Raw genomic sequence first — 57,671 nt, 5'->3', positions numbered from 1 at the left:
CACCGCTGACGCGCTGCTGCGTCCCGGGGGTTCGGCCACGCTGCTGGACCGGCTCGGCACCGTCGAACAGTTGACCCGCCAACGGCAGGCGAGCATCTCCGGCTTCACCGCCAGTCAGCAGCGACTGCTCGACGAGAAGGCCAGCCTGGACGCCACGCTGGCCCGGCAGGCCGCGCAGGCTCGCCAGCTCGCCGCGGGTAAGAAGCAGATCGAGCAGGACCTGGCCAGGCTGTACGAGCTGCGCCGGCAGGCGTACGGGGCCGCCACCGAGCGACCCGAGCCCACGGCGGCGAAGAACGAGGCGAAGAACGTGCCCGCCGTGTCCGGTGCCGCCGGCACAGCGGTGCGCTACGCGTTCGGCGCGATCGGCAAGCCGTACGTGTGGGCAGGCGACGGGCCGAACGGGTACGACTGTTCCGGGCTGACCTCGGCGGCCTGGCGGGCGGCCGGGAAGTCCCTGCCGCACAACACCCGGATGCAGTGGAGCGCGGTCACCCACATCGGGCGAAGCGACCTGAGCCCCGGCGACCTGGTCTTCTACAGCGGGCTCGGGCACGTCGCCCTCTACGTGGGCGGCGGCCAGGTGATCGACGCGCCCAGCGCCGGTCGCAACGTGCTCAAGCGCGGCATGAACATGATGCCCATCCAGGGCTACGGTCGGGTTCGCTGACCACGCTCGGCAAACGGCGAACGGCCGGCGTCCCCCTATCGGACGCCGGCCGTTCGCCGTCATTACTACCAGGTCAGGCTGCCTGCAGCCCCTCTGCCCGGGCCAGCTCACGGAGCCGGCCGAGGGCCTGGATCTCCAACTGCCGGATCCGCTCGCGGGACAGCGAGAACCGGGACGCGACCTCGGTGAGCGAGTGCTCCCGGCCGTCCTCCAGCCCGTAGCGGGCCCGCATGATGCCGGCGGACCGGTCGTCGAGGTGGTTGAGCAGCCCCTCGATGCGCTGCCGCTCCAGGCCGCTGAGCACGATGTCCTCGGGCGACGGCGCGTCACTGTCGGCGACCAGGTCGCCGAGGTTCGTGTCGCCGTCGTCACCCACCGGGGTGTCCAACGAAACGGTGTCCTGCGACCAGCGGCGCAACTCGTTCACCCGCTCGACGGTGACGCCGAGGGAGGCGGCGATCTGCTCCGGCTCCGGGTCGCTGCCCAACTCGCGGGTCAGCTGCCGCGCCACGTTGCGCATCCGGTTGACGTCCTCCACCAGGTGCACCGGGAGTCGGACGGTGCGCTCCTGCTGGGCGATCGCCCGGCTGATCGCCTGCCGAATCCACCAGGTGGCGTAGGTGGAGAACTTGTATCCACGCTCGTAGTCGAACTTCTCGACCGCCCGGACGAGGCCGGTGTTGCCCTCCTGGATCAGGTCCAGCATGGGCATCCCGGAGCGTACGTAGCGCCGGGCGATCGACACGACCAGCCGGAGGTTGGCGCGGATGAAGAGGTCCTTCGCCCGCTCCCCCTCGACGACCAGCCACTCCAGGTCAGCCCGGTCGACACCGGCGGGAACGGCTTCCTCACCGAGCAGGTGCTCGGCGTAGAGGCCGGCCTCGATCGCCTTGGAGAGATCGACCTCCTTGGCGGCGTCCAGCAGTGGCGTCCGGGAGATCTCGTGCAGGTAGACGCCGACCAGGTCGCGCTCCTCGGCAACCTCGTCGGTTCGCATGCCGATGTTCTTGTCCACGTTGCCCACGGTCCCCTCGCTCGCGCCGGTTGCCCGGTTCCTTGCCATTTCCCACGCCTGTCAGCCCCTGGTAACTTCTGCTGTGCCCATCGGTGCTGACACCTACACAACAGATGAGACGTGTCGGGGATTCCTCGCCGTGAGTCGAAAGTGTCACGAATGCCTGAGTAGTAGCTGAGAGCACGGTCCATGTTTGCTGTCAGCACCCCATCGGGTGGGCTCACCATTGGGCACCACGTACGGGTTACCGCACCATGGCAACACCGCCCGCCGCGGGGGACAGCGACCCGGGTCACCACCACGATGCGATCCTGCTCACTGCCAGATACGCACCGGTGAACCGGTCGGTTCATCCACGGGGGTGTTATTACCCCCGGGCCAGATGAACAATCCGAAGCCCCGTTCGCTTCCCGGGGGTGGGCGGCGTTAGGAGGCGAGCAGGGCGAGGGCGCCGCGCACCTGGTCCGCCGAGCGGGCCAACGCGGCCCGGGCGGCGTCGATCTCGGCGCCGGAGACGAGGGAGACGAGCGCCGTCTTCAGGTCACCGTCGGCCTCGGTGAGGGCCCGCCGGGAGATCTCCTCCGAGCAGCCGGTGGCCTCGACCAGAATTGAGATCATTCGTCCGCGGAGTTTCGCGTTGGTGGCCACCATGTCGATCATGAGGTTCGAGTAGACCCGCCCCAGGCGCACCATGACGGCGGTCGAGAACGTGTTGAGCACCAACTTCTGCGCCGTGCCCGCCTTCATCCGGGTCGACCCGGTGACCACCTCGGGTCCGGTGTCCACCCCGATGAACACGTCGACCGACCGGGCGGCCTCCGCCTCCGGATTGGCGCAGAGCAGCACCGTGGAGGCGTCGATGGCGCCGGCTGCGGCGAGCGCCCCGAGGACGTACGGGGTGCGTCCGCTGGCCGCCAGACCAACCACCAGGTCCCCGGCGCGGACACAACTGGCCGCTTCGACCGCGCCGCCCCGGTCATCGTCCTCGGCGTCCTCCACGGCCCGCCACATGGCGTCCGGGCCGCCCGCGAGGTGTGCGCAGAACCAGTGCCGGGGCGAGTTGAAGGTGGGGGCCAGCTCGGCCGCGTCGATCACGCCCAGTCGGCCGGAGGTGCCGGCACCGAAGTAGTGCACCCGGTGACCGCCGCGAAGCGCCTCGACCGCCAGGTCGACGGTGGTGGCGATCTCGTCGAGCACCGCGGCGACAGCGGCGGGCACCCGCCGGTCCGCGTCGTTGATCACGGTGAGCACGTCCCGGGTCGACATCAGGTCCAGGTCGACGCTGAGCGGGTTACGCCGTTCGGTCGGAGCACCCACCCGGACCGTCGGGCGAGCGGGCGGTGCGGGCATCTCCGCACCGGCCGTCATGCCCGCCTCCGGTTGGCACCCACCCGGTGCGACTGGACCGCCTCGGCGGTCGCCTCCAGGGCCTTGCGGGCCCGGGCACGGTTGCGGGCGGCCACCCCGACGAAGAGGCAGTCGACCACGGTGAGCTGGGCCAGCCGGCTGGCCGTCGCGCCGGAGCGGTAGGTGGTCTCCCGGGCCGCCGTGGTCAACACGAAGTCCGCCACGTCGGCGATCGGCGAGCGCGGGAAGTTGGTCAGGGCCACTGTCGCGGCACCGCGCGTGCGGGCCTGCTCCAGCACCTCGATCACGTCGGAGGTGGTGCCGGTGTGCGAGATGCCGATCGCCACGTCGCCCCGGCCCAGGAGGGCGGCCGAGGTCAGCGCGGTGTGCACGTCCGGGAAGTAGAAGGCGATCCGCCCGATGCGGTGCAGCTTCTGCTGGAAGTCCGAGGCGACGAAGCCGCTGGCGCCGGCGCCGTAGATGTCGATCCGACCGGCGCCGCTGATCGCCTCGACCACCTGCTCGCAGACGGCAGGGTCGAGTTGCTCGGCGGTCTCCTCGACGGCGCGGGCGTCGTTGAACGCGATGGTGGCGATGATCTGGGCGAGGTCGGCGCCGGGCGGGATGTCACCGCCGACCACTCGGGCGTCCGGTGGCTCGATCCGCCGGGCGGCCTCGGCGGCGAGGCGGATGCGCAGCTGGGGGTAACCGTCCATGCCCACCGAACGGCAGAACCGGATGACGGTCGCCTCCGACGTCTCGGCTGCGGTGGCGAGGTCGGTGATTGTCCGCCGGGCGGCGGCCGCCGGGTCGGAGACGACCAGCCGGGCGACCCGCTGCTCGGCGGGCGACAGCGATGGCAGCAACCCACTGATGTGGACGATCAGTCCACCGGGCTCGTGACTCGCAGAAATCTTCGGACTCTTCGCCACGGGTGAAACTTACTTTCACCAGGCGTGAGCGTCAACTATGACTGTCCGGTAGGGAAAAGTGTCGGCAGCCGGGATCACCGGTCCCGCACAGCCTGCCACTCCCCCAGGACCACCGCCTCATCCGCCGGGTCGAGACCACCCTGCCGTACGGCGGCCGGATGCGCTGCCATCCAGGACGCGGTCGCCCGAACGGTGTCCGGCAGCGGACGGACCGCCAGCCCGGCGTGCAGAGAGGGTCGGGCGTCGCGGTCCATCAGGCCGCCGTACTCCGGCAGTCGCACCCACAGCGGCAGCGCCCGCTCCCCCGACCACTCGCGGACGTCGTGGGAGATCAGGAACTCCTGATCGACCCAGGTCAGGGCGGGTTCTGCCAGGTCCAGCCCGGCCGCGACCCCGGCCAGCAGGTCCGCCCGGGTCATCGCCGGTCCGATGCCGTCGTACGTGCCACCGAGGCGGGTGCCGGCGGCGTGCAGCAACCAACCCGCCAGGTCGGCGACGTCCACGAACTGCACCCGGTCGGTCGGCGCTCCGGGGGCCAGCACCTCACCACCGGCCGACAGCCGCCGCACCCAGTACGGGAAACGGTCGCTCGGGTCCTCGGCGCCGACGATCAACCCGGGCCGGCAGATGAACGAACGGTCCACCCCCATCCGCCGCCGGACCAGCTCCTCGATGCTCACCTTGCACTCGCCGTACCAGCGGTGATCCGGGCCGACCGGACCGTCCACGTCCGCCGGGGCGGCCGGCAGCACGGGCGCGTCCGCGACGCTCTGGCCCGGGGTGGTGTTGTCCGCGTACACCGAGATCGTGGACACGAACGACCAGTGGCCGACGTGGTCGGCGAGCGCGGCGAGCGCGTGCCGGGCGTGACTGATCTGGCGGGTCACGTCGATCACGGCGTCGAAGCCCGCGTCGGCCAGCGGGGCGAGCGCCTGCGGATCATCGCGGTCGACCGGGACGAACCGCGCCCCGGCCGGCACGACACCGGACACTCCCCTTGCCGCGCAGGTCACCTCGTGGCCCTGCTCGACGGCGAGCCGGGCCGTCGCCCGGCCGAGGAACTGGGTGCCACCCAGGATGAGGATCCGCATGCAGCGATCCTGCGCCCCCAACACCCGACCAGCCCAACCCCTCTGCCCACGGCAGACGGTGATCGTGAAGTTGTTGCCACTCAGGCCCGGCGTGTCACGGCAACACCTTGATGATCGACGCAGGGGTGGCGAGGGCGGGGGCGGGAGCGTGGGGTGGGGGTGGATGGGGGCTAGCGTGGGGGGTATGGCGGAGCGCAGCGTGGTGGTGACCGGAGGTACCGGCGGGCTCGGCGGGGGGGGCGTCACCGCGTTCGTCGAGGCGGGCTGGCGGGTGGTCGTACCGCAGCGGGAAGCCCGGCCCGGATCGGAGCCGGCGGCAGCGGGGGTGGTCCCGGTGGTCGCGGACCTGGCCGACCCGGCGGGTGCGGCGCGGGCGGTCGAGGCCGCGCTCGGCGAACCGGCGGCGCCGCTGCGCGCGGTGGTCAACCTGGTCGGGGGGTACGCCAGCGGCGGGCTGGTGCACGAGACCCCGGTCGAGGAGTTCGAACGGATGCTCACCGTCAACCTGCGGCCGACCTACCTGGTCACCCGGGCCGCGCTGCCGCACCTGGTGGCGTCCGGCGGCGGCGCGGTGGTCTGCGTCTCGGCCCGCGCGGCGATCGCCCCGTTCCGGGGCGCGGCCGGCTACTCGACGGCCAAGGCGGCGGTGCTGGCCTTCGCCAACGCGGTGGCGGTGGAGTACCGGTCGCAGCACGTGCGGTGCAACACCGTGCTGCCCAGCGTCATCGACACCCCGGCGAACCGGGCCGCGCAGCCCAACGCCGACCATTCCCGCTGGGTGACCCCGGCCGAGATCGCGCCGGTGATCCGGTTCCTCGCGTCGGACGAGTCCGCCCCGACCAGCGGCGCCACCGTTCCGGTCTACGGGCGGGCCTGAGCCGCCACCGACCCCAGGTCGTCCCCGGCCGGCGCGGACGACGGCAGCCAGGTCTCCAGGTGCGCCTGGATCTGCTCGGTCACCTCCTCGGCCGGGCGGCCCGCGTCCACCACCACGAAGGTGGGGTACTCGGGCAGCGCCCGGTAGGCGGTGTCGGCGGCGGTCAGCCACCCCATCGTCTCGTGATCGGTGCCGCGTTCCTCGATGCGCCGGTATGCCTCCGCCGGGTCGACGGAGAGCAGGAAGGTCACCTGCGGCGTCGGGAACAACCGGTAGCCGGCCCGGGCGAGCCGCTCCCAGCGCTGCCCGCCGTGCGCCCGGATGCTCGCGTACTGGCAGGCCGAGTAGCGGTCCATCACCGCCGTCCGGCCGGTGAGCAGACAGCTGATCAGGGCGATCGCGATGGCGAGCCAGCGCAGCACCGACTCCACGGCCAGCACGCCGTCGCGCCCGACGAGCCGTTGCGCGTCGGGCCGGCCGAGTCGGTGGGCGAGCCGGGCGAGCCAGCGCCGGCCACTGGCGTTGCGCCGGTACCTGGCGGGTCGCCCGGCGGCGGTCAGCGCGTCGGCCAGCCGGTGCGCCTGGGTGGTCTTGCCGGAACCGTCGATGCCGATCAGGGCGACAGTGCGCAACCGGGCCTTGCGTCGTCGCATCCCCGATGATCTGGCCACTCTCCACAGATTATCCGACCGACGCACCCGCCCCGCGAGGTTTGTCATGCTTCATCCCTGTTGACACCCGACCGCGACACCGGCAGGTGTGGCCGACCGGAATGCCGGGTACCGGACTTTGAAATCCAACCGCCGGTCCACCAACACGACGACGGAGGAACCAGATGGCTGAGCGCGGGGACGAGAGTCTTGTGCACACCCTCAAGAAGGTCGCCGCCGTGCTCAAGCAGTCCGAGATTCCGTTCGCCCTGGGCGGCAGCTTCGCCGTCTACGCCCACGGAGGCCACTCCAGCGATCACGACGTCGACTTCCTGATCCGGGAAGTGGACGTGGAACAGGCGCTGCAGGCCCTGGTGGCCGCCGGTTTCGTCGCCGAGCGCCCACCGGAGGACTGGCTGGTCAAGGTCTTCGACGACGGCCGGATGGTGGACCTGATCCACCGGCCGATCGAGACGCCGGTGACCGAGGAGACGTTCGCCGACACCGTCATCCGGCCGGTGGACGCGATTCACATGCCGGTGCTGTCCGCCACCCAGCTGATGGTGCACAAACTGCTCAGCTTCTCCCAGCACTACTGCGACTTCGCCCGCGGCCTGCCGCTGGCCCGCTCGCTGCGGGAGCAGATCGACTGGGAACGGGTACGCAAGGAGACGCAGCACTCGCCGTACGCCGAGGCGTTCCTGGTGCTGCTGGACCGGCTGGAGGTGGTGCCGGCCGCCGGCACCCAACCAGGAGAGGGGACATCGTGACCCACCATCGCGACATCGACACCGGGCCACCGGACGAGTACGTCGAAGCGGAGATCCAACGGTTGCTCGTCGAGGACCCCGCCGTCGCCGAACAGGGGATCACCGTGATCCGGCGGGAACGCGCCCTCGTGCTCTACGGCGAGGTGGAGAGCCCGCACCGGCGGGAGGAGATCCTGCGTCTGGTGTCGGAGCGCTTTCCGGACGTGCCGGTCACCAGCGACATCGGGGTGATCCGCGCGCAGGCGCCCACGGAGATCGAGCAACTGCCCTGAGGGAGGTTCCATGGTGATCCGGATCGCCGCCGTGGGCGACGTGCATCTGGACGAGGACGTCGTCGGTCGGTTCCGACCGGCGTTGGAGGAGCTGCCGGAGTGTGCCGACGTGCTGCTGCTGGCCGGGGACCTGACCCGGCACGGCACCGAGGCCGAGGCGCGCTGCGTGGCAACGGAGTTCGGTGGGTTGGCAGTGCCGGTGGTGACCGTGCTGGGTAACCACGACCACCAGTGTGACCAGGTGCCGCAGGTGGTCAAGGTACTGGAGGACGCGGGCATCACCGTGCTGGAGGGCAACGGCGTCGTGCTGGACTGCGCTGGTGGTCGTCTCGGCATCGCCGGCGTGAAGGGCTTCGGCGGCGGGTTCGCCGGCCGGTGCGCGAGTGACTTCGGCGAGCCGGAGATGAAGGCGTTCGTCCGCACCACCACCGACAGCGCGGACCGGCTCGGTGCGGCGCTGCGCTCGTTGGACTGCGACATGCTGGTGGCGCTCACCCACTACTCGCCGGTGCCGGACACACTGGCCGGTGAACCGTTGGAGATCTACCCGTTCCTCGGGTCGTACCAACTGGGGCAGGCGATCGACTCGGCGCCCACGGCACTGGCCGTGCACGGGCACGCGCACGCCGGGACCGAGCGCGGCACGACCCCCGGTGGGGTACGCGTCCGCAACGTCGCACACCCGGTGATCAAGCAGGCGTACAGCGTCTTCCACGTTGGCGATCAACTCGACACCGACCAGGTTTCCCCGATCGGCCAGTCGGGTAGTCAGAGGTCATGGAGCTGATTCTCTGGATTCTCGCAGTCGTACTCGTGGTCGCCGGCATCCTCGCGCTGTTCCGCCGGCAGATCCTGTGGGGCATCGTCCTCATCGTCGTCGGGCTGTTGGTCGGCCCGGGTGGTGTCAGCATCTTCAATTAGCGCTCATCATCGGTAACACCGGGACCCGCCGGGGTCGCCGCGACCGGAGCTTCGTCCTCCCGACAGAGGCACCGGCCGCAGCGATCCCGGCGCTTTCGTGTCCGGCGGTTTGCCACCGCCGATCCGCGGAAACATCTTGACTATGGAGACATCTCAGAACGCCCCGAGGACCTCCGGCCGCCGCCGGTGGTGGGCCCTCGTCGGCTTCGGGGTGGCGGTCTTCATCGCCGCCGCCATCGGCGGGCTGGGCGTGCAGGGCACCACCGACGAGTACGCGAGCCTGCGGCAGCCCGACTGGGCGCCGCCCTCGTGGCTGTTCGGCCCGGTCTGGTCGCTGCTGTACGCACTGATCGCGGTGGCCGGCTGGCTGGTGTGGCGACGGGTCGGCTTCTCCCCCGCACTCTGGGCCTGGACCGCCCAACTGGTCCTCAACGCCATCTGGACCCCGCTGTTCTTCGGCGCGGGGCAGTACGGACTGGCGTTCGCCGAGATCGTGCTGATGTGGTTGGCGATCGGCCTCACCGTGCTGCTGTTCACCCGGGTCTCCCGGGTCGCCACCGCGCTGATGCTGCCCTACTGGGCGTGGGTCACCTTCGCCGCCGCGTTGAACCTGTCGATCTGGCGGCTGAACGCCTGACCGGCGGATCTCCGGCGGGCGCTCGCCCGCCGGAGACCGGCCGTCCGCTGCCTCAGCAGCGAGGGACGTTCGGGATGTAACCGTCGTAACCGGTGTAGACGTACGCGTCGGCGATGAACCGCCCGGCGCCGATGCGGTCCCAGATCGTGCTGGTGCCGTAGGTGCCGGTGACGCTCGTGCCACTGGTCTGGCAGGCGATGGTCACCCGGGTGCCATCGGCGACGGTGCCCACCGAGGCGTACCCGGTGCCGGGACCGGAGCGAACGGTCAGCGGCGTGCCGCTGGTGTCGACGGTGCCGTTGCCGCTGCCCGACGAGCACCCGTTGCCACTGGTGTAGCTCTTGGTGCCCCAGTAGAGCGCGAGGCTGCCGTTGAAGCGGACCTGGATGTCGGCACCGTTGAGGCGCTGCTCGTAGTGCAGGTGCGGGCCGGTCGATCCCCCGGTGCTGCCGACCCAGCCGATGACCTTGCCGTACCCGACCGTCTGCCCGACCGAGACGTTGAAGCCGCTGAGGTGCGCGTAGTAGGTGCTGTAACCGCCCCCGTGGTTGATTCGGACGTATTTGCCGTAGCTGGTGCCGCCGAGGTCGGTGACCCGGTCGACGGTGCCGGGGGCGCTGGCGACCACCGGGTCGCCGGCGTCGTCGGTGCGGTTGAAGTCGATGGCGTACGCCGGGCTGTGATCCGACCGGGTCTGCCCGGACCAGGTCTGCCCGCACGGGAAGGGCACCCTGAAGGTCGGCGCGGCCAGCGCGGGCGTCGCCGGCGCCAGCGCTCCCCCGACCAAGAGACCCGTCACCAGCAGGCTGATCCACCGCTTTCGCATACAGCTCCTCCTATGTCGAAAACCTTCGATGCGTAGGCATCAGCCTGACAGATATCGTCACTCTTCGAAAGAGTCCGAAGCGTGCCCCGGGAGCGCGCCCACCAGGCAGCCGGCAGGTTTCCGGATTGTTACTCGGTCGTGTCTGGCAGGGGGTGGACCCAGCCGGATGCAAGCGCTTACATGTGTGCACGCCCAATCGGACCGGCGACGGGTCACCAGCGAGACCGCGCCGGCTAGGAAGGAGGACGGCATGGCGGTCTTCACCAGACCACGCCAGGCCTTCGTGATCGCCGGCGTACTCGGGCTGGCGCTCAGCGCCACCGCCTGCGGTACCGGCGACGACAAGAAGAGCAGCAACGCGGGCTCCGCGGAGTGCGCCGCATACGACAAGTACGACGGCCACGACGGCAAGAAGGTCTCCATCTACGCGTCCATCCGTGACGCCGAGGCCGATCTGCTCAGGAACTCCTGGAAGACGTTCGAGGACTGCACCGGCATCGAGATCGACTACGAGGGCAACGCCGAGTTCGAGGCGCAGCTCCCGGTCCGGGTCGACGGCGGCAACGCGCCCGACCTGGCCTTCGTGCCCCAGCCGGGCCTGGTCAAGCGGTTCGCCGACGCCAGCAAGCTGAAGTCCCTCGGTGCCGACACCAAGACGATGGCCGAGCAGAACATGCCGGCCGACTGGCTGAAGTACGGCACCGTCAACGGCACCCTCTACGGTGTGCCGCTCGGCGCCAACGTGAAGTCCTTCGTGTGGTACTCGCCGAAGCTCTTCAAGGAGAAGGGCTGGACCGTCCCCACCAGCTGGGACGACATGATCAAGCTCAGCGACACGATCGCGGCGAGCGGCATCAAGCCGTGGTGCGCCGGCATCGAGTCCGGTGACGCCACCGGCTGGCCGGCCACCGACTGGATCGAGGACGTCATCCTGCGTACGCAGGGCCCCGAGGTCTACGACCAGTGGACCACCCACGCCATCCCGTTCAACGACCCGCGGATCGTCGACGCCGTCAACCGGGCCGGCACGATCCTGAAGAACGAGAAGTACATGAACGGCGGCTTCGGCGGGGTGAAGAGCATCGGCACCACCGCCTTCGGTGAGGCCGGCCTGCCGGTCACCACCGGCAAGTGCGCCATGCACCGCCAGGCGTCGTTCTACGCCAACCAGTTCCCCGAGGGCACCAAGGTGGCCGAGGACGGCGACGCCTTCGCGTTCTACTTCCCGGCCATCGACACGGCCAAGGGCAAGCCGGTGCTCGGCGCGGGCGAGTTCGTCGTCGGCTTCGCCGACCGCCCCGAGGTGCAGGCGGTGCAGACCTACCTCGCCTCGGCCGAGTACGTCAACAGCCGCGCGAAGCTCGGCAACTGGGTCACGGCGAACAACAAGCTGGACATCGCCAACGTCGCCAGCCCGATCGACAAGCTCTCCGTCCAGATCCTGCAGGACAAGACCGGCGTCTTCCGCTTCGACGGATCCGACCTGATGCCGGCCGCGGTCGGCGCGGGGACGTTCTGGAAGGGCATGGTCGAGTGGATCAACGGCAAGGACACCGCGTCGGTGCTCCAGGGCATCGAGAGCAGCTGGAAGTGATCTGAGCGGTGGGCCGGTCCGCACCTGCGGGCCGGCCCACCGACGGATCTGGACCTGGGAGGGTCGATGGAGTTCGACTTCGCTGAGGAGCAGCCGAAGTTCCTCATGCTGATGTACGGGCTGATCGCTTTCGTCGCGGTGGTGGGCGGTCTGCTCCTGCTTCTCGACGTGGTGCCGGCCTGGTTCGCCCGCCGTCGGGAGGCGCAGCTCGTCGCCGCGTCCGCCAGCGGCGCCCCGCTCCCCCGCCGACGCAAGCAGGGGGAGGGACTCTTCGCGCTCTTCTTCCTGCTGCCGACGCTGCTACTGCTCACGGTCGGGTTGGTCGTGCCGGCCATTCGCACCACGCTGCTCTCCCTGATGGATGGAAGCAGCACCAACTGGGTCGGACTGCGCAACTACAGCTGGATGTTCTCCGACGACTCGATCGTCCGGGTTCTGATCAACACCCTGGTCTGGGTGGTCCTGGTCCCGTTGGTGGCGACCGGGTTCGGCCTGATCTACGCCGTACTTGTCGACAAGGCCCGGTTCGAGGCGGTCGCCAAGTCACTGATCTTCCTGCCGATGGCCATCTCCTTCGTCGGCGCCAGCATCATCTGGAAGTTCGTCTACGCCTATCGGGGCGAGGGCGACCAGATCGGTCTGCTCAACCAGATCGTCGTCAGCCTCGGCGGCGAGCCGAAGCAGTGGTTGCTGGAATCGCCGCTGAACACGCTGCTGCTGATCGTCATCATGGTCTGGATCCAGGCCGGCTTCGCCATGGTGGTGCTCTCCGCCGCGATCAAGGCGATCCCCGGTGACATCGTGGAGGCCGCCCGGCTCGACGGCGTCAGCCCGTGGCAGATGTTCTGGCGGATCACCATGCCGAGCATCCGGCCGGCGCTGATCGTCGTGGTCGTGACGCTCACGATCGCCACGCTCAAGGTCTTCGACATCGTCCGGACCTCGACCAACGGCAACTACGACACCAGCGTGATCGCCAGCGAGATGTACAACCAGGCGTTCCGGTACGGCCAGAACGGGCAGGGCTCCGCGCTCGCGGTCTTCCTCTTCATCCTGGTCATCCCGGTCGTGATCTACCAGATCCGCAACCTCCGTCAGCAGCGGGAGGGCTGAGATGACCACCGCAACGCCCACCGTCGCCGTCGGCACCCAGAAGACCGACGGCACCCCGACCACCACGGCCGCCCGGGTCCGCAAGCGGTTGAACAGCCGCACCGCGACGCTCGTCTCGATCGTCATCGCGGTGCTCTGGACCATCCCGACCTTCGGCCTGCTCGTCTCCTCCCTCCGCCCGGAGGACGAGATCAAGACCACCGGCTGGTGGACGGCCTTCACCAACCCGCAGTTCACCTTCGAGAACTACGAGCAGGTCCTGTTCGGGCGGTCAGCGTCCTCCGGGCAGCTCGCCGGTTCCTTCATCAACTCGCTGGCGATCACCATCCCGTCGGTGCTCTTCCCGCTCGCCTTCGCGTGCCTCGCCGCGTACGCGCTCGCGTGGATCAACTTCCGCGGCCGGGACTGGGTCTACATCGCGATCTTCGCGTTGCAGATCGTGCCGTTGCAGATGGCCCTGGTGCCGTTGCTGAAGTTCTTCTCCACCGGCGTCAGCCTCGGCGGCGTCACCCTGATGCCGGCGTGGGACCTGGTCGACGAACAGAAGTTCGCCCAGGTGTGGTTCGCGCACACCTGCTTCGCGCTGCCGTTCGCCGTCTTCCTGCTGCACAACTTCATCTCGCAGCTGCCCGGGGACCTGATGGAGGCGGCCCGGGTCGACGGGGCCACCCACCCGAAGATCTTCCGCACCATCGTGCTGCCGCTGATCACCCCCGCGCTGGCGGCTTTCGGCATCTTCCAGTTCCTCTGGGTCTGGAACGACCTGCTGGTCGCGCTGATCTTCGCCGGTGGCGGCAACGAGACCGCCCCGCTCACCGTCAAGCTCGCCGAGATGGCCGGCACCCGGGGCAACGAGTGGCAGCGGCTGACCGCCGGTGCGTTCGTGTCGATCGTCGTACCGCTCATCGTGTTCCTGTCCCTGCAGCGCTTCTTCGTGCGAGGTCTGCTCGCCGGCAGCGTCAAGGGCTGACCGCGCGCCCGCCGTCGCCTGGCCCCTCGGGCGGCGGCGGGCACCGGGCACCGAGCGGGGGTAACCGTGACGAGGATCGATGATGTGGCCCGACTGGCCGGGGTCTCCACGGCCACCGTCTCACGGGCCCTGCGGGGGCTGCCGACGGTATCGGCCGCCACCCGGCGCCGGGTACTGGCCGCCGCCGAACAGCTCGACTACGAGGTCTCACCGAGCGCGTCCCGGCTCGCCGGTGGTCGCACCGGCACTGTCGCGGTGGTCGTTCCCCGCATCACCCGGTGGTTCTTCAGCACCGTCGTCGAAGCGGTCGAGGAATACCTCCACCAGTCCGGCTACGACCTGCTGCTCTACAACCTGGGCGGCCGGGAACAGGTCCGCCAGCGGGTCCTGCGGACGGCCAACCTGCACAAGCGGGTGGACGCCATCATGCTGGTCGCCACGCCCCTGCGTCCGGCCGACCTGACCGCGCTCGCCACGCTGGACCTGCCCGGAGTCACCATCAGCTCGGGCAGCAGGGTGCCCAACTGGCCGTGCGTACGCATCGACGACGTGGCCGCCGCGCGGGTCGCCACCAAGCATCTGATCGACCTCGGCCACCACCGGATCGCCCACATCTCCGGCGACCCGGACGACGAGTTGGCCTTCACCACCCACCTCGACCGACGGCGGGGTTACCAGGCGGCGCTGCGCTCCGCCGGCCTGCGACCCGACCCGACCCTGGACATCGAGTCCACCTTCACCATCGACGGCGGCAACCGGGCCACCGCCGAACTGCTGGCCCGCGGCGAGCCGCCGACAGCGATCGTCGCCGCCTGCGACGAGATGGCGATGGGCGCGATGACCGCCCTGCGCGACGTCGGGCTGCGGGTGCCGCAGGACGTCAGCGTGGTCGGTATCGACGACCACTACCTGGCCGGTGTGCTCGGGCTCAGCACCGTCGCCCAGCCCGCCGCCGAGCAGGGCCGGCTCGCCGCACAGATGCTGCTCGACCCGCTCGGGGCCCGACCGCCGAACCCTGTCGTCAGTCAACGGGGCACCGGTTGCGACACTCCGGTGGTCCTGCCCACCCGGTTGGTGGTGCGGGATTCGACGGCGCCGCCCCGGGCACATTGAAATCAACACACCGCAACACGGGAGACGACCCTGAACACCGACCCGACGCAGCAGACCTCCTCCGACCAACCGGCCACCGGCTGGTGGACCGAGGCCGCCATCTACCAGATCTACCCCCGCTCGTTCGCCGACTCGGACGGGGACGGAATCGGTGACCTGCCCGGCATCACCGCCCGCCTCGACCACCTGGTCGAGCTGGGCGTGGATGCGGTGTGGCTCTCTCCCTTCTACCCGTCGCCACAGGCCGACGCCGGCTACGACGTGGCCGACTACCGCGACATCGACCCGCTGTTCGGCACCCTCGCCGACGCGGACAAGCTGATCGCCGAGGCCCGTTCCCGCAACCTGCGGGTGATCGTCGACCTGGTGCCGAACCACACCTCGTCGGCGCATCGCTGGTTCCAGGCCGCGCTGCCGGCCGCGCCCGGCAGCCCGGAACGGTCCCGGTACATCTTCCGGGACGGCCGAGGCCCGGACGGCGACCAGCCGCCGAACGACTGGCAGAGCGTCTTCGGTGGTCCGGCCTGGACCCGCACTGTCGACGCCGACGGGCAGCCCGGCCAGTGGTACCTGCACCTGTTCGACACCGGGCAGCCGGACCTCAACTGGGACAACCCGGAGGTGCACGCGGAGTTCCTCGACGTGCTGCGGTTCTGGCTGGACCGCGGGGTGGACGGCTTCCGCGTCGACGTGGCGCACGGCCTCATCAAGCAGGCCGACCTGGCCGACTGGCAGGAGCCCCAGGAGATCCTCTCCGGCAACGAGATCGACAAGCCCCGCCCGCCGATGTGGGACCAGGACGGTGTGCACGAGATCTACCGGCAGTGGCGGCAGGTTCTGGACAGCTACCCCGGCGAGCGGGTGCTGGTCGCCGAGGCCTGGGTGGAACCGGCCGAGCGGTTGGCCCGCTACGTCCGCCCGGACGAGATGCACCAGGCGTTCAACTTCGAATACCTGCTCGCGGCGTGGACCGCACCGGCCCAGTACGCGGTGATCACCCGCTCGCTCGAGGCGACCGACTCGGTCGGCGCGCCGACCACCTGGGTGCTGTCCAACCACGACGTGGTGCGGCACGCCTCCCGGCTCGGCCTGCCGGTCGGCACCGTACGCCCCAACGGCATCGGTATCGGTGACCCGCAACCCGACGCCGCACTCGGTCTGCGCCGGGCCCGGGCGGCCACCGTGCTGATGCTCGCGCTGCCCGGCTCGGCGTACCTCTACCAGGGCGAGGAGCTGGGGCTGCCCGAGCACACCACGATGCCCGACGAGGCCCGGCAGGACCCGACCTGGGCGCGCAGCGGGCACACCCAGCGCGGCCGGGACGGCTGCCGGGTGCCGATCCCGTGGGAGGCCGACGCCCCGTCGTACGGCTTCGGGCCGACCGACGCCAGCTGGTTGCCGCAGCCCGCGCTCTGGGCGGAGTACGCGCTGGACCGCCAGCGCGACGTGCCCGGCTCGACGTACGAGCTGTACCGCACGGCGCTGCGGTTGCGCCGTGCCCACGGGCTGGGCCGCGGCACCCTGGAGTGGTTGTCCTCCGGCGACGAGGTGCTGAGCTTCCGCAACGGTGAGCTGACCGTGCTGACCAACTTCGGTGCCGCCCCGGTACCGGTGCCGGCCGGCGCCGAGGTGCTCGTCGCCAGCGCGGCGCTGGACGACGACGGCGCGGTCCCGACCGACGTGACCGTCTGGCTGCGCGGCTGATCTCGCGCCGACCGGCCCGCCCCGGCCACGCGGTGCGGGCGGGCCGCTCGGTGCGCGACGGCCCGCTTTGGAGCTGATGTCGTAAACGATTCACGCCCGCCTGCACCTCGCCAACCTCAAGATCGCGCTACCTCCACGATCTAGTGGCCTCCGTCCGCCAGGAGGCGACTAAAACCAGGAAGTAGCACGATCTTCAGGTTGGCGCGCGAGGTTGGCGCGCGGAGTCAGGCGCGCGGGGCGGGGCGCGGAGTCAGGCGCGCGGGGCGGGGCGCTCGGGGTGTCAGAGGCGGTCGGCTCGGTTGTGGAGCAGGTCGTGCACGTTGTCGATGTCCGCCGGTGAGGTCCGCGAGGCGAGCCAGTACATGACACCGGTCGGGATGAAGAAAAGCTGGAACGCGGCCAACCCGACGGCGAAGTTCAACGGTGGCGGGAATGCCGTTCGCAGCGCCTGGAAGGCCACCCCGACCAGCCCGTTGCCGGCCGCGCGACCGACACCGTTGACGAGGTTGCCCAGGCTGTAGACAGTGCCCCGGTGCTCCGGCGGGTTGACGTCGGCGATCAACGCGAACCAGTTCGGCGAGTTGGCCGAGGTCAACGCGAGCGCCACGATCGCGGTGAGCAGGCTCAGCCCGACCGACGGCTCGGTGAACACACTGGCCAGCACCGCGCCGACCACCGCGCCGCCGCTCGCGCCGTCCGGCACGTCGATGGTCACCGGGACGAAGAACAACACCAGGTAGAACGGCAGCGCGGCGAGGATGCCGACCGAGGCGACGAGTGCGCGCCCCCGCGGTGTCCGCCGCTGCACCGCGTCGCCGATCAACCCACCCACGATGGACAGCACCCCGCCGAGCTGGAACAGGGTGGCGAACACGCTGCCCACCACCACCGCCGTGGACGTCGAGTAGCCCTGGGCCTCGGCCCGTTCGGCGAAGAGCACCGGCAGCCAGACCAGCGAGCCGAACGCGGCCTGCGCGGTCAGCCCCTGCAGGATCAGCCACCGGTTGGTCCGCCGGGCCAGGATGCGCGGCAGGTCGGCGCGGCTGATCCGGTAGTCGTACTCGGCACCGGCGTCGAGCCTGCCGGCCAGTTCCGGCTCGCTCTGGCCCCGTCGGATGTCGTACGTGAAGAAGTAGGCGAGGGTGGCGACCAGGCCGACGCCGGTCAACAGCAGGAACGGCCGCCGCCAGTCGGCCGCCCCGAGCAGCCCGCCGACGAGCGTGCCGGCGAGGGTGCCGATGCCCTGGGAGAGGCCCCAGAAGCTCATCACCAACCCGCGCCGGGTCGGCGAGATCAGGTCGGTGACCACGGAGAAGCCCACCGAGCCGACCGCGCCGAGGCCGACCGCCGCGACCAGCTGCGCGGACAGGAACGTCAGGTAACCGCCGGCGAGCGCGCTACCGCCGGTGCCCGCCGCCCAGAGCAACGTGCCCACCATGAGCAGCGGCTTGCGGTTGGTGCGGTCCCCGACGTACGCCCAGCCGACGGCCGCGACCGAGCTGACCAGGAAGCTGACCGCGGTGACCACGCCGAGCAGCCGCCCGGACACGTCGAACGCGTCGGAGATCGGACCGTACAGCGGGGGGACCAGCCCGATCGCCACGTTGTCCAGCGAGGCGAGCAGCACGAACACCACGACGCTGTACAAGCGGTGCGCCGGCCCACCGCCCCGACCGTGCGCGCGCAGGCCGGGCCCGCCACTGGTCACCGTCATGACCGGCAGCCAACCAGACTCCGTGCGGGCGCGCGTCACGCGGGTGGCCGCCGGTCACCGTCGACCGGCGGCCACCCGCACAGATCGCGACGCTCAGCGTCGGTCGAGCACCAACCCGCGGGCCGCGGCGTACTGGTCGCGGACGGCGGGAACCGCCGCTGCCGCGTACTCCTCGGTGCCCTCGACCGCCCAGGTCGGCGGCGCGGCACCGCCCAGGGCGACCCAGGCGGCCTGTCGGGCGGCCCCGTCGGCGACGTACTCGCCGGCCGGCGGGACGACGACCGGGCAGCCGAAGACCTGCGGGGCGATCTGACGGACCGCGGCCGACCGGGCTCCGCCGCCGATCAGGATGACCCGGCGGGCGACGGCACCCTGCGCGATCAACGCGTCCAGGCCGTCGGCGAGCGCGCAGAGCATGCCCTCCACGGCGGCCCGCGCCAGGTGCGCCGGGGTCGAGGTGCGCAGGGTCAGCCCGTGCACCGCGCCGGTGGCGAGCGGCCGGTTCGGCGTCCGCTCACCTTCCAGGTACGGCACCATGACCAGCCCGTCCGCCCCGGCGGGGGCGGAGAGCGCCAGCTGGGCCAGCTCGTCGAGGTTGACGCCGAGCATCGCGGCGGCGGCGTCCAGCACCCGGGCGGCGTTGAGCGTGGCGACCAGCGGCAGGAAACGACCTGACGCGTCGGCGAAGCCCGCCACCGCGCCGCTCTCGTCGCCCGCCGGCACGTCCGCGACGCTGAACACGGTGCCGGAGGTGCCGATCGAGACGATCACGTCACCCGGCCCGGCACCGACACCGAGCGCGGCAGCGGCGTTGTCCCCGGTGCCCGCACCGAGCAGCGCCCCACCCGACCCGCCCAGGTCGTCGGCGAGCTTTCCCGCCGACTCCGCCGGACCGAGCACCTCGGGCACCACCAACCGCCGACCGAAGCCCTGCTCCAGCAGGTCCAGTCGGTAGTCATCGGTGGCCGGCGACCAGTAGCTGGTGCCGCTGGCGTCGCCCCGGTCGGTACGCAGCGCGCCCAACCCCGGTGCGCCGGCCAGCCGCCAGGTCAACCAGTCGTGCGGCAGGCAGACGGCGGCCACCCGGGCCGCCAGCTCCGGCTCGTGACTGGCCAACCACCGCAGTTTGGTCAGGGTGAAGCTGGCCACCGGAACGCTGCCGGTCGCTTCGGCCCAGAACCGGCGCCCGGCCGCGCCGCCGCCGGCCTCCTCGATGAGATCGGCGGCGGCGTCGGCGGATCGGGTGTCGTTCCACAGCAGCGCCGGGCGGACCACCCGGCCGTCCTCGTCGAGACACACCATGCCGTGCTGCTGGCCGGCGACGGAGATCGCCGCCACGTCGGCGAACCCGCCGGCCTGGTCGGCGGCGCTGCGCAGCGCCTGCCACCAGGCTTCCGGGTCGACCTCCGTGCCGTCCGGGTGCGGTGCCCGGCCCTGCCGGAGCAGGGCACCGGTCTCCGCGTCCCGGATCACCACCTTGCAGGACTGGGTGGACGAGTCAACGCCTGCGACCAACGGCATGGCGGGGCCTCAGCGGGCGCCGAGCAGGTGCTCGACGGCGAGCTGGTTGAGCCGGACGAAGGCGAAGCCCCGGGCGGCGACAGCGTCCACGTCGACATCCTCGAACGCGGACCGGTCGGCCAGGAACTCCTCGTAGCCCTCGCCGTCGCCGAGCGTCGGCGTGCTCAGCTCGCCGACCTTGCTGGCGGCGAGCGCCTCGATCACCTCGGGGTCGGCACGGAACGCCGCCGCGCGCTCCTTGAGCAGCAGGTACGTGCTCATGTTGGCCGCCGCGGACGCCCACACCCCGTCCATGTCCTCGGTACGCGACGGCTTGTAGTCGAAGTGCCGGGGACCGTCGTAGGTCGGCCCGCCGTTCGGGCCACCGTTCTCCAGGAGGTCCACCAGGGCGAACGCGTTCATCAGGTCACCGTGGCCGAAGACCAGGTCCTGGTCGTACTTGATGCCGCGCTGGCCGTTCAGGTCCAGGTGGAACAGCTTGCCCTGCCAGAGCGCCTGGGCGATGCCGTGGGCGTAGTTGAGCCCGGCCATCTGCTCGTGCCCGACCTCCGGGTTGAGGCCGACCATCTCCGGGTGCTCCAACTGGGAGATGAAGCCGAGCGCGTGCCCGATGGTGGGCAGCAGGATGTCGCCGCGCGGCTCGTTGGGCTTGGGCTCCAGCGCGAACCGCAGGTTGTAGCCCTTGTCGATGACGTACTGGGTGAGCAGGTTGACGGCCTCGCGGTAGCGGTCCAGGGCGGCCTGGACGTCCTTGGCGAGGTCGTACTCGGAGCCCTCGCGGCCACCCCACATGACGAAGGTGCCCGCACCCAGCTCGGCGGCCAGGTCGACCTGGCGCAGCACCTTGCGCAGCGCGAAGCGGCGGACGTCGCGGTCGTTGCTGGTGAAGCCGCCGTCCTTGAAGATCGGGTGGGTGAAGAGGTTGGTGGTGACCATCGGCACCACCAGGCCGGTCTCGTCGAGGGCCTTGCGGAACCGGGCGATGTGCTGGTCACGGGAAGCCGCGTCGGCGCCGAACGGGATCAGGTCGTCGTCGTGGAAGGTGATGCCGTACGCGCCCAGCTCGGCGAGCCGGTGGACGGCCTCGACCGCGTCCAGCTCGGGGCGGGTGGCGTCACCGAACGGGTCGCGGGCCTGCCAGCCCACGGTCCAGAGCCCGAAGGAGAACTTGTCGGCGGGGGTGGGACGGGGTGCCATGAGCGACCTCCGGGGTGGTGGTGTCAGGTATTTGTTCAGCGATTGAATTATTTGCCCACCCTATGGCACTGTCAAGGGGTGAGCCTCACCCACGCCCCGGCCGGCGCAGTCCGTCAGGGCAGTCTGCGCGAGCTCAACCTCGCCCTGGTCCTCGGTCGGATCGCCGCGGCCGACCGACCCCCCTCCCGAGCCGACCTGGCGACCGCCACCGGCCTGACCAGAGCCACCGTCTCCGCTGTCGTCGAGGACCTGCTCGGCGGTCGGCTGGTCAGTGAGTCCGACCCCGCGCCCCGCTCGGGCGCCGGCCGCCCGGCGCGCGGGCTGGTCCTGGCCGAACAGGGGCCGGCCGGGCTCGGCCTGGAGGTCAACGTCGACTACCTGGCGGTCTGCGTGGTGGACCTCACCGGCCAGGTGCGGCACCGCACCGTGCACCGGGCCGACCTGCGTCCGGTGGCCCCCGCCGACGCCCTGGCCCACCTGGTCGAGATGGCCGGGGCAGCCCGCGACGACGCCGCCCACCAGGGCCTCACCCTGGTCGGGGCCGCGCTCGCGGTGCCCGGCCTGGTGGACGACGACGGGCTGGTCCGGCTCGCGCCGAACCTCGGATGGTCCGACGTGCCGGTGCCCGCGCTGCTCGCCGAGCACCCTCCGCTGGTCGAGCAGGTGCCCGGGGTCCCCGCGTTGACGGTGGACAACGAGGCCAACCTCGCCGCGCTCGGCGAGCTGCACTCGCAACCACCCGGCCCGTCCAGCTTCCTGCACATCTCCGGGGAGGTGGGCATCGGCGCCGGCATCGTGCTGGACGGCGCGCTGTTCCGCGGCGTACGCGGGTGGAGCGGTGAGATCGGGCACCTCCCGGTCCACCCCGAGGGCCGTCCGTGCCGCTGCGGCGGGCAGGGCTGCCTGGAGCAGTACGCCGGCCAGGAGGCGATCGTGTCCGCCGCCGGGCTGGCCCGGGCGGAGCTTCCCGCGGACACCGCGACCGCCCGGTTGGCCGAGTTGGCCGAGGCCGGCGACGCCGACGCGCTGCGGGCGCTGCACGAGGCCGGAACGGCGCTCGGCGTCGCGGTGGCCGGTGTCGTCAACCTGCTCGACCTGGACACCGTGGTGCTCGGTGGCGGTTACGCCGCGCTCGCACCCTGGTTGTGCCCCCCGGTCCTCGCCGAGATCGACGCCCGGGTGCTCACCGCCGCCTGGTCGCCGGTAACGGTCCGGCCGTCGACGCTCGGTGCGGAAGCCGCAGCGGTGGGAGCCGCCGGCTCGGTGGCCCGCCGGATCATCGCCCAGCCCGCCGGCTGGCTGGCACGCTCCGGCTGATCGCCGCCCCCGCGCCCCCGTCGGCACGGATCGGTACCCTTGCACTCAGGCAACGATCCCCGGTGAGGAGTCGAGAAGCAGCATGCGCACACGTCGCCAGACGCGAGCTGGCGTCCGGCGGTGACCACGACCCGGCAACCCGGCGACACCCCGCTGCCGGCCGACGACCGGTTGGCCCGCGAACTGCTCGACGGGCTCGCCGAGGCCGTGCTGACGACGGACCGGACCGGCCTGGTCACCCTGGTCAACGCCATGGCGGCCGAGCTGCTCCCGGAGATCGAGGCCGGCACCGGGCTGGCCGACTGCCCGGTGGCGGCCCTGGCCCGGGCGGTCGTCACCGGCGCCGACCGCTTCGACGCCGACCACCACGGCCGGCGACTGCGTGGCGTCCGGCGCCAACTCGCCGGCTCCCGGTGGGCGTGGTATGTCCGCGACGTCACCGAGGAGCACGCCCGCGCCGACGCCCTGCTCGCCGAACGCTCCCGCACCGCGTTCCTCGCCCAGGCCGGCAGCCGGCTGGCGCTGGCCCTGCACCGGGACCAGGTCCTCCTGTTCGCCACCACGCTCGCCGTCCCCTACCTGGCCGACGTCGCCGTGGCACTGCCCCGACCGACAGCGCCGGCCGAGCCACACGCCAGGTGGATCCGGTACGCCGACGGTGATCCGGCCCCGGTCACCGGGCTGGCCAGTCCCGCGCTGGCCAGCGCCGTGCCTGGTCTCGCCGAGGCGCTGGCCGGCGACCGCGCCGAGCCGGGCCGCTGGTCGGACGCCCCGCTCACCGACCTGGCCGACCTGCTGCCGCCCGGGTTCGGCCCCCCGGGGGCGGTGCTGGCCAGCCCCCTGCTGAACGCCAGCGAGTCGACCGGCGCCCTGCTGCTCATCCGTCGGCCCGGGCGGGCCGGTTTCGAACCACGCGACGTGGAGCTGGCCCGGGAGTTCGCCGCCCGCGCGGGTGCCGCGCTGGCCACCGCCGACCTGCACAGTGAGCAGGCCCACCTGGCCCAGGTGCTGCAGAGCAGTCTGCTCCCGCCCGAGCTGCCCGCCGTGCCCGGCGTGACGATGGCCGGCGGCTACCGGGCAGCTGGCGACACCCTGCGCATCGGCGGGGACTTCTACGAGGTGTTCCCGCACCCCGAGGGCGCCCTGTTCGCGCTCGGCGACGTGTGCGGCAAGGGCGTGGGCGCCGCCGTGCTGACCGGCCGGGTCCGCCAGTCGTTGCAGACGCTGCGGCTCGTCGAGCGACGCCCCCTGGAGCTGATCCGCCTGCTCAACCAGGCGCTGTTCGACGCGCCGGACGCCGCGCGGCGCAGCCAGTTCACTACAGTGCTGCTCGGTTCCCTGGACCGCAGGCCCACCGGACTGGACATCCGGATCGCCGGCGGAGGGCACCCGGCGCCACTGCTGGTCACCGCCGACGGCACTGTCACCACCGTCCCGGTCGGTGGCATGCCGGTGGGGGCGCTGACCGCCGCCCGGTTCGCCGAGGCGAGGGTGCACCTCGATCCGGGCGACGTGTTGCTCGCGTACACCGATGGGGTGACCGAGGCGCGCGGACCGCGCGACACGGCGATGTTCGGTGAGGCCCGGCTGCGGGCCGCGCTCGTGGCGGCGGCCGGGCAGCCACCGGCCGCGCTGATCGACCGGGTGCTGCGGGAGGTCGACGACTGGCTGGACGGGCAGGCCCACGACGACATCGCGATGCTGGCCGTGGGCGCGTCGACGCCGGCCTGACCGACGGCGACCGACCGGCCTGACCGACGGCGACCGACCGGCCTGACCGACGGCGACCGACCGGCCTGGTCAGGCGGTACGTGCCACCGGCGGGTCGCCGGCCGGCCACTCCCGGGTGCTGCCGGCCGTCGGATCCGGACCGCCAGCGGCGCCCGCCCACAACCCACGGGTCTGCCGCGCCGAATCGACCGACCAGTCCCCCGACCGCCCACCGGGCTGGTCCGGGCCGTCCGGCCAGTCCCCCGGGCCCGGCGGCTCCCCGGGCGTCGCCGGCCGCTGCTCCTGCTGGCGGCGCGCGGTCTCGTCGAACTCCCGCATTCCGCGCAGCAGCGCGTCGCGGCCCTCCCGGCTCATCCCGGTCAGCACGGCGTCGAGTTGGGCCCGGCGGTTGGCCCGTAGCTCGGCGAGGAGCCGGCGGGCCTCCGGGGTGAGGTGCAGCGAGATCTCCCGCCGGTCGAAGCGGCCCGGCTCGCGCTCCAGCATGCCGGCGGCGACCAGCCGGTCGCAGAGGCGGCTGGCGGAGCTGAGCAGCATGTCGAGTCGGGTGGCGAGCCGACGCAGGTTGATCCCGTCGGCCTGCTCCACCACCATCACTGCCCGTAGTTGGGCACCGGAGACCCGGTTGGCGGTCCCCTCCCGGGCAGATTCCCAGATCCCGAGCAGGGCAGCGGCCGCCGCGTCCAGCGCGGCAGCCATACTCGTCTCGGGGTCCGTCGGACGGTTCAGTTCGGCCATGGTGGCCCGAGAGTACTCCGAACCCACTGGTGGTCGAGCTTTCAGCGAGGGAGTGACGATGAGCAAACCGGTCGATCGGGCACGACGTGCCCTGAACGAGACACCAGCTGACCGGCTCGTGGGTGGAATCGGGGACGTGCTCGCCGGGTCGTACGGGATCACCGACGTTGAGCTGTACCAGGTCGACTACCGGCTCGCGGAGTTGCTGCCACTCACCGACGGTGACTCGATCACGAGCCCCGGGCACCCCGCCTGGCGCGCCTTCGACCACCAGTCGCCGCTACTGACCGACGGCGTCGCCTGGATGCCGGTCACCATGCGTGGCGAGCGCCGAGGGGTGCTGCGGCTGTCGCCCGTGCCGGACGACCAGGAGGTCGTCAACGCGCTGGCCGAGGTCGCCACCGCGCTCGCGCACGAGGTGGCGGCGGTCTCCGCCGGCACCGACGTCTACCGGGCGGCTCGGCGCACCCAACGCCTCACCCTGGCCGCCGAGATGCAGTGGGAGCTGCTTCCCGGCCGCAGCCGGATCCGTCCCTCGTTCAGCCTGGCCGGGCAGTTGGAGCCGGCGTACGCCGTGCGCGGCGACGGCTTCGACTGGTCTGACGACGGGGAGCGGCTCTGGTTGTCCACCATCAACGGCACCGGTGAGGGCGTGGCCGCCTCCCTGCTCACCTCCCTGGCCACCCACGCGCTGCGCAACGCGCGACGGGCCGGGCTGAGCCTGGCCGACCAGGCCGCCCTCGCCGATCAGGCCATCTACGACCTGTACCGGGGCGAGCAGCACCTGTCGGCGTTGCTGATGGAGCTGGACCTGCGCTCCGGGATGATGACAGTGGTGGACGCCGGGTCGCCCCGACTGGTCCTGCTCCGCGGCGGCGAGGTCAGCGAGCAGCCGCTGGAGGCGCAGTTTCCGCTGGGCATGTTCGAGGCGACCGACTACCACGAGCAGAAGTTCCCCCTGGAACTCGGCGACCGGGTCTTCGTGGTCAGCGACGGGGTGGTGGAGGCCACCGGTCAGCACATGCGCTACGGCGAGACGGCACTGGACCGGTTCCTACGGCGGACCGGGCCGATGGCACCGCTGGACGCGGTCCGGTCGCTGATCGGTGATCTGCGCGCGTTCGTGGCCGGTGACCTGGTCGACGACGCGGTGGTCGTCTGCCTGGACTGGACCGGCCCGCAGCCGTGACCTGTGGTCAGTACGCTCCGCGGCCGTTCAGCACCGCGCCGAAGGTCTTCCAGAGGATGGTGAGGTCGGCGGTGAGGGACCAGTTCTCCACGTAGTAGAGGTCGAGCCGGATGCCGTCCTCCCAGCTCAGGTCGGAGCGGCCACTGACCTGCCACAGGCCGGTCATGCCGGGCTTGACCAGCAGCCGCCGGGCCACGTCACCGTCGTAGCGGGCCACCTCCGAGGGCAGCGGCGGGCGCGGCCCGACCAGGCTCATCTGCCCCAGCAGCACGTTGACCAGTTGCGGCAGCTCGTCCAGTGACCATTTGCGCAGCAGCCGGCCGACGCGGGTCACCCGGGGGTCGTGGCGCATCTTGAACATCAGGCCGTCGGTCTCGTTGCGGGCGGCCAACTCGGCGAGCAGCGCGTCCGCGTTCACCACCATGGTGCGGAACTTGAACACGCCGAACTCCTGCCCGCCCCGGCCAACCCGGACCTGCCGGAACAGCACCGGACCCCGGCTGTCCAGTTTGATGGCCAGGGCGATGAACGCGATGAGCGGCAGCAGCACCGCCAGCGCCAGCGACGAGACGGACCTGTCGACGAAACCCTTCACCAGTTTGCGAACGCCGCGGAACTCGGGCGCCTCGACGTGGATCAGCGGCAGTCCGGCGACCGGGCGGGTGTGGATCCGCGGGCCGGCGACGTCGGTCAGCGCGGGTGCCACGACCAGGTCGACGCCGGTCCCCTCCAACTGCCAGCCGAGGCGGCGCAGCCGGGTCGCGGTCAGCTCACCCGAGGCGGTCACCGCGACAGTGTCCGCGCCGATCGCGGTGGCGGCCTCCGGGATGCCCCGGAACGACCCCACCACCGGCACGTCACCCAGCCGCTGCGCCACCGGCGCGAGCAGCGCGTCCGGGATGCAGGCGCCCACCACCTGGTAACCGGCGTACGGCTCGCGACGCAACGTGTGGACCAACTCCAACACGTGGGCGGTGTCGCCGACCACCAGCACCTTCCGGGACCAGCCGGCGCCGAGCGAGCGGGCCCGGTGCAGCCGCTTGCGGGCGGCGAATCGGGCCACCTCCAGCCCGACCGTGCCCACCGCGAAGGAGATGCCCAGGAAGCCCCGGGAGACTCCGACGTCGGCGATGTAGCCGATGATGGCGATCGCCCCGGCCAGGCGCAGGCTGGCGGAGCTGACCCGCCGGTACTCGTCCGCCCCGTAGCCGATCACCCGGTCGTCGTAGCAGCCGAGGGCCTTGAGCGAGATCAGCCAGGCCAGCACCAACCCGGGGGCGACCAGCACGTACGGGATCTCCGAGCCGGTCGGCTCGCCCTCACCGAAACGGGTGACGTACCCGATCAGCAACGCGATGATGAGGATGGTGGTGTCCAGCACCACCAGCACCCGGACGTAGGACCGTTCGTCGGCTCGTGCCAGCAGCCCGGTGCGTTGACCATCGGGCTCCGCCGACGTGGCGGGGGTCAACAGTGTCGCCACGCTCACCGGCCCTCCCACTCTGTACAGGATGGCCCCGGCCAACGGGTCGGACCGGAGGCGGACCGACCATGCCGGAACAGTCGACATCCTGCCCTGACAACTATGACTGCCGATTGCTTCCGACGTATTGCCGTCACTTTTCTTCAACAACTGGCGGGCCGAAAAGGGGCCTGCCACACCGGATCGACGGGTGTGGCAGGCTCCCCGACCGCTGAGCGTCGGATCAGCGCGGTGCTGGCGGGCGCCGCGCGATGGCGCTGAGGAAGATGCTGCCGATCTCGCTCGGATCCTTCGTGACGAAGACGTCGCCACCGGTCACCTTGGTGATCGACTCCAGCTCCGCCTTGCTGACGCCCTCACCGATACCGATCATGATGACCTGGACCGGCCGCTCCGGGTCGGCGGCCTGCTTGAGCTTGCCGAGCAGCTGCTGCTGGTTGAGACCGTTGTCGTCCTCGTTCTTGCCGTCGGTGAACAGCACGATCGAGTTGACCCGGCCGGGCTGCCAGTTTTCCTGGACCGCCTGGTACGCGGCAAACATCGTGTCGTAGAGGCCGGTGTCGCCGCTGGAGGGCTTGATGGTCGCGAGCGCGCCCTCCAACTGGCCGCGCTGGCCGGAGAGCGGGCCGATCGGGACCAGCTCCCGGTAGTCCCGGTTGCCGACGAGCTGGGTGGAGAAGGTCCACAGACCGATCGACCAGGAGTCGTCGAAGAGGCTGAGGCCACGACGGGCCGCGTCGACAGTGACCTCCTCCCGGCTGCGGTTGTTGGCGGAGGGCACCGGCTCCTTCATCGAGCCGGAGACGTCGATGACGGCGAGCATCCGACCGGACTGGGTGGCGATCGACCAGCTGGAGACGACCCGCTGGATGGCGGCCGGGTCCAGGCCACCCGCCGCGGTGCCGCCGTTCGCCGGTGCGGTGGGCGCGCCGCCGGACGGGCTCGGCGCACCCTGCGGCGCCTTGAAACCCTCGCCCCAGTTGCCGTCCGGCGCACGCAGCGACTGCGCGGCGAGCCGGTTACGGAAGGTCGGGCTGGTGAGCAGTTCGAACAGCACCTTGGCCGCCGACGCCTTGCTCGGCTCGATGCCGGGCAGCACCGCGTACGGGTAGTCCAGCGGCATCGGCGCCGGCTCCATGTAGAGCGCGGCGAGCGGCACCGGCGGCTTCTTGCTGTTGTACGCGATCACGTCTTCTTCGGACAGGGCCGCCGCACCGAGACCACTGGCGATGGACGTGGAGTCGTTGGCAGTGGGGAAACGGGCCAGCAGGTCGTTGCGGAGCGAGGAGCGGCCGGTGGCCAGTGCGCGCAGCGCGCCGACGGTGTTGCGCTGGGCGTCGCCGCCGGCCGCGCTGGCGGCGGCGGTCAGCGAGAGCAGTCCGGACAGGCCCGCCGCGTCGCGGGTCGGCTCGACGATCCCGGTCCGCAGCGGCGTGCTGCTGTTGACCTGCTTGAGCAGGTCGGTCCAGTTGAACTTCTTGTCCGGCCAGCCGAGCCGGGTGGCGATCGGCTCGGGCATCGCGACGACGATCGGGCTGCGCGCGATGGACGCGCCGTTGGTCGGAGCGAACGCCGTCGCGTCCTTCTTCAACCGCAGCAGCCAGGTCGAGGAGTCGGGCACCCAGACGTCGGGGCTGACGGCGGTGCCGCTGGCCTGCCCCACGCCGGCGAGCACCGCGCCGTGCTTGGCCGCCACCACGGCCGCGACGTCGACCGGGTCGGACGCGGAAACGTCGACCCGGATGCAGGTCGGGCCTACCGCCGCGCCGTCCTTCACCCACTGGGACGCCGCCGCGTCCACCGCTGGCGCGAGTTCGGAGGCGACCGCCACGGCGAGCCGGATCTCCCCCGAGCAGCTGGGCTGGATCAACTCCCGATAGCCGAACCACGCGCCCGTCGTGACGACGAGCACCCCGACCGTTGCGGCGGCGGCGGCTAGGTGGAGTTTCGAACGCATGCGATGGCGGCCTGCTGACACGGTGACCATCTTGCGTACTAGGTGCCGTCTCTGCCACATCCGTTCGGACTAAAGTTACGCAGGAGAAACAGTTGACCTCTCTTTTGCAACACAGAGTGACGTAGCAGCCTCGTGGCGTTGCCAAACGAGTGCGGCGCTCACGTCTCTAAACCATCGTTCAGGGCAAAACGCACGTCGGGCTCGGCACCGGAACCGGCTCGCCGACCGCCTCCGGGACGCCGGTTTCGGCGTCGCGCCGGAACACCCGCACCATGTCCGCCCGCTCGTCGGCGACGTAGAGGTGCTCCCCGATCAGGGCGAAGTGCCGGGGCCACTCGCCACCGGTGTCCACTTCGGCCACCAGCTCGGGCAACTCCCCGGCCAGGGTGAAGACCGCCACGGTCCCCGCCCCACGGTTGGCGACGTGGAGGAAACGGCCGTCCGGGGTGACAGCGACCTCCGACGGTTGGACGTGGCCGGCTCGCTCGCTCGCCTCGACCCGCCCGCGTTGGTGCAACGCGCCGTCGTCGGTCAGCTCGTACGCGGTGACCGAGGCGTCCAGCTCACCGACGAGGTAGCAGCGCCGTCCGTCCGGGTGCCGGGCCAGGTGCCGGGGACCGGTTCCGGGCGCGGTCCGCATCCGCGGCGCACGCGGCACCAGTCGTCCGGTCGCCGTGTCCAGGTCGTACCGGTAGACGGAGTCGGTGCCGAGATCCACGGCGAGGATCGGCCCCCGGCCCGGTCCCGGCGAGACCATGTGGGCGTGGGCGTGGTCCTGGCGCTCCGGGTCGGGGCCGTGCCCCTCGTGCACCACCAGGTCGGTGCGGTCGCCGGGCACGCCCCGCGGGTCGAGTGGGAAGACCGCGATGCTGCCGCTGCCGTAGTTGGCCGCCAGCAGGTGATCGCCGCCGGGCAGCACCGCCAGGTGGCAGGGCTCGGCCCCGCCGGTCGACCGGCTGCCGAGCGGGTCCAGCGCGCCGTCCGCACCGACCTGCCAGGCGCTGACCTCCCCGTCGGTCAGCTCGTTGACCGCGTAGAGCACCGGCTGGGTGGGGTGCCGCGCCAGGAAGGACGGGGACGGGGTGACCGCCACCGTGCCGAGCGGGGTCAGCGCCCCGGTCGTCGGGTCGCGACGTGCGGCGACGATGCCGCTGCCCCGTCCACCGCTCTGCGCGGTGTAACAGCCGATGTGGACGACCTCACCCTGACCGCTCACGTACCACTCCTCCGCCGGCATCCTCCGTTGATCCAACCAGAGCGTGCCCGCGTTGCCCGCCCGTTAACCCGCTTTCCGGCCCGGTTCTCAGGCGGCCGGCACCGGCTCACCGCGCTGCCGGGCCACGTGCTCCACCAGAGAGATCAAGACCATCTTCCCGGACTGCCGGTCCCGGGCGTCGCAGAGCACCATCGGCACCTCCGGGTCCAGGTCGAGCGCTCGGCGTACGGTCTCCAGGTTGAACCGGCGGGAGCCGTCGAAACAGTTCACGCCCACCACGAACGGGATGCCGCGCTGCTCGAAGTAGTCGATGGAGGGGAAGCAGTCGGCCAGTCGCCGGGTGTCGGCGAGCACCACCGCGCCGAGCGCGCCGAAGGCCAGCTCATCCCAGAGGAACCAGAACCGGTCCTGACCCGGCGTGCCGAACAGGTAGACCTGCAGGTCGTCGTTGATGGTGATCCGGCCGAAGTCCATCGCCACCGTGGTGGTGGACTTGCCCTCCACGCCGGAGATGTCGTCGGTGCCGATCCCGGCCCCGGTCAGCACCTCCTCGGTCTGCAACGGACGGACCTCGCTCAGGGCGCTCACCAAGGTCGTCTTGCCGGCCCCGAAGCCTCCCGCGATGAGGATCTTCAGTGCCAGCGGGATGGTGGTGCTGGTGCCCACCTGGTCACAGCGCACGGAGTCCACTGACCACCGCCTTGAGGATGTCGTCGTCGGGAAGGATGCCGGCTTTCGGCGGCTCGTGCACCGCGACCAGGCCCTCGGCGAGGAGATCACCGAGCAGTACCCGGATCACGCCGACAGCGAGGTCCAACTCGGCCGCCAGTTCGGCCACCGACACCGGCCGGCTGGCCAACGCGACGAGCCGTCGATGCTCGGGCAGCAGGTGCGCCTGACCCGCCGGGTCGACGTCCGCCGCCACCACGAACGCGACCAGGTTGAAATTGTCGACGGCGGAGCGTACCCGGCCCCGGGTGAGCGTGTACGGGCGCATCACCGGGCCGGCGTCACCGTCCAGCCACTCGTGCTGCGGCCCGGGCGGCTCAGTCCGCATCTCCGGCGTCCGCTGCCGATCGGGCCGGTGCGGCGAGGCTCTCCCCCACCCGGATCACCAGCATCGCCATCTCGTACGCGACCAGCCCGATGTCCGCGTCGGCGTCGCTCACCACGGCCAGGCAGGCGCCCTGCCCGGCGGTGGTGACGAAGAGGTACGCGGCCTCCATCTCCACCACCGTCTGTCGCACCGGGCCGCCGTCCACGTGCCGGCTGGCGCCGCGGGCCAGGCTGGAGAACCCGGCGGCGAGCGCACAGAGGTGCTCGGCGTCGGAGCGTTCCAACTCGGCCGAGCAGCCGAGCAGCAGGCCGTCGGCGGAGAGCACCACCGCCTCCCGGGCGGCCGGTACCCGTTGCACCAGTTCGTCGAGCAACCAGTCGAGGCCGGCGCTCTGCTTCGTCGAATGCCGCACTAGGCGTCCCTCTCAGTCGCGGTCGGTGGTTCGGGGCTCGTCGGCGGGTCGGTGGGTGCCGTCGGGACCGCGCTGCCGGTCGGCGTCGTCGGGCCCGTTGACGGCGGTGCCGTCGGGGTGACGGCGGTGGCACGGCCGCGCGCCGTGCCGGCCTGCAGCGCCGCCATCACCTGGCGGACCTCCTCGGGCGAGCGGGGTGACGGCGTGTCGCCGACTGTCGACCGGGGTTGGGCGGCGGGGGTCCGGCGGCGCACCCGGCGGGGCAGCCCGTCCAGCTCGTCGTCCGGCTCGTCGGAGGTCGCCGGCCCCTCGTCGGGCGTGCTGGCCGGCGCGGTGACCGAGGTCGGCGCGCCGGTGGGCGGGGCCGGCGGGGCCGTGCTGCCGGTCGGGGCCGTCGGTGGGCGGGTACGGGGTCGGGTCACCGCGCCCCGGCGTGCCGTCCGCACCAGTCGCCGGCCCGGGTCGGCCGACGCGGCGCCGAGCGTGGCCGGGTCGGGGCCGGCCGGCGGTTCGGTGGTGATCAGGTCGCCGGGGAGCAGCACCACGGCGGTCACGCCACCCTCCCCCGACGGCCGCAACCGCACCCGTACGCCGTGCCGGGCCGCCAGCCGGGCCACCACGAACAGGCCGAGTCGGGCGCTCTGCGCCGGGTCGAACTCCGGCGAGCTGGCCAGCCGGGTGTTGGCGGTCTCCAGCGCCGTGTCGGACATGCCCAGCCCCTGGTCGGTGATCTCCAGGGCGTACCCGTTGGCCACCTGCGCCCCGGTGACGGTGACCCGGGTGTCCGGCGGAGAGAAGGCGGTGGCGTTCTCGACCAGCTCGGCGAGGAGGTGGATGACATCGCCGACGGCCCGCCCCAGCACGCCGGCCGGTTGCACGTTGGTGATGTCCACCCGTTCGTACGCCTCGACCTCGGAGATCGCGCCACGGATCAGGTCGACCATCGCGACCGGGTTGCGCCAACCGCGGCCGGGGGCGGAGCCGGCGAGGATGACCAGGTCCTCGGCGTGCCGGCGGAGCCGGGTGGCCAGGTGGTCGACCTGGAACAACTCGGCCAGCTCGTCCGGGTCCTCGCTGCGCCGCTCCATCCGGTCCAGCAGGTGCAGCTGACGGTGCACCAGGCTCTGGCTGCGTCGGGCGATGTTGAGGAAGACCTCGTTGAGCCCGCGCCGCAGGGTGACCTCGTCCACAGCGGCCTGCACGGCGGTGCGCTGCACCTCGGTGAAGGCGCGCCCGACCTCGCCGATCTCGTCGTGGCCGTACTCCAGCGGCGGCGCCTCCCGGGCGACGTCGACCTGCTCGCCACGGCGCAGCCGGGTCACCACGTCGGGCAGCCGGTGCTCGGCCAGCTCCAGCGCGGCGGTGCGGACGCCGCTGAGCCGCCGGACCAGGGTGCGGCCGACCCGCAGCGCCACCAGCACCGAGACGACCACGGCGACGAGCCCGAGCACCCCGGCGGCGGCCAGCCGCACCAGGATGCGGACCGCCATCGGCACCGAACGGTCGGTGAGGGCGTCCGCCTCGGACAGCTCGAAGTCCCGCAGCTGCTGCTGCACCGCGTCCTGGCTGGCCTGCCAGGCCGCCGCGTCGACCGCCGGTCGGCCGGACCGGCTGGGTACGACCAGCGCGTCCTGCATGGCGCGCAGCCGGGTGAACGCCTCGCCCTCGGTCAGTCGTTGGTACGCGACCCGGCTGCTCTCGGGCAGGTCGGCCACGGCGCTCTCGGTGAGCCACCGTTGGTTGCCGATGGCCTGGACGAGCTGGGTGTGCTCCCCCTCGGCGAACCGTCCGGCGGTCAGCGCGCCGGCCAGCAGCGCGTCGCTCTGGCCGAGCAGCTCCCGGGAGCGGCCCAGCGCGGTGAGCGCCAGGGCCTGCCGGTTGATTCCCGGGTCGGTCAGGGTCGCCATGCCGGCGAACGCCTGAAAGGCCGCGGAGACCATGCCGCTGTACAGGTTGAGCGCGCCGGCCCGGTCCACCTTGCGGTCGTCGATGAACGTCCGCCCGCTGGGCAGCGCTGCCAGGGCGGTGATGAGCTGGTCGATCCGGGTTTCCAGCAGGTCGTCAGCGGCGTCGCGCAGGGGTTCGCCGTCCACCCGGCGGCGCAGCTCGGCGACCGCCCGGTCGGTGCGCCCGCGCTGCTCGGCGAGGGCGGGCAGCTCGGCGTCGCCGGCGAGCTGCACCACCGAGAGCCGGCGTTCCCGTTGCAGCTCGGTGACCACCGCCTCGCCGGGGCGACCCAGGTCGTACAGGAGGGTGCGGGCGGAGAGCAGGTTCAGGGCGGGACCGAAGGTCAGGGAGGTCGCGAAGATCCACAACGCCAGGAGCGCGGTCACCGGCGCGACGACCAACGCGGTCAGCTTCGAGCGGATCGGCCAGTCGCGGGTTTTCATCAGACCTCGCCCGTACAGGGTGGCAGGAGGGGCGCCGGCACCGCCGGGCAACGCTCCGGCCGGCTGCGCGCCCGGCCGTTCGTCGGGCACCGGCGCGGGCGCCTTGGGCAGGATACGTAATCGAGAGCTGTTGCACTACCGCCTGTCGCGCCGACATCGACGCTCCGGGATGTGCGCGGGCGTGGTCCGAATCCCACTTTTCTGGAACGAGTCAGATTCTGGCAGGTGGGGCAGTTGGGGCCTCGTCAGGAAAGTGTCTCGGATCGGGATTGGCGATCACTGCGCGGAGGGAATACCAGATGACGAAGGAGGAGCCCATGTCGTCCACGCAGATAGTCGTCATCGTGCTCGTCGTGCTGGTGATCGTCGCGGTGCTGGCCGTGGCCGCCCGCTCGCTCACCAACCGTCGCGCGCTCCGCAACCGGTTCGGCCCGGAGTACGACCGGGTGGTGGCGGAGCAGGACAGCCGGTCCGCCGCCGAGCGCGAACTGCGCGACCGGGAACGCCGGCATGCCGAGCTCACGCTCACCCCACTCACCCCGGAGTCCCGGGCCCGGTACGCCGCCGCCTGGGAGGAACTTCAGGTCCGCTTCATCGACTCCCCCGGCGAGACCGTGGGCGACGCGGACGAACTGGTCACGCGGCTCATCGAAGAGCAGGGCTACCCGACCGGTGACTTCTCCGACCAGATCGCCCACCTCTCCGTCGAGCACGCCCGCACCCTCACCAACTACCGGGACGCGCACGAGATCCACCTGCGCAACTCCCGGGGCGAGGCCAACACCGAGGAGCTGCGGCAGGCGGTTGTGCACTACCGCGCACTCTTCGCCGACCTGCTGGGCGAGGAGCCGGTCGGCCAGCAGACGCCCGAGCAGCGCCACCACCCGGACCACGACACCACGAGCCGCTGAGGAGGCCACCGATGCGCCAGGAAGAGCAGCAGGTGAGCAACGACCACCCGGAGGCCGTGCGGTCCGCGCCCGTGCCGGTACCCCCGGCCGGCGACCGGTCCGGCCGCTCCGACGTCCCTGAGGACGCCCTCGACGACCGGGGCACCTTCGACGACCAAAGCACCGTCCACGACCGGACCGACGACACCGACCGGGCCGACGACACCGACCGGGATGGCGCGTACGACCCGGCCGACGACGAGCTGACCGACGACTCCGACCCACGCCACCGACGCGACGACCGGTCCACCGACGAGGGCGGTTTCCACGAGCCGGGGCCGCTGCCGACCACGTTCGGCGCCACCACTGTCGCCGACGCGGTGGCCGCCTCCGCGCTGGCCAGCCCGCGCCCGCAGGACCAGCCGGACCCCCGGGCCGAGCGGACCGCCCAGCCGGGCGACGGCGCCGAGGATGGCGAGCGGGAGGGTCTGCGCGCCGACCCGACCGCCGAGCTGCACCGCCGCGACTCGGACGTCGACGTCGACAGCACCGACGTCGACAACCGCAGCGACGTCGACGACCGCGCCGACGCGGACACGTCAGCGCGGACCGTCGTCCCGCCGGGGAGCACGAACGGCGACCCCGAGCGACGCGGCGATCTGACCGGCGATCGGGAGGCCGCCGCGGCGGGCGCGGCCGGCTACGGCAGCGCCACACCGGAGATGGTCGACCCGGACGCGGACGGCGAACCGGTCCCCGGCGACGACACCAGCCCCACGCTGGCGGCCGCCGGAACATCCCGACCCGCCGGGTCGACTGTCGCGGCCGGGCCGGCCACGCTCCTCGAACCGGACACCGCGCAGAGCTTCCGGGACCGTTGGCGGGACGTGCAGCTGCGTTTCGTCGACGACCCGAAGGCGGCTGCCGGCGAGGCGCAGTCGCTGGTGGAGGAGGCCATCCAGGCCCTCTCCTCGGCACTGGCCGCGCAGAAGACCACGCTGGGCGGGTGGCAGGACGCCGGCTCGGCCGACACCGAGCAGCTGCGCATGGCGGTCCGCAACTACCGGGACTTCCTGGACCGCGTCCTCGGTCGCTGACCCACCCCGCAGACAGGCGGCGCCCCGGCCCTGACGGCCGGGGCGCCCTCTTGCGCGCGCTGGTCGGCGCCCGGGCGCCCCCAGACCGCCCGACCGGGGTGGAACAGGACGGTTCCCACCTCCAGGCGTGAAACCGCGCAGGCGGGGTAATAGGGCGCGCGGCAACCAGCGCGGACGTCGGGACGAGGGGTGGCGGGATGGACGGCGACGGTCTCCGGCTCAACATGAACGGCCTGGACTATCTGATTCTGGCGCTGTACTTCGTCACCGTCCTCGGGGTCGGCTTCGCCGCCCGACGGGCCATCCGGACCAGCGTCGACTTCTTCCTCTCCGGCCGCTCCCTGCCGGCCTGGGTGACCGGTCTCGCCTTCGTCTCGGCGAACCTGGGCGCGTTGGAGATCATCGGAATGGCCGCGAACGGGGCCCAGTACGGCGTGATGACGGTCCACTACTACTGGATCGGCGCGGTCCCGGCGATGGTCTTCCTGGGCATCGTGATGATGCCCTTCTACTACGGCTCCAAGGTCCGCAGCGTCCCCGAATACCTGCGGCTGCGATTCAACCGCCCCACCCACCTGCTCAACGCGCTCAGCTTCGCCGTCGCCCAGGTGCTGATCGCCGGCGTGAACCTCTACGCGCTGGCCCTCGTCATGCAGGCGCTGCTCGGCTGGCCGCTCTGGACGGCGATCGTGGTCGGGGCGGCGATCGTCCTGGCGTACATCACCATCGGCGGCCTGTCCGGGGCGATCTACAACGAGGTGCTCCAGTTCTTCGTCATCCTCGCCGGCCTCATTCCGGTCACGGTGATCGGCCTGGTCAAGGTCGGCGGGTGGAACGGCCTCATGGACGCGGTCGCCGACACCAAACTCGGAGAGGCGGGCCTGCACGCGTGGCAGGACACCGGCAGCACGGCCAACCCGCTCGGCGCGCACTGGATCGGCATCGTCTTCGGCCTCGGCTTCGTGCTCTCGTTCGGCTACTGGACGACGAACTTCGCCGAGGTGCAGCGTGCCCTGTCGGCGAAGAACATGAGCGCCGCCCGGCGTACGCCGATCATCGCCGCGTACCCGAAGCTGTTCATTCCCCTGGTCACGGTCATCCCCGGCCTGGTGGCCCTGGTCACCGTGAAGGGCCTCGGCGCGGAGAGCGGCGACCTCCAGTACAACAACGCCATCCCGCTGCTGATGCGCGACCTGCTCCCCAACGGCGTGCTCGGGGTGGCGGTCACCGGCCTGCTCGCCTCGTTCATGGCGGGCATGGCGGCCAACGTGAGCGGCTTCAACACCGTCTTCACCTACGACATCTGGCAGGCGTACATCCGCCGGGACCGCTCGGACGAGTACTACCTGCGGGTCGGCCGGTGGGCGACGGTCGCCGCCGTGGTGATCGGGATCGGCACCGCGTTCATCGCGGCCGGTTTCAGCAACATCATGAACTACATCCAGGCGCTCTTCTCCGTCTTCAACGCGCCGCTGTTCGCCACCTTCATCATCGGCATGTTCTGGAAGCGGATGACCGCCCTGGCCGGCTTCTGGTCACTGCTGCTGGGCACCCTGGTGTCGCTGAGCCTCTACCTGCTCTACAAGGGCGGTGTGGTCGATTTCAACTCCGACCTGGAGGAGAGCTTCTGGGGCGCCGGTCTGGCGTTCGCCACCGCGGTGGTGGTCGCGGCGATCATCACCCCGCTCACCTCGCCCAAGCGCGACGAGGAACTGCGCGGGCTGGTGTACGGCATGGGCGGCGTCGACCTGAAGGGCGACGTGCTCGCCGGGGACGCCGTCTGGTACCGCTCCCCGGTGCTGCTCGGTCTGATCGCGGTCGCGCTGGCCGCCCTCTTCTACATCCCGGTCTTCTGAGGAAAGGGGTCGGCAGATGAGCAACGACGGCCAGCCGGCACAGGACCCGCTGATCGACGAGACGCAGGAGGAGCAGCGGCGCTCCGCCGCGGCCCGGCTGTTCGACATCCGCCGGGTGATCGGTGGTCTCTTCGTCGCGTACGGGATCATCGTGACGCTGATCGGCATCTTCGACAGCCGGGCCGAGATCGACAAGGCAGAGGGCGTCCGGATCAACCTGTGGGCCGGGCTGGCGATGCTCGTCTTCGGCCTGCTCATGCTGCTCTGGCAGTGGTTGCGCCCGGCGGAGCCGCCGACCCCCAACGAGCACCAGCCCGGGGCCTGACCCGCCGCCCCCACCGAGCACCAGCCCGGCGCCTGACGGCCGGGCCGCCCGGCATGAGCGCGACACGAAGGGGTACGTGAGGAAATCAGGCACCGTGTCGGACACAGGAGGCAGCACGATGACCGATCGCGATCGCCAACCGCCGTTGGAGGACAGCCCCGAGGTGGCCTCGGCGGTGGATGATGACGCCACCGTGCCGCAACTGCGGACCGGAGGTGGCCCCGACCGAGACACGCCGAGCTTCGCCGAACCCCGCAACCGACCAGACGACCTGGCACCGGACACCGACGATCTGATCGGCGATCCGTACGCTGCCGGCACCGGGGCGACCGGGACGGGCACCGGCGCTGGCGGGGACAACATCCGCACCGGCGGCGAACAGCAGTGGGAGCCGGAGGACCTGGTGATGGCCCGCGGCCAGGACCTGACGCCGGAGAACCTGGACAGGGCCCGCCGTGACCTGGCTGAGCAGGGTCGGGCGGCGATCGAACGCACGGTGCCCTGACCGGGGCGAGGGGGGTCCCCGACCCGACCTGTGACGGTCGGGCCGGGGACCCGGGGGGAACCTGCTGCCAACAGTGCCTCACCAACCACTGGCAGCGGGTTGGTGCGTGAGCTACCCGATCAGAGCGCCGGGTAGGCGTTGCGCATGAGCTCCTGGAACTGGGCGGAGAACCACGCACCGGAGATCGGCGCGTCGCCCAGCGCCCCGGACGGGTTGTTGCCGTTGCGGGCGTTGCCGCCGTACGTCGGGTCGCACATCCGGTCGAAGCCCTTGCCCTCGTTGTTCGGGATCTCCTTGCTGGAGCCGTCCGACTCACCCGGCGGCTTCACCCAGACGTAGGCGTCGATCCCCGTCGCCGGGTTGGCCCGCGGCCGCTCACCAAGACCGGCACCGGCCTGGTTGCACCAGTTGCCGAGGTGCAGGCGTCGGTCGACCCGGCCACCGTTGACGTAGGTGTCGACGCTCGTCATGGCACCCGGTCCGGTGGGCCGCGCGGAGCCACCCCATCCGTTGCGGGAGGTGTCGATCAGCATGCCGATGTTCGAGTTGAAGCCCAACGAGACCAGCTTGGTCCGGAACGCCTGGGCGAACGACAGCTCGTCGACGTAGAAGTTCCAGTCGACCCACTTGGACTGCCGCACCGTCTGGCCGTTCACGTTGTCGGTGACCTTGAAGTACGGCTCCTGCAGCGCCGAGTAGTTCGCGGTGTTCGTGATGAACCCGTGCACGTTGTTGACCGTGCTGCCGGAGGCGACCGCGGCGGTCTTCAGGATCTCGGCGCTCGGGCCGAAGTTGGAGTCCCAGCCGAGCCAGCCGTGGTGACCGGCATCGATGTAGTTGTAGACGTTGCCGATCGAGCCCAGCTTGGCGAGGGCGTAGCCGACACCGTTGACGTAGGCACCGTTGGCCTTGACCGTGTCACACATGACCGTGCCGCCAGGCTGGCCGGAGGTGTTGGTCACCAGGTTCGGCAGCGAGTCGATCTCGATGATGTTGATGATCCGCAGGCTGCTGTACTTCGAGTCGCCCTGGATCGCGGCGATCGGGTCGATGTACTGGGCCTTGTACTTGGGCAGCTCGTCCGGGCCCAGCTCACCGTTGGAGGCGAGCGCGGAGCAGTCCCGGCCGGGCAGGTTGTAGATCACGAACTGGATGTAACCGGCGCCCTGGCGCAGCGCCTCGTCCAGGTGGTCCTTCACCCCGAAGGCACCGTTGGAGCTGCTGTCCGGCGTGCCGTTGATCGCGGCGATCCGGTCCAGCCAGACGGCGGTGGGGTTGTTGGAGACCCGGCTTCCGCCGGGCTCGGCGTCCGCCTTGGCCTTCCACTCCGGGTTCACGTAACCGCGCACCCCGACGTAGGGGTTGTCGACCTTGGTGCCGGGCGGCGGGTTGGTGGTGGGCGGCGGGTCGGTCGGCGGCGGGTCAGTGGGCGGCGGGTCGGTCGGCGGGGGCGTGGTCGGCGGGGTGGTGCCACCGTTGCAGACCACGCCGTTCAGGGTGAACGAGGTCGGCTTCGGGTTGCTGCCGCTCCACGCGCCGTTGAAGCCGATGCTCGTCGACGCGCCGGTGGCCAGGGTGCCGTTGTAGGACAGGCTCTGGGCGGTGACCTGGCTGCCGGACTGGGTGAACGTGGCCGACCAGCCCTGCTGCACCCGCTGGCTGGAGTTGGGGAAGGTCCAGCCCAGCGTCCAGCCGTTCAGCGGGTCACCGACGTTCTTGATGGTGATGTTCGCGGTGAAGCCGCCCTGCCAGTCGTTGCTCGTGTACGCGATATCGCACTGCGTCGCGGCCTGCGCCGCGGTGACCGGAATCGTTACGAGCCCACCGGCGACCAGGGCACCCGCGCCGGCGAGCGCGAGGGCCCGGCGTGGGCCGGTTAGCCTTCTCCACACATTCATGCCACTGATCTCCTTGGGCGAGACCGGGCCCAGGTACGGCCCGGCGGGACGGCCCGATGGGCGTCCTGCACGGACGACCGTCGGCGCCAACGGGATTCTTCGGGGGCGCCCGACCCGGACGGGCGATGGTGGTGGTGCCCGACCCGATGCGGCCGGTCGATCGGCGGCGGCATGTCGCCCGATGAACGGGTGCCCTCGACTGCCTGCCTGCACGGTGTGGCTCTCTGAACCGCGTTCGCCGATTCTTGCATGGGAGCGCTTCCATGGCAATGGCTCGATGCGTCGCCGGAGCCGTTCCGGACGATACCCCCCGACCGCGCCTTAGCGGCACGGTGCGGCCGCAGCCGCCGGTACCGGATGACTGGGCGGGGCGAGCACGAGGTGCTCCGAACGCCGCGAGCGCGCCTACCGCGTTACGGCCCGCCTGACACCACACTCAGCGCGCCGAAAGCCGCGTACCACCCCTTTGCCTCTTACCGGAACAAAGGTCAAAACGCGAATCTTTCACTTCATAAGTCATGAAACCGTCTAACGTCGGTCTTAGCTCGGTTGTCGCCGGGCTCAGGACAACAGGGATGGAGTGACGCAGGTCATGGCTAAGAAGATGCTCGGGAAGGTCGTTGCGGGCGCCGCGCTCGGCGGCGCGTCGCTCCTGGTGTTCGCACCGGGGATCGCGTTCGCCGACGGCCACGACGATGGCAAGGTCTACGCCAAGCCGCACGTCGTGAAGGCCGGCGACGAGGTCAAGCTCCTCGAGATCTGCCCGGATCGCCAGGAGCACGCGTACGTGTGGTCCAAGGTCACCGGCAAGGTCAAGCTCAAGCCGGCGCGTGAGGACCGGGGTGAGGACCGCGACTGGCGCGAGGGGGAGAACTCCTCCGACCACGACAAGGGCAAGGACGAACACGGCAAGGACGAGAACGGCAAGGACCACGAGGGCAAGGACGAGAACGGCAAGGACGAGCACGGCAAGGACGACAAGGGCAAGGACCACGAGGGCAAGGACGAGAACGGCAAGGACGAGCACGGCAAGGACGAGCACGGCAAGGACGACAAGGGCAAGGACGACAAGGGCGGCCAGGGTGCCGGCGCTGCCGCCGACGCCTACGGCGACGAGAACGGCAAGGACTGGAAGGGCGAGGAGCACGGCCAGGACGCCGAAGACAGCCGTGACAAGAAGGACTGGGAGTCGAAGGACGAGCACGGCTCGGGGACAAGGGCTGGGAGTCCAAGGACGAGCACGGCTCGGAATACGGCTCGGACAAGGGCTGGGAGTCCAAGGACGAGCACGGCTCGGAATACGGCTCGGACAAGGGCTGGGAGTCCAAGGACGAGCACGGCTCCGAGTACGGCTCGGACGAGCGCGGCGGTTACGGCAAGGACGAGCGCGGCTCGGACGAGCGTGACTGGAAGAAGGAGCGCGAGTTCGTCTACTACGGCGAAGCCACTGTCGACAAGGACGCCAAGCCGGGTCGCTACGAGCTCAAGGGCTCCTGCGGCGAGGGCGAGCTGGTCGTGCTGCCGCACGGCGGTGTCGACGGCGGTGACGGCGGCGTCAGCACCGGCACCGACCGGGGTCTGGCCACTGGTGGGGCGGGCCTGCTCGGCGCTGCCGCGCTGGGCGGGATCGTGCTGATGCGTCGTCGGCGGACCGATGGTTCGCTCGTCTGACGTGACGACGACACCGGCCGGCGGCCGTCGCGGGAAACCGTGGCGTGCCGCCGGCACGGCCGTCGTCGTCACCATGGCCATGATCGGCGCCGGCATGATCGGCGCCAGTCTGAAGGACACACCCGCCCCCCGACCGCCGCAGCCGTTGGCCCAGGCCGCCCCGCAGACCACCGGGCCGGCGAGCACCGCCGACGACGCCCCGCCGGTCGACGGGCAGCCGATCGGGGACTCGCCGGCAGGGCTGGCCCGGTCGGCGCCGACCAGCATCGAGATCCCCCGGATCGGTGTCGACGCGACGATCATGTCGTTGGGCACCAACCCGGACGGCACCGTCCAGGTCCCGCCGTTGGACAAGGCCGACCAGGCCGGGTGGTACGAGCCGGGCGCGAGCCCGGGCGAGACGGGTAACGCTGTCATCGTCGGGCACGTGGACTCGGCGGTGCTCGGCCCGGCCGTCTTCTTCGACCTCGGCGCTCTCACCCCCGGCGACACCATCACCGTGCGCCGCGCCGACGGCGTTCCGGCCAGCTTCACTGTCGACTCGGTGACGTCGTACCCGAAGACGGCCTTCCCCACCGAGCTGGTGTACGGACCGAGCGACCGGCCCGGCCTGCGGGTGGTCACCTGCGGCGGCCAGTTCGACCAGGCTGCGAAGAGCTACCCCGACAACATCGTCGTCTTCGCCACCCTGGCGGCGTGACCCACGACGAGGCGAAACGCGGTCCGGCCGGTCGGGGGTTCCCGACCGGCCGGACCGCGTCCGGCGTACCTGACTCAGGCGGCGGCGGAGGTCCGCACCAGGGTGCGGATCTGACGCAGCAGCACCGACAGCGCGGCGAGATCCGCCCGCGACTCGTCGAACTCTCCCATCGCCCGTCGGGCCCGGTGGATGGACGTGGCGTTCGACTGCTCCCACTGCTGCACCCGCTCGTGCGGCGGCAGGTCACCCGGGGTGGAGTCGAGCACCTCCGCGGTGAGCGCGGCCAACGCGGCGTACAGGTCGTACCGCAGCGCCATCCGGGCCAGCGTCTGCCAGCGGTCCTCCCGCGGCAGCAGGGAGATCTTCGACAGCAGCGAGTCCACCCGGAACAGGTCGGACAGCACGAAGTAGACCGAGGCCACCTCGCTGACGTCCCGCCCGCTGGCGTTCGCGGTCTCCACCACGTCCATCAGGCCGAAGCTGTACATCAGCCGGGTCGCCCGCTCCGCCAGTTCGCGGGGCAGCCCACGCTCGGTCATCGAGTCCATGTGGGCGGCGATGCCCTGGCGCTCGTTGCCGTAGAACAGCTCCTCCAGCCCGGGCAGCAGCCGGGTGACCCCGTCCCGCAGTCGGGCGATCTCGGCCGGCACGTCGATCGGCGAGCGCCGGTTGGAGACCAACCACCGCACCGCCCGGTCGAGCAGCCGGCGGGTGTCCAGGTAGACGCTGGTCTGCAGCTCCGGCGCCACCTTGTTGTCCAGCGCCTCGACCGCGTCCCACAGGTCGCGCAGGCCGAACACCTCGCTGACCACCACGTACGCCCGGATCACATCCGCCGCGCTGGCCGCCGTCTCCTCGACCACCCGGAAGATGAACGAGATGCCACCCCGGTTGATCGCCTCGTTGACCAGCACTGTGGTGACGATGTCCCGGCGCAGCCGGTGCCGGCCCATCCGGTCGGCGAACCGCTCGCGCATCGGCGTCGGGAAGTAGTTGACCAGGACGTCGGTCGTCCACTCCTCGTCGGCCAGACCCTCGGTGAGGATCTCCCGCTCCAAAACGATCTTCACGTACGCGAGCAGCACCGCGAACTCCGGCGCGGTCAGCCCGGACTCGCTGCGGACCGCCAGTTCCTCGTCCGGCGGCAGCGCCTCCAGGGCCCGGTCCAACCCGCCCGACCGCTCCAACTCGTTGATCATCCGACGGTGCACCGGGAGCAGCGAGGCGGCCTGGGCCTGGGCGTTGTTGATCGCCCGCGCCTGGTCGTAGTTGTCCCGCAGCACCAGCTCGGCAACCTCGTCGGTCATCCCGGCCAGCAGCTCGTCCCGCTCGGCAGTGGTCAGCTCGCCGTCGGCCACCGCCGTGTTGAGCAGGATCTTGATGTTCACCTCGTGGTCGGAGGTGTCCACCCCGGCCGCGTTGTCGATGAAGTCCGTGTAGATCCGGCCACCGGTCAACGCGTACTCGATCCGGCCGAGCTGGGTCCAGCCCAGGTTGCCGCCCTCGCCCGCCACCCGGCAGCGCAGGTTGCGCCCGTCCACCCGGATCGCGTCGTTGGACTTGTCGCCCACCTCGGCGTTGGTCTGGCTGGAGGCCTTGACGTAGGTGCCGATGCCGCCGTTCCAGAACAGGTCCACCGGGGCGGTGAGGATCGCCTTCATCAGGTCCTGCGGCGACATCTGCGTGACGTCGTCGTCCAGGCCGATCACCGCCCGGACCTGCGGCGTGATCGGGATGGACTTCGCGGTACGCGGGAAGATGCCACCACCCTCCGAGATCAGCTCCGTGTTGTAGTCCTCCCAGGACGACCGGGGCAGGTCGAACAGCCGCCGACGCTCCGCGTACGAGGTGGCGGCGTCCGGGGCCGGGTCGAGGAAGATGTGCCGGTGGTCGAAGGCGGCCACCAGCCGGATGTGCTCGGAGAGCAGCATCCCGTTGCCGAACACGTCACCGGACATGTCGCCGACGCCGACCACTGTGAAGTCCTGGGTCTGAGTGTCCAGGCCCAGCTCCCGGAAGTGCCGCTTGACCGACTCCCAGGCGCCCCGGGCGGTGATGCCCATCTTCTTGTGGTCGTAGCCGGCGGAACCACCGGACGCGAACGCGTCGCCCATCCAGAAGTTGTGGTTCTTGGAGATCTCGTTGGCGATGTCCGAGAACGTGGCGGTGCCCTTGTCGGCCGCCACCACCAGGTACGGGTCGTCCTCGTCGTGCCGGACCACGTCCTCGGGCGGCACGATCTGCCCGCTGACGATGTTGTCGGTGACGTCCAGCATCGCGCCGACGAACTCCTGGTAGCAGGCGACCGCCTCGTCCCGGTCACCCGGCTTCTGCTTCAACACGAAGCCGCCCTTGGCGCCCACCGGCACGATCACCGTGTTCTTCACCATCTGCGCCTTGACCAGGCCCAGCACCTCGGTCCGGAAGTCCTCCCGACGGTCGGACCAGCGCAACCCGCCCCGGGCCACCGGCCCGAACCGCAGGTGCACACCCTCGAACCGCGGCGAGTAGACGAAGATCTCGAACTTCGGTCGCGGCGCGGGCAGGTCCGGAATGGCCTGCGGGTCGAGCTTGAACGCCACGTACGCCTTCGGCCGCCCGTCGGCGCGCTTCTGGTAGAAGCTGGTCCGCAGGGTCGCCTCGATCAGCGTCAGGTACGAGCGCAGGATCCGATCCTGGTCGAGGCTCGCCACGTCGTCCAGCGCGCCCCGGATCGTCTCCACCAGCTCACCGCTGCGCTGCCGGCGCTGCTCGGTGGTCTGCTCCCCCGGCGCGAACCGGGTCTCGAAGAGCTCCACCAGCAACGCGGCGAGCTTCGGGTACGCGATGAAGGTCTGCTCCATGTAGTCCTGCGAGAAGACCGTGCCGGCCTGCCGCAGGTACTTCGCGTACGCCCGTAGCACCACCACCTGCCGCCAGGTCAGCCCCCCGCGCAGCACCAGCTCATTGAACCGGTCCACCTCGGCCTCGCCGCGCCAGGCCGCCGCGAAGGCGTTCTCCACGTGCGGGCGCACCTCGGCCAGTTCCTGATGCCCCTCGGGCAGCATGAGCCCGAAGTCGTACAGGTAGACGCGACCGTCGATCCGGTCCACCTCGTACGGGTGCTCGTCGACCACCCGCACACCGAGCGAGTGCAGCACCGGGAGCACGGCGGAGAGCATCATCGGCTCGCCGTACCGGTAGACCTTGAACCGGACGTCCATCGCCTCGGCCAGGTCCGCACCCGGCACCCGGGTGCCGGGTCGGGGCGCCAACTGCTTGCGGAACAGGTGCATCTCCAGCTGGCCGGGCTCCTCCAGCAGCTCCAGCTTCGCCAGGTCCTTCATCGCCTCGTACGGCGTGTGCCCGTCCTTGTAGCCCTCCGGGAACGCGTCGGCGTACCGGGTGAACAGGTGCTTGGCCTGCTCGTCGCCGAGCTTGCGCTCCAGCACCAACCGGTAGTCGTCGTCCCACAGTCGGGTGGCGTCGGCCAACTCCTCGGCCAGCAGGTCGGCGTCGATGTCGCCGGGCGGCCGCGTCGGGTCGGTACGGACGATGAAGTGCACCCGCGCCAGCATCGACTCGGTGACCCGGGTGGTGTAGTCCACCCCGACACCGTTCAGCTCGCGCAGCAGGATGTCCTGCATGCGCAGCCGGTTCTGGGTGGTGAACCGGTCCCGGGGCAGGTAGATCAGGCAGGAGATGAACCTCCCGTACGCGTCGCGACGCAGGAACACCCGCAGCTGCCGGCGACCGGCCATCCGCAGCACGCCGATCACCGCGTGGTACAGATCGTCGGTCTTGATCTGGAACAGCTCGTCGCGCGGGTACGTCTCCAGGATCTGGATCAGATCCTTGCCCGAGTGGCTGCGCTGGCTCAGGCCGGAGCGGTCCAGCACCTCGGCCACCTTGCGGCGCACCACCGGCAACTCGCGGACGCTGGTCCGGTAGGCGGCAGTCGAGAACAGGCCCAGGAAACGCCGCTCACCGATCACGTCACCGGCGGAGTTGAAGATCTTGAAGCCGATGTAGTCCAGGTACGCCGAGCGGTGCACGGTGGCCCGGGAGTTGGCCTTGGTGATGATGAGCAGGCGCTTTTCCAGCACCTTCTCGTGCGCCTCGGGCGTCATCGAGGACAGCGACCGCGCCTCCGGCGAATCGGAGCGCAGGATGCCCAGACCGGTGCCGAGCACCGCCTCCAACGCCTTGCTGTCGGTATCGCCGCCGTCGGCGTCCACCAGCCGGTACTCGCGGTAGCCGAGGAAGGTGAAGTGGTCGTGGGCGAGCCACCGCAGCAGCTCCACCGAGTCGGTGATGTCCTTCTCCGGCACCGGTGGGCGGTTGTCGGAGGTACGGGCCGAGGCCAGCTCGTCGGCGAGCGCGAGGGCCCGCTGACGCATCTTCGGCCAGTCCTCCACCGCCTCCCGCACGTCGGTGAGCACCCGCTGCAACTCGCGGCGCAACCGGTCCCGCTCGGCCGCGTCCCGGACCGGGTCGATCTCGATCCGCATCCAGCTCTCGATGATGTCGCCGGCGATCGCGTCGTCCGGCTCCACATCGGCGGAGACCTCGGTGAGCCGGCCGAGCGGCTCGCGCCGCACCACCACCAGCGGGTGCACCAGCAGGTGCACGTCGAGGTGGTACGAGTTGAGCAGCGCCGTCACCGAGTCGACCAGGAACGGCATGTCGTCCGTGACGATCTCGACGACCGTGTGGTGCTGGTCCGCGTGCGGTTCGTGGATCCGCAGCTTCAACTCGCCGGGCACCCGTTGCTGGGCGAGGTCCCGGTGCGCCCGGGCCGCGTCGAGCATTTCCTCCGCCGTGAAGCCGACCAGCTCCTCGTCCGGGGCGAACCGCCAGAAACGGCCGACAAGTGTCGCCGCGTCGTGATCGTCCCCCGCGAGCGCGACGGCCTGGGCCACCAGGCGCTCCGCGTTGGGAACGGGTTCGTCGAGCTCCGCGTCCTCCACGTCGTCGGCCAACGCCTCGGTCGGCAGGCCCAGATCGTAGATGGTGTCGATGCTCGACCCGGTCAGCCCGGTGACGCCCGTGTCGAGCCGGCCGTAGCCGTCCCCGTCGGTCGCCGAATCGAAGCTGTCATCGTCCCGGCCGGAGTCATCCTGCCGGAGGTCGGGTTCCGGTTTGATCGCCGGACGCCGGTCCATCGGTGCCACTCCCCTCGACCCACCGCGTTGTGGGTCACTCTGCCGCCCAGCCTAGGCCCTGCCGTTCTGCGCCTTCGTCGGCGGACCACTGGCCAGACGTCCGGATCGGGACTTTGTCCTTTCACCCGTTGCGGGTCCGAGGTTGGCCGGCTGCGGGATACCCCGCCACGCGATGTTCATCACACGGGTGCGGCCCATCTTTGAGCGCGGCCGAACACCTGGGGGACGTTGGGGACGTCGTTCACGTACTACCGTGCGAGGGCAGTCCGAGATCGGAAGGACCAGCTTCATGACCTTGTCGTACCCCCGGCCCCACCGGCCGAACCACGCTCGCCGCCTGGCCACTGCGGTCAGCACGGCGCTGCTCGCGGCGGGCGTCCTGGTCGGTTGCTCCGGTGACGACGGGCCGCAGCGCACCGTTGACGCCTTCCTCGCGGGCTGGCGCAGCGGCGACCTCCAGTCGGTCGGCATGATCGACCCGCTGGGCTCGAAACTGCCGTCGGCCGACGTGGCCCGCGAGATCAAGGACCTCTCCGGCGAGCTGGCGGCCACCCCGCCCACCCTGACGCGACGCGGCGAGCCGAAGATCACGAAGGACATCGCCACCACGACGGTGCAGGTGGAGTGGACCCTGCCCGGCCAGACCCGCTGGGCGTACGACCGGGAGGTGCGGCTCGCCCACGGCGGTGACGACCAGTGGCAGGTGATCTGGGAGCCGACCGTGGTGCACGAGCGGCTCGCCAAGGGTGACCGGTTGGCGCTGCGCCGCGACACCGGTGCCCGCGCCGCCGTGCTGGACAATGCCGGGCAGCCGCTCGTGACCCCGCGCCCGGTGGTCCGGGTGGGTGTGCAGCCCAACGGGGTCGCCGACATCAAGAAGCTCGTCAAGGACCTCGACGCGGCGTTCAAGGCCATCCGTCCGGCGCTGGTCCCCGGCGTCGACCTGGCCGACCTGCCCACCCGGGTGGCCGAGGCGGAGCCGGGTGCCTTCGTCGAGGTGGTGTCGCTTCGCGAGGAGGCGTACCGGCAGATCAAGCCCCGGATCTACGACCTGCCCGGCACCAAGTTCATCTCCGACAAGATCGACCTGGCGCCCACCCGCGAGTTCGCCCGCGCGCTGCTCGGCACCGTCGACCCGGCGCAGGCCGACGACATCGCCGCGCACCCCGACCGGTACGTCGTCGGCGACCTGGTGGGGCACGGCGGGCTGCAGGGCCGCTACGACGAACGACTGCGCGGCGGCCCCGGGCTGACAGTGGTGGTCGAGCGTCCGGCTGAGGGCGGCAAACTCGAACCCACCGGCACCGAACTGTTCCGCCGGGAGCCGCAGCCCGGGCAGGCGCTGAAGACCACGTTGGACGTCGCCGTCCAGAACGCTGCCGACGGGGCACTGCGCGGCGAAGCACGCCGGTCCGCCCTGGTGGCGCTCCGGGTCAGCGACGGTGCCGTGCTCGCCGCGGCGAACGGCCCCGGCCCGGCCGGGGAGAACCTGGCCTTCAACGCCCAGGTGCCGCCGGGTTCCACGTTCAAGATGGTCAGCACGCTGGGCCTGCTGGACCGGGGCGCGGTCACCCTGGACGGGCCGGTGGCGTGCCCGAAGGCCTTCACCGTTGACGGTCGGTCCTTCAAGAACTCCGACAACTTCGAGCTGGGCTCGGTGCCGTTCCGCACCGACTTCGCCAAGTCCTGCAACACGGCGTTCGCCGCGCTGGCGCCGAAGCTCGGCGGCGACGGGCTGGCCGCCGCCGGCCGCACGCTGGGCCTGGAGGGTCAGTGGGACCTCGGCACGGACGCCTTCACCGGCAAGGTCTCCACGGGCGGCAGCCCGGCCGAGCAGGCCGCGGCGTCGTTCGGGCAGGGCACCACGTTGGTCAGCCCGCTGGCCATGGCCGGCGCCACCGCCGCCGTCGCCCGCGGCCACTTCGAGCAGCCGAAGCTGCTGATCGACCCGGCGCCGGCCAAGCCGGCTCCGGCGGGTGAGCAACTCAAGCCAGAGTCCGTCGCGGCGCTGCGCACGATGATGCGCGAGGTGGTCACCACCGGCACCGGCAGCGCGCTCAAGGATGTGCCGGGCGAGGTGTACGGCAAGACCGGCACCGCCGAGTACGACGACAACCCGGCCCACACCCACGCCTGGTTCGTCGGCTGGCGGGGTGACGTGGCGTTCGCCGTCTTCGTGGAGAAGGGCGGGGCCAGCACCGCTTCGGCCGTCCCGATCGCCGAGCGCTTCCTCCGCGCCCTGCCCACCAGCTGACCCGGACTGCCACGCCCCGGGGCGCGACGCAAGGCCGACCACGCCTGCGGGCGCGGCGCAGAGCCGACCAAGCCCCGGGGCGCGACGCAAGGCCGACCACGACTGCGGGCGCGGCGCAGAGCCGACCAAGCCCCGGGGCGGCGAAGCGCCCGGACACCGCGCCTTCGGGCGGGCCCGCCAGCCTTGATCCACTCGGGTTTCAGGAAAGCGCGCTATCCGGCGCGGCCGGATGCCCCAACTTCAAGAAACCCGAGTCGATCATCCGCCCACGACCCGCGTTCGGGTCAAGCAGTATCGGCTTTGTGCAGATCTGCGCTGTTCTCGGTAGCTGAACTCGGACGCGGAGCGTCCTCGGCGGGCTGAGCGGGTCGCCGGAGCAGGCCCGGACCCGCCGATGCGGGCGGGCCGACCGGCTCGCGCTCGACCGCAGCCGGGATCATCGCCGGCACTACTCCCGACGGCTCGGCCTTCGGGTGCCCGAGCAGGCCAGGTTGCGCCGAATCGACAGCGCCGTCGCGGTCGGCATCAGCCAGTCCCCCACCGGGGCCATCGCCGCCGGCAAGATCCACGGCGTCAAGCCCGTCCGGCCGCGCAGCACCGTCCAGCCGCCCCGCTGCACCGGACCGTCCGTCACCATCCAGCCGCGCCACGCCATCAACCCGCTTGGCATCATCCAGCCGCGCCACGCCGCCAAGCCGCTCGGCACCGTCCCGCCGCTCCATGCCGCCAACCCGCTCCACCCGGTCGCTGGTGCGCCGAGGGCTGGGCGTCGGCCGGGCCGACAGCAGTCGGGGCGGCACCGCTTCCGGGGCGGTCACCGGCGCCAGACCGGCGACCACCGTGTTGACGATCTCGGCCGCGTACGAGCCGTCCGGGTCGTAGTCGGGGTCGAAGACGGTCAGCTCCACGCCGAGGCAGTGCGGGGTGTCGACCAGGCCGGCGAGCAGGATCTCCAGTTCGGCGAAGGCGATCCCACCCGGGTCGGGGGCGTCCACGGCGGGCATCACCGCCGGGTCGAGCACGTCCACGTCGATGTGCACCCAGTAGCCCGCGCAGTCGGCGAGCTGCTCGTGCGCCCACTGGGCCGTCCGGGCGGCGCCTTCGGCCCGCAGTGCCGGCACCGGTCGGGTGGTGATCCCGGCGGCCTGGAGGTCGAGCCGGTACTCGTCCTGGGCGCGGATGCCGAGCACCACCACGTCGATGTCGCGGAAGTAGGGCCGACGACCCTCCAGCGCGGCCAGGTCCGCCTGCCCCCGCCCAGTGACCAGGGCCAGGTCCTCACCGGCGGCGGCACCGACGTAGGAAGCGTTGCCGGGGTGCCGGAAGTCGGAGTGCCCGTCGACGAAGACCAGCCCGATCCGCCCGCCGACGGCCTCACCGAGGCGGTGCATGGCCAGGGCCGAGCCGAGCAGCACGGAGCAGTCGCCGCCCAGCACCACCGGGAACTCGCCCCGGTCGATGATCGAGCCGATGCGTTCGGCGAGGGCCAGCGAGTAGTCGGCGATCTCGCGGGCGTGACACACCCCGTCGCCGGGCCGCCAGTCGCCCGGGTCGTACCGGGCGGGGGTGACGCAGCCGGCGTCGCGGGCCCGGAGCCGGGCCAGCAGGTCGTGGTCGCGCAGCGCCCCGGGCGCCTTGGCGCAACCCGGGACCGACGTGGGCGTCGGCGGCCGTAGACCGAGATTTGTCGGCGCGTCGAGGACGGCGATCCGGCGCATCATGAGCTCCCGTCCTCGGTGGTCGGGCGGGCCGGCCGGAACGCCGGCCCGCGCTGGCGTGCTACGAACTCAGAACAGGGCGCTGGCGAGGGCCCGACGCGCCGAGGCGACCGCCGGATCGTCCGGGCCGGCGATCGAGAAGAGCGAGACCAGGTGCTGGCGGGCCGTCTCACGATCCTCACCGGCGGTGCGCCGGACCAGGGCGACGAGCCGCGCGTACGCCTGCTCGGCCAGGCCGCTGAGCACCTCGATGTCGGCGGCCAGCAGTTGGGCGGCGACATCGTCGGGGGCGCTCTCGGCGGCGGCCAGCGCGGCGGACGGGTCGGCGCCGGCCACCCGCCGGGCCACCCCGACCTGGGCCAGTCCCGCGGTGGCGGCGGCGTCCGCCGGGGCGTCGGCGAGGATCTTGCGGTACGCCTGCTCGGCGGCGTCCAGATCGCCGCTCATCAACGCGTCGTCGGCCTCGTCGAGGCGCGGGTCCTCCGGCTCGGCGACTGTCACGCCGCCGGCCTTGAGCACGGCCTGGATCCACTGCCGCAACTGCGGCTCGGGCACCACTCCGGAGAAGGCGTCGACCGGCTGACCACCGACGACCGCGTAGACCATGGGAATGCCCTGCACCCGGAACATCTGGGCGATTCGGGGATTTTCCTGCACGTCGACCCGGGCCAGCACCCAGGCGCCGCCACCCTCGGCGTTCAGCCGCTCCAGGACCGGGGCGAACTCGTCGCTCTCCGGGAAGCCGGCCGCGCCGAAGAACACGACGACGGGCGTGGTCATCGAGCGTTCGAGCACGTCGGACTGGATGGTCGCCTCGGTGACGTCCACGATGGCGGTGTCACCGCCAGCGGAGGGCGCACCGGGTGTGCCGTTGGACGGGCCGCCCTGAGGGGGCGTGCCGGGGCGGGTACCTGCTGGTGCGGGGCCACGCAGCGTGCTGAGGTCGACCGCGCCGCGGGTGAAGATCGACGAGGTGATCCGTGGGTCGCTCATGGTTACCTAGTCTCGCACGTGAGCCCCCGATCTCAGCTCACCCGCAACCCCGACGTTGCAACTCTCACGCCCCCACCCGCACCCCGCCCTCACCCCCGCGATCTTGCACATTCTGTCGCCGATACGCCACATTCACGCCTTATGACGGCACCGAAACCGCAAGATCGACGCGGGTGAGGGAGGGAGGGAGGGTTAGAAGCGTGCTGGCTCTCGGTAGGTGCCCCACTCGGCGCGCAGGGCGTCGCAGATCTCGCCCAACGTCGCCTCGGCGCGGACCGCGTCGAGCATGGCGGGGATCATGTTCTCGTCGGTACGGCTCGCCTCGATCATCCGGGTCACCGCCGCGCGGACCGCCGACTCGTCCCGCGCGCTCTTGCGCTCGGCGAGCACCCGACGCTGCTCCAGCTCCACCTCGTGCGAGATGCGCAGGATCTCCAGCTCCTTGGCGACGGTGCCGGTGTGGCAGTTGACCCCGACGATCTTCTTGTCGCCCTTTTCGAGGGCCTGCTGGTAGACGAAGGCCGACTCGGCGATGTGCCCGGTGAACCAGCCGTCCTCGATGCCGCGCAGGATGCCCGAGGTCATCGGACCGATCTGGTGCGGCCCGTCCCCGCCGAGCTGCCGGATCCGGGCGAAGATCTCCTCCGCCTCGGCCTCGATCTTGTCGGTCAGCGCCTCGACGTACCAGGAGCCGCCGAGCGGGTCGGCCACGTTGACCACACCGGTCTCCTCCATCAGCACCTGCTGGGTACGCAGGGCGATCTCGGCGGACTCGTCGGTGGGCAGCGCCAGGGTCTCGTCCAGCGCGTTGGTGTGCAGCGAGTTCGTGCCGCCGAGCACCGCCGCGAGCGCCTCGACGGCGGTGCGTACCACGTTGTTGACCGGCTGCTGGGCGGTCAGCGACACCCCGGCGGTCTGCGTGTGGAACCGCAGCCACAGGGCCTTCTCACTGGTCGCGCCGTACACGTCACGCAGCCAGCGGGCCCAGATCCGGCGGGCGGCCCGGAACTTGGCGATCTCCTCGAAGAAGTCGAGGTGCGAGTCGAAGAAGAAGCTCAGCCCCGGGGCGAAGACGTTCACGTCCAGCCCGCGCGACAGGCCCAGCTCGACGTAGCCGAAGCCGTCCGCCAGGGTGTACGCCAACTCCTGCGCGGCGGTCGAGCCGGCCTCGCGGATGTGGTAGCCGGAGACCGACAGCGGCTTGTAGCGCGGGATCTCCCGGGCGCAGTACTCCATCAGGTCGCCGATCAGGCGCAGGTGCGGCTCCGGGTCGAAGAGCCACTCCTTCTGCGCGATGTACTCCTTGAAGATGTCCGTCTGCAGGGTGCCGTCCAGCTTGGACAGGTCGGCACCCTGCCGCTCGGCGGCGACCAGGTACATGCAGAACACCGGCACGGCCGGGCCGGAGATGGTCATCGAGGTGGTGACGCCGGACAGGTCGATGCCGTCGAAGAGTGCCTGCATGTCGGTGGCGGTGTCGATGGCCACGCCGCAGTGGCCGACCTCGCCGAGCGCCTGCGGGTCGTCCGAGTCGCGGCCCATCAGCGTCGGCATGTCGAACGCGACCGACAGGCCGCCGCCACCGGCGCCCAGGATCATCTTGTAACGCTCGTTGGTCTGCTGGGCGTTGCCGAAGCCGGCGAACTGCCGGATCGTCCAGGTCCGCCCGCGGTAGCCGGTCGGATACAGACCCCTGGTGTACGGGTACTCGCCCGGCCAGCCGATCCGTTCGAAGCCCGGGTACGCGCTGCCCTCGGGTGGCCCGTAGACGGGCTCCACCGGCATCCCGGAGAGCGTGGTGAAGTCCGCGTCCCGCTTGCGCGCGGCGTCGTACCGGGCCTGCCAGCGCGCCCGGCCGGCGTCGATCTCGTCGGCGTCCATGAGCAGGGCTCCTCCTCGGGTCCTCGACTGCACGTCGAGTGTAAGGCCCCCACCTGAACGATCGCTAAGTCGTGTCGTACCGGCAAGTAACACCCCGCCGCACGGGACGGCCGCAACCCGACTCAGACCGTCGGCGACCCCACGGACCCGCCCATCGCCACGTCGTCGACCCGGATGTTGACCTCGTCCACCCGCAGCCCGTACGCCTCGACCGCCTCGGTCACCTGGGCGCGTACCTGACCGGTGATCTCCGGCACCGGCCGACCTGCCTCGATCACCAACACCAGGTTGACCACGGCGGCGTCCCCTGTCACATGGGCCGAGCAACCCCGCCGGGCGTCACCCACCTGGTCCAGCCCGACCCGGTCGAGAACCGCGTTGAAGAACCGGGCCACGTCCCCGCCCAGGTCGGCCACGCCGGGCACCGCGCGGGCAGCCGCGACGGCGATCTTCTCGATCACCTCGTCCGCGACCTGGGTCGTGCCACCGGCCGGCACCGACGCCCTGGTCAGCTTCTGCGTTGCTTCCAGGTCCACAGTCGCTCCCTGCTCCTCGCACCACCGCGTCTGGGGGCACGTCCTGCCCTCCGACGACGGTGGGCGGTGCGAGCCTACTGCGACGGTGCGGCCCCGGGCTGTCCCCGGTGGATGGTCAACGGACGGCCCACCAGCCGTCACCGGCCGCCGGGCAGGTACGCCTCAGGCCCCGGCAGTCGCCCCGGGCTGGTTCAGCTCGATGTCGTCCACAGTGACGTTGACCTGGGTGACAGTGAGGCCGTACTTCTCCACCGCCTCGATCACCGCGGCCCGCACCGCCTCGGTCACGTCGGTCACGACGTGCCCGGCGTCGATCACCAGGACCACGTTGATGACGACGGAGCCGCCCTTCACGTCGGCCGACACGCCCCGCCGAGCGTCGCCCACCTGGTCCAGGCCGACCTTGTCCAACACGCTGTTGAAGAACCGGGACACGTCACCACCGAGATCGGCGACACCGGGCACGGTACGAGCGGCCGCACCGGCGATCTTCTCCACGACCTCGTCGGAAACCGACGTGGCACCCCGGGCCGCGCCCGTCGCGGGCGACACCGCACCGGCGTTCTCCACCGCGTCCGTCATGATCACATCTCCCCTGGTCCCGGTGCGATGTGGACCGACCGTCTCGTCAGCCCGCCGCGCGGCGGCCGACCGCCGGCCACGCGCCGCGAGCCTACTAAAACCGGAGCCAGCTTCGCGTCCGGGCGCTCGGTGCCGGCGCGCCTGCCGGTCAGCGGGCGAGCTGGGCGAGCAACTCGTCCGCCGCCGTGTACGGGTCGGTCGCGCCCTCGGCCACCCGGGCGGCGAGAGTGGACAACTGCGTACCGTCGCGAAGGGACCCGATCCGGGCGCGGAGGGTGCCGAGCGCGATCGCCTCGATCTCGGCGGCGGCCCGCGCCTCCTGGCGGCGGCGCAGCTCGCCGTGCTCGACCAGCCAGCCCCGGTGCTTGTCGATGGCGGCGGCGATGTCGTCGATGCCCTCGCCGCGCGCGGCGACCGACCGGACCACCTGCGGCCGCCACTGCCCCGGGCCGCGCTCACCGAGAGCGATCATGCCCTGGATGTCCCGGACGGTGGCGTCGACGCCGTCCCGGTCCGCCTTGTTGACCACGAACACGTCGGCGATCTCCAGGATGCCGGCCTTGACCGCCTGGATCGCGTCACCCATCCCCGGTGCGAGCAGCACCAGCGTCGTGTCGGCCAGCGAGGCGACCTCCACCTCGGCCTGCCCGACGCCGACGGTCTCCACCAGCACCACGTCGCAGCCGGCGCCCTCCAGCACCCGGACCGCCTGCGGCGTCGCCGCTGCCAACCCGCCGAGGTGTCCCCGACTGGACATCGACCGGATGTAGACGCCCGGATCGGTGGCGTGGTCCTGCATCCGCACCCGGTCACCGAGGATCGCCCCACCCGTGAACGGGCTGGACGGGTCGACCGCCAGCACACCAACCCGGTGCCCCTGCGCCCGCAGCGCCCGGACCAGCTCGTTCGTGGTGGTCGACTTGCCCACCCCGGGTGAACCGGTCAGCCCGACCACCTGCGCCTGCCCCGCGTACGGCGCCAGCGCCGCGGCGATCGCCGGGAGCAGCTCGTCGCCGTTCTCCACCAGGGTGATCAGGCGGGCCACCGCGCGGGGGTCACCCGCGCGGGCCCGCTCGACCAGCAGCGGTACGTCCCGACTACGGCGCACCGACGTGCTGCCCGCCGCCGGGACGGGCTCGGCCGCTCCGCTCACTGGCCCGGCACGTGGATGATCAGCGCGTCGCCCTGCCCACCGCCGCC

General features: G+C 71.3%; 47 protein-coding genes and 2 pseudogenes (2 of these 49 running past the window's edge). 23 read left to right on the top strand and 26 right to left on the bottom strand.

All coding sequences use genetic code 11. The annotated features are described in order from the left end of the window. A protein-coding gene (locus IF22_RS0117640) for a C40 family peptidase (protein ID WP_030333320.1) crosses the window boundary here: on the top strand, nt 1-670 show its 3' portion. 308 nt of this gene lie to the left of the window's left edge; the window shows 670 of its 978 coding nt (coding positions 309-978); its start codon lies beyond the left edge, outside the window; it ends in the stop codon at nt 668-670. 73 nt (nt 671-743) lie between these two features. Here IF22_RS0117640 and IF22_RS0117635 read toward each other — a convergent pair whose 3' ends face one another. The 4 genes from IF22_RS0117635 to IF22_RS0117620 form a co-directional block, all read right to left on the bottom strand. Next, nucleotides 744-1,733, bottom strand: coding sequence for a sigma-70 family RNA polymerase sigma factor (locus IF22_RS0117635; RefSeq protein WP_030333318.1), 990 nt, complete (start codon nt 1,731-1,733; stop codon nt 744-746). A 378-nt stretch (nt 1,734-2,111) separates the two neighbouring features. Further along, nucleotides 2,112-3,053: an N-acetylmuramic acid 6-phosphate etherase gene (locus tag IF22_RS0117630; protein ID WP_081883877.1), complete on the bottom strand. Its 942-nt coding sequence runs from the start codon at nt 3,051-3,053 to the stop codon at nt 2,112-2,114. Then, nucleotides 3,050-3,964, bottom strand: a complete 915-nt coding sequence (locus tag IF22_RS0117625; RefSeq protein WP_030333314.1) for a MurR/RpiR family transcriptional regulator — start codon at nt 3,962-3,964, stop codon at nt 3,050-3,052. The genes IF22_RS0117630 and IF22_RS0117625 overlap by 4 nt, the downstream gene beginning before the upstream one ends. A gap of 74 nt (nt 3,965-4,038) precedes the next feature. Then, entirely contained in the window at nt 4,039-5,055 is a 1,017-nt protein-coding gene (locus IF22_RS0117620) for an NAD-dependent epimerase/dehydratase family protein (RefSeq protein ID WP_030333312.1), read from the bottom strand. 184 nt (nt 5,056-5,239) lie between these two features. Between IF22_RS0117620 and IF22_RS0117615 the strand changes: the two genes are divergently transcribed. Beyond that, nucleotides 5,240-5,932, top strand: coding sequence for an SDR family NAD(P)-dependent oxidoreductase (locus IF22_RS0117615; protein WP_030333310.1), 693 nt, complete (start codon nt 5,240-5,242; stop codon nt 5,930-5,932). Here IF22_RS0117615 and IF22_RS0117610 read toward each other — a convergent pair. Then, complete coding sequence (locus IF22_RS0117610; protein ID WP_156057602.1) at nt 5,917-6,585, bottom strand: nucleoside/nucleotide kinase family protein; 669 nt, start codon at nt 6,583-6,585, stop codon at nt 5,917-5,919. The two genes, IF22_RS0117615 and IF22_RS0117610, sit on opposite strands and share 16 nt — an antisense overlap. A gap of 179 nt (nt 6,586-6,764) precedes the next feature. On the opposite strand from IF22_RS0117610, the pseudogene IF22_RS0117605 reads away from it, so the two are divergent. The 5 genes and pseudogenes from IF22_RS0117605 to IF22_RS0117585 form a co-directional block, all read left to right on the top strand. After that, a pseudogene (locus tag IF22_RS0117605) lies at nt 6,765-7,352 on the top strand (nucleotidyltransferase family protein); the annotation flags it as partial. Next, nucleotides 7,349-7,624, top strand: coding sequence for a hypothetical protein (locus IF22_RS0117600; RefSeq protein WP_030333304.1), 276 nt, complete (start codon nt 7,349-7,351; stop codon nt 7,622-7,624). The pseudogene IF22_RS0117605 and the gene IF22_RS0117600, both read left to right, overlap by 4 nt. A 10-nt stretch (nt 7,625-7,634) precedes the next feature. After that, complete coding sequence (locus IF22_RS0117595; protein WP_030333302.1) at nt 7,635-8,411, top strand: metallophosphoesterase family protein; 777 nt, start codon at nt 7,635-7,637, stop codon at nt 8,409-8,411. Continuing rightward, nucleotides 8,402-8,545: a GPGG-motif small membrane protein gene (locus IF22_RS35435; RefSeq protein ID WP_007464364.1), complete on the top strand. Its 144-nt coding sequence runs from the start codon at nt 8,402-8,404 to the stop codon at nt 8,543-8,545. The genes IF22_RS0117595 and IF22_RS35435 overlap by 10 nt, the downstream gene beginning before the upstream one ends. Before the next feature lie 142 nt (nt 8,546-8,687). Then, nucleotides 8,688-9,182 carry a TspO/MBR family protein gene (locus tag IF22_RS0117585; protein WP_030333300.1) on the top strand — a complete coding sequence of 165 codons (495 nt, stop codon included), beginning with the start codon at nt 8,688-8,690 and terminating at the stop codon, nt 9,180-9,182. Nucleotides 9,183-9,234: 52 nt separating this feature from the next. Here IF22_RS0117585 and IF22_RS0117580 read toward each other — a convergent pair whose 3' ends face one another. Next, nucleotides 9,235-10,008 carry a M23 family metallopeptidase gene (locus IF22_RS0117580; RefSeq protein ID WP_030333297.1) on the bottom strand — a complete coding sequence of 258 codons (774 nt, stop codon included), beginning with the start codon at nt 10,006-10,008 and terminating at the stop codon, nt 9,235-9,237. A gap of 250 nt (nt 10,009-10,258) precedes the next feature. On the opposite strand from IF22_RS0117580, the gene IF22_RS0117575 reads away from it, so the two are divergent. From IF22_RS0117575 to IF22_RS0117555, 5 genes are all read left to right on the top strand, one after another. Next, nucleotides 10,259-11,602 carry an ABC transporter substrate-binding protein gene (locus IF22_RS0117575; RefSeq protein ID WP_030333296.1) on the top strand — a complete coding sequence of 448 codons (1,344 nt, stop codon included), beginning with the start codon at nt 10,259-10,261 and terminating at the stop codon, nt 11,600-11,602. A 66-nt stretch (nt 11,603-11,668) separates the two neighbouring features. Continuing rightward, entirely contained in the window at nt 11,669-12,715 is a 1,047-nt protein-coding gene (locus IF22_RS0117570; protein WP_030333294.1) for a carbohydrate ABC transporter permease, read from the top strand. Nucleotide 12,716: 1 nt separating this feature from the next. Continuing rightward, on the top strand, nt 12,717-13,685 hold the full coding sequence (locus tag IF22_RS0117565; protein ID WP_030333292.1) for a carbohydrate ABC transporter permease: 969 nt from the start codon (nt 12,717-12,719) through the stop codon (nt 13,683-13,685). Nucleotides 13,686-13,751: 66 nt separating this feature from the next. Then, entirely contained in the window at nt 13,752-14,798 is a 1,047-nt protein-coding gene (locus IF22_RS0117560; protein WP_030333290.1) for a LacI family DNA-binding transcriptional regulator, read from the top strand. 30 nt (nt 14,799-14,828) lie between these two features. Then, nucleotides 14,829-16,502 (top strand): glycoside hydrolase family 13 protein, encoded by a 1,674-nt coding sequence (locus tag IF22_RS0117555; protein WP_030333289.1) that lies wholly within the window; start codon nt 14,829-14,831, stop codon nt 16,500-16,502. A 280-nt stretch (nt 16,503-16,782) separates the two neighbouring features. Here the strand turns inward: IF22_RS0117555 and IF22_RS0117550 are convergent, their stop codons facing one another. From IF22_RS0117550 to xylA, 3 genes are all read right to left on the bottom strand, one after another. After that, entirely contained in the window at nt 16,783-18,216 is a 1,434-nt protein-coding gene (locus IF22_RS0117550) for an MFS transporter (RefSeq protein ID WP_030333287.1), read from the bottom strand. Between the two features lie 93 nt (nt 18,217-18,309). After that, on the bottom strand, nt 18,310-19,737 hold the full coding sequence (gene xylB, locus IF22_RS0117545; RefSeq protein ID WP_030333285.1) for a xylulokinase: 1,428 nt from the start codon (nt 19,735-19,737) through the stop codon (nt 18,310-18,312). Between the two features lie 9 nt (nt 19,738-19,746). After that, nucleotides 19,747-20,934 carry a xylose isomerase gene (xylA, locus tag IF22_RS0117540; RefSeq protein ID WP_030333283.1) on the bottom strand — a complete coding sequence of 396 codons (1,188 nt, stop codon included), beginning with the start codon at nt 20,932-20,934 and terminating at the stop codon, nt 19,747-19,749. A gap of 78 nt (nt 20,935-21,012) precedes the next feature. Here xylA and IF22_RS0117535 point away from each other — a divergent pair, with 78 nt between their 5' ends. Beyond that, nucleotides 21,013-22,251 (top strand): ROK family transcriptional regulator, encoded by a 1,239-nt coding sequence (locus tag IF22_RS0117535; protein WP_030333282.1) that lies wholly within the window; start codon nt 21,013-21,015, stop codon nt 22,249-22,251. 120 nt (nt 22,252-22,371) lie between these two features. Then, nucleotides 22,372-23,982, top strand: a complete 1,611-nt coding sequence (locus IF22_RS0117530; protein WP_245233659.1) for a PP2C family protein-serine/threonine phosphatase — start codon at nt 22,372-22,374, stop codon at nt 23,980-23,982. Between the two features lie 69 nt (nt 23,983-24,051). On the opposite strand, the gene IF22_RS33140 is transcribed toward IF22_RS0117530, so the two are convergent. Then, nucleotides 24,052-24,717, bottom strand: a complete 666-nt coding sequence (locus IF22_RS33140; protein ID WP_245233658.1) for a MarR family winged helix-turn-helix transcriptional regulator — start codon at nt 24,715-24,717, stop codon at nt 24,052-24,054. 58 nt (nt 24,718-24,775) lie between these two features. On the opposite strand from IF22_RS33140, the gene IF22_RS0117520 reads away from it, so the two are divergent. Next, nucleotides 24,776-25,906 carry a PP2C family protein-serine/threonine phosphatase gene (locus IF22_RS0117520; protein WP_030333275.1) on the top strand — a complete coding sequence of 377 codons (1,131 nt, stop codon included), beginning with the start codon at nt 24,776-24,778 and terminating at the stop codon, nt 25,904-25,906. 7 nt (nt 25,907-25,913) lie between these two features. On the opposite strand, the gene IF22_RS0117515 is transcribed toward IF22_RS0117520, so the two are convergent. From IF22_RS0117515 to IF22_RS0117485, 7 genes are all read right to left on the bottom strand, one after another. Further along, entirely contained in the window at nt 25,914-27,395 is a 1,482-nt protein-coding gene (locus tag IF22_RS0117515; protein ID WP_030333273.1) for a sugar transferase, read from the bottom strand. A 217-nt stretch (nt 27,396-27,612) separates the two neighbouring features. Then, nucleotides 27,613-29,367: a substrate-binding domain-containing protein gene (locus IF22_RS0117510; RefSeq protein ID WP_030333272.1), complete on the bottom strand. Its 1,755-nt coding sequence runs from the start codon at nt 29,365-29,367 to the stop codon at nt 27,613-27,615. Nucleotides 29,368-29,524: 157 nt separating this feature from the next. Beyond that, complete coding sequence (locus IF22_RS0117505; protein WP_030333270.1) at nt 29,525-30,562, bottom strand: lactonase family protein; 1,038 nt, start codon at nt 30,560-30,562, stop codon at nt 29,525-29,527. An 87-nt stretch (nt 30,563-30,649) separates the two neighbouring features. Continuing rightward, nucleotides 30,650-31,252: a GTP-binding protein gene (locus tag IF22_RS0117500; protein ID WP_030333268.1), complete on the bottom strand. Its 603-nt coding sequence runs from the start codon at nt 31,250-31,252 to the stop codon at nt 30,650-30,652. Then, a complete protein-coding gene (locus tag IF22_RS0117495; RefSeq protein ID WP_030333267.1) occupies nt 31,233-31,619 on the bottom strand; it encodes a DUF742 domain-containing protein in 387 nt (128 codons plus the stop codon). The genes IF22_RS0117500 and IF22_RS0117495 overlap by 20 nt, the downstream gene beginning before the upstream one ends. Then, nucleotides 31,609-32,031, bottom strand: coding sequence for a roadblock/LC7 domain-containing protein (locus IF22_RS0117490; RefSeq protein WP_030333266.1), 423 nt, complete (start codon nt 32,029-32,031; stop codon nt 31,609-31,611). Before IF22_RS0117490 ends, IF22_RS0117495 begins: the two co-directional genes overlap by 11 nt. Further along, on the bottom strand, nt 32,031-34,421 hold the full coding sequence (locus IF22_RS0117485; RefSeq protein WP_030333265.1) for a sensor histidine kinase: 2,391 nt from the start codon (nt 34,419-34,421) through the stop codon (nt 32,031-32,033). Before IF22_RS0117485 ends, IF22_RS0117490 begins: the two co-directional genes overlap by 1 nt. Nucleotides 34,422-34,738: 317 nt before the next feature. Between IF22_RS0117485 and IF22_RS0117480 the strand changes: the two genes are divergently transcribed. The 5 genes from IF22_RS0117480 to IF22_RS0117460 all read left to right on the top strand — a co-directional run bounded on the left by IF22_RS0117480 (nt 34,739) and on the right by IF22_RS0117460 (nt 39,094). After that, nucleotides 34,739-35,332 carry a hypothetical protein gene (locus tag IF22_RS0117480; RefSeq protein ID WP_030333264.1) on the top strand — a complete coding sequence of 198 codons (594 nt, stop codon included), beginning with the start codon at nt 34,739-34,741 and terminating at the stop codon, nt 35,330-35,332. A gap of 11 nt (nt 35,333-35,343) precedes the next feature. After that, complete coding sequence (locus IF22_RS36455; protein WP_030333263.1) at nt 35,344-36,408, top strand: hypothetical protein; 1,065 nt, start codon at nt 35,344-35,346, stop codon at nt 36,406-36,408. Between the two features lie 197 nt (nt 36,409-36,605). Beyond that, nucleotides 36,606-38,264: a sodium:solute symporter family protein gene (locus IF22_RS0117470; RefSeq protein ID WP_030333262.1), complete on the top strand. Its 1,659-nt coding sequence runs from the start codon at nt 36,606-36,608 to the stop codon at nt 38,262-38,264. A 16-nt stretch (nt 38,265-38,280) separates the two neighbouring features. Next, nucleotides 38,281-38,589: a hypothetical protein gene (locus IF22_RS0117465; RefSeq protein WP_030333261.1), complete on the top strand. Its 309-nt coding sequence runs from the start codon at nt 38,281-38,283 to the stop codon at nt 38,587-38,589. A gap of 118 nt (nt 38,590-38,707) precedes the next feature. Beyond that, entirely contained in the window at nt 38,708-39,094 is a 387-nt protein-coding gene (locus IF22_RS0117460) for a hypothetical protein (protein ID WP_030333260.1), read from the top strand. 119 nt (nt 39,095-39,213) lie between these two features. On the opposite strand, the gene IF22_RS0117455 is transcribed toward IF22_RS0117460, so the two are convergent. Beyond that, the gene (locus IF22_RS0117455) at nt 39,214-40,992 is read right to left on the bottom strand and encodes a glycoside hydrolase family 6 protein (RefSeq protein ID WP_030333258.1); all 1,779 of its coding nucleotides are present in this window, start codon (nt 40,990-40,992) and stop codon (nt 39,214-39,216) included. 592 nt (nt 40,993-41,584) lie between these two features. Here IF22_RS0117455 and IF22_RS35040 point away from each other — a divergent pair. Both IF22_RS35040 and IF22_RS0117445 read left to right on the top strand, forming a co-directional pair. After that, the gene (locus tag IF22_RS35040; protein WP_245233657.1) at nt 41,585-42,628 is read left to right on the top strand and encodes a hypothetical protein; all 1,044 of its coding nucleotides are present in this window, start codon (nt 41,585-41,587) and stop codon (nt 42,626-42,628) included. 36 nt (nt 42,629-42,664) lie between these two features. Next, nucleotides 42,665-43,363 carry a class F sortase gene (locus IF22_RS0117445; protein ID WP_030333256.1) on the top strand — a complete coding sequence of 233 codons (699 nt, stop codon included), beginning with the start codon at nt 42,665-42,667 and terminating at the stop codon, nt 43,361-43,363. 74 nt (nt 43,364-43,437) lie between these two features. Here IF22_RS0117445 and IF22_RS0117440 read toward each other — a convergent pair whose 3' ends face one another. Then, the gene (locus IF22_RS0117440; protein ID WP_030333254.1) at nt 43,438-48,507 is read right to left on the bottom strand and encodes an NAD-glutamate dehydrogenase; all 5,070 of its coding nucleotides are present in this window, start codon (nt 48,505-48,507) and stop codon (nt 43,438-43,440) included. A 289-nt stretch (nt 48,508-48,796) separates the two neighbouring features. On the opposite strand from IF22_RS0117440, the gene IF22_RS0117435 reads away from it, so the two are divergent. Next, nucleotides 48,797-50,761: a penicillin-binding transpeptidase domain-containing protein gene (locus IF22_RS0117435; RefSeq protein WP_030333252.1), complete on the top strand. Its 1,965-nt coding sequence runs from the start codon at nt 48,797-48,799 to the stop codon at nt 50,759-50,761. A 695-nt stretch (nt 50,762-51,456) separates the two neighbouring features. Here the strand turns inward: IF22_RS0117435 and IF22_RS33130 are convergent. The 7 genes and pseudogenes from IF22_RS33130 to IF22_RS0117400 form a co-directional block, all read right to left on the bottom strand. Further along, a pseudogene (locus IF22_RS33130) lies at nt 51,457-52,482 on the bottom strand (arginase family protein); the annotation flags it as partial. Between the two features lie 66 nt (nt 52,483-52,548). After that, the gene (locus IF22_RS0117425; protein ID WP_030333248.1) at nt 52,549-53,472 is read right to left on the bottom strand and encodes a tetratricopeptide repeat protein; all 924 of its coding nucleotides are present in this window, start codon (nt 53,470-53,472) and stop codon (nt 52,549-52,551) included. A 192-nt stretch (nt 53,473-53,664) separates the two neighbouring features. Beyond that, complete coding sequence (icmA, locus tag IF22_RS0117420) at nt 53,665-55,353, bottom strand: coenzyme B12-dependent isobutyryl-CoA mutase large subunit (protein ID WP_030333245.1); 1,689 nt, start codon at nt 55,351-55,353, stop codon at nt 53,665-53,667. Between the two features lie 122 nt (nt 55,354-55,475). Beyond that, the gene (locus tag IF22_RS0117415; protein WP_030333243.1) at nt 55,476-55,889 is read right to left on the bottom strand and encodes an Asp23/Gls24 family envelope stress response protein; all 414 of its coding nucleotides are present in this window, start codon (nt 55,887-55,889) and stop codon (nt 55,476-55,478) included. Between the two features lie 162 nt (nt 55,890-56,051). Next, the gene (locus IF22_RS0117410; RefSeq protein WP_030333240.1) at nt 56,052-56,471 is read right to left on the bottom strand and encodes an Asp23/Gls24 family envelope stress response protein; all 420 of its coding nucleotides are present in this window, start codon (nt 56,469-56,471) and stop codon (nt 56,052-56,054) included. A gap of 148 nt (nt 56,472-56,619) precedes the next feature. Next, entirely contained in the window at nt 56,620-57,624 is a 1,005-nt protein-coding gene (gene meaB, locus IF22_RS0117405) for a methylmalonyl Co-A mutase-associated GTPase MeaB (protein ID WP_030333239.1), read from the bottom strand. Continuing rightward, nucleotides 57,621-57,671 carry the end of an acetyl-CoA C-acetyltransferase gene (locus IF22_RS0117400; RefSeq protein ID WP_030333237.1) on the bottom strand. It continues 1,134 nt past the right edge of the window, so the window shows 51 of its 1,185 coding nt (coding positions 1,135-1,185); its start codon lies off the right edge, out of view; it ends in the stop codon at nt 57,621-57,623. Before IF22_RS0117400 ends, meaB begins: the two co-directional genes overlap by 4 nt.

The sequence above is a fragment of the Micromonospora parva genome (assembly GCF_000718515.1).
Lineage (GTDB): Bacteria > Actinomycetota > Actinomycetes > Mycobacteriales > Micromonosporaceae > Micromonospora > Micromonospora parva.
This window is presented reverse-complemented; position numbering and strand designations above follow the sequence as displayed.

Excerpts from the sequence above, each read along its gene's own strand:
- IF22_RS0117575 (WP_030333296.1), top strand. The coding sequence starts at position 10,259 with ATGGCGGTCTTCACCAGACCACGCCAGGCCTTCGTGATCGCCGGCGTA.
- IF22_RS0117620 (WP_030333312.1), bottom strand. The coding sequence starts at position 5,055 with ATGCGGATCCTCATCCTGGGTGGCACCCAGTTCCTCGGCCGGGCGACG.
- IF22_RS0117520 (WP_030333275.1), top strand. The coding sequence starts at position 24,776 with ATGAGCAAACCGGTCGATCGGGCACGACGTGCCCTGAACGAGACACCA.
- IF22_RS0117585 (WP_030333300.1), top strand. The coding sequence starts at position 8,688 with ATGGAGACATCTCAGAACGCCCCGAGGACCTCCGGCCGCCGCCGGTGG.
- IF22_RS33140 (WP_245233658.1), bottom strand. The coding sequence starts at position 24,717 with ATGGCCGAACTGAACCGTCCGACGGACCCCGAGACGAGTATGGCTGCC.
- IF22_RS0117455 (WP_030333258.1), bottom strand. The coding sequence starts at position 40,992 with ATGAATGTGTGGAGAAGGCTAACCGGCCCACGCCGGGCCCTCGCGCTC.
- xylB (WP_030333285.1), bottom strand. The coding sequence starts at position 19,737 with ATGCCGTTGGTCGCAGGCGTTGACTCGTCCACCCAGTCCTGCAAGGTG.
- IF22_RS0117425 (WP_030333248.1), bottom strand. The coding sequence starts at position 53,472 with ATGAGCGACCCACGGATCACCTCGTCGATCTTCACCCGCGGCGCGGTC.
- IF22_RS0117435 (WP_030333252.1), top strand. The coding sequence starts at position 48,797 with ATGACCTTGTCGTACCCCCGGCCCCACCGGCCGAACCACGCTCGCCGC.
- IF22_RS0117440 (WP_030333254.1), bottom strand. The coding sequence starts at position 48,507 with ATGGACCGGCGTCCGGCGATCAAACCGGAACCCGACCTCCGGCAGGAT.
- IF22_RS0117580 (WP_030333297.1), bottom strand. The coding sequence starts at position 10,008 with ATGCGAAAGCGGTGGATCAGCCTGCTGGTGACGGGTCTCTTGGTCGGG.
- IF22_RS0117460 (WP_030333260.1), top strand. The coding sequence starts at position 38,708 with ATGACCGATCGCGATCGCCAACCGCCGTTGGAGGACAGCCCCGAGGTG.
- IF22_RS0117595 (WP_030333302.1), top strand. The coding sequence starts at position 7,635 with ATGGTGATCCGGATCGCCGCCGTGGGCGACGTGCATCTGGACGAGGAC.
- IF22_RS0117635 (WP_030333318.1), bottom strand. The coding sequence starts at position 1,733 with ATGGCAAGGAACCGGGCAACCGGCGCGAGCGAGGGGACCGTGGGCAAC.
- IF22_RS0117615 (WP_030333310.1), top strand. The coding sequence starts at position 5,240 with ATGGCGGAGCGCAGCGTGGTGGTGACCGGAGGTACCGGCGGGCTCGGC.
- IF22_RS0117465 (WP_030333261.1), top strand. The coding sequence starts at position 38,281 with ATGAGCAACGACGGCCAGCCGGCACAGGACCCGCTGATCGACGAGACG.
- IF22_RS0117565 (WP_030333292.1), top strand. The coding sequence starts at position 12,717 with ATGACCACCGCAACGCCCACCGTCGCCGTCGGCACCCAGAAGACCGAC.
- IF22_RS0117480 (WP_030333264.1), top strand. The coding sequence starts at position 34,739 with ATGTCGTCCACGCAGATAGTCGTCATCGTGCTCGTCGTGCTGGTGATC.
- IF22_RS35435 (WP_007464364.1), top strand. The coding sequence starts at position 8,402 with ATGGAGCTGATTCTCTGGATTCTCGCAGTCGTACTCGTGGTCGCCGGC.
- IF22_RS35040 (WP_245233657.1), top strand. The coding sequence starts at position 41,585 with ATGGCTAAGAAGATGCTCGGGAAGGTCGTTGCGGGCGCCGCGCTCGGC.
- IF22_RS0117410 (WP_030333240.1), bottom strand. The coding sequence starts at position 56,471 with ATGACGGACGCGGTGGAGAACGCCGGTGCGGTGTCGCCCGCGACGGGC.
- IF22_RS36455 (WP_030333263.1), top strand. The coding sequence starts at position 35,344 with ATGCGCCAGGAAGAGCAGCAGGTGAGCAACGACCACCCGGAGGCCGTG.
- IF22_RS0117610 (WP_156057602.1), bottom strand. The coding sequence starts at position 6,585 with ATGCGACGACGCAAGGCCCGGTTGCGCACTGTCGCCCTGATCGGCATC.
- IF22_RS0117570 (WP_030333294.1), top strand. The coding sequence starts at position 11,669 with ATGGAGTTCGACTTCGCTGAGGAGCAGCCGAAGTTCCTCATGCTGATG.
- icmA (WP_030333245.1), bottom strand. The coding sequence starts at position 55,353 with ATGGACGCCGACGAGATCGACGCCGGCCGGGCGCGCTGGCAGGCCCGG.
- IF22_RS0117485 (WP_030333265.1), bottom strand. The coding sequence starts at position 34,421 with ATGAAAACCCGCGACTGGCCGATCCGCTCGAAGCTGACCGCGTTGGTC.
- IF22_RS0117630 (WP_081883877.1), bottom strand. The coding sequence starts at position 3,053 with ATGACGGCCGGTGCGGAGATGCCCGCACCGCCCGCTCGCCCGACGGTC.
- IF22_RS0117550 (WP_030333287.1), bottom strand. The coding sequence starts at position 18,216 with ATGACGGTGACCAGTGGCGGGCCCGGCCTGCGCGCGCACGGTCGGGGC.
- IF22_RS0117470 (WP_030333262.1), top strand. The coding sequence starts at position 36,606 with ATGGACGGCGACGGTCTCCGGCTCAACATGAACGGCCTGGACTATCTG.
- IF22_RS0117495 (WP_030333267.1), bottom strand. The coding sequence starts at position 31,619 with ATGCGGACTGAGCCGCCCGGGCCGCAGCACGAGTGGCTGGACGGTGAC.
- xylA (WP_030333283.1), bottom strand. The coding sequence starts at position 20,934 with ATGGCACCCCGTCCCACCCCCGCCGACAAGTTCTCCTTCGGGCTCTGG.